The sequence below is a fragment of the Streptomyces sp. NPDC026589 genome (assembly GCF_040638385.1).
In the GTDB taxonomy this organism is placed as follows: domain Bacteria; phylum Actinomycetota; class Actinomycetes; order Streptomycetales; family Streptomycetaceae; genus Streptomyces.
This window is the reverse complement of the sequence record NZ_JBEZYG010000001.1, coordinates 198,240-255,910: the sequence shown is the minus strand read 5'-3', so window position 1 is coordinate 255,910 and position 57,671 is coordinate 198,240. Positions and strand designations below refer to the sequence as shown.

The window sequence follows — 57,671 nt, the reverse complement described above, 5'->3', positions numbered from 1 at the left end:
GCGGAGTCGCCGGGGGTGACCACCTTCAGCGAGGAGGCGGTGCCCGGCAGATGGAGGACGCCGTCCTGCCGCGGCCGGGTGACGGGCCGGGCGAGCCAGAGTGTCTGGCCGGTACGGCGGCGGTGTGCATAGCGGGTGACGATCGGTGCCCAGTCGATGAGGGACCGGCCGTGTCGGCGGATCGCGACGAGCGCACCGGATGCCGCCCACAGCGGGGCCAAGGCGACAGCGCCGAGCAGTCCGGTGGAGATCACTGTCATCAGCAGCAGTGCCAGCGAGCAGGAGACGAGGACGAGTTGAGGCAGAGAGAGGCCGAGGAGGATGCCGCGGCGGGACCGGTGCGGAAACTTCACCGTGATCGGGGCGACGGAGAGATCAGTCAAGGGGCGGGTCCTGGAGGCGCGAGTGGAACCCGGGGGCGGGAGGTGGCAGGCACGTCCCGCCCCCGGGAGTCGGGCAGGGGATCAGAGGCCGGTCGGGGGCGGTGGCGGTGTGGCCGACCCGCTGGACGTGGCGTTCTGTGAGCCGGAGGACGGCGGTGCGCCCTGAGGCGGCGGGGTCGTGCTCGGCGGGGTGGACTGCCATCCATCGCCCTGGCCGGACGCGGCGTTCGCACCGGATCCGCCCGGCCCTTGGCTGCCGCCCACCTGGCCGCTGGTGTCGTCGGACACCCTGGTCGGCGCGGGTTGGACGGCCTTCTCCAGACCGGACTTGACGGCATCGCCACCGGGCGAGACGACCGTTCCGCCGGATTGCGAACCTTCCTTGTCTTCTCCGCCTCCGCCGGTCGGGTTGGAGGCGATGTCGCCGGGGAATCCGCCCCCGCCGCCGGCGTCGGGGCCTTGCGGTGCGGCGCCTGCTCCGGCTGCGGCACCACCGGTTCCGGCGGTGGCCGCCGCCGAGGCGGCCTTGCGGGCGGCCTTCTCGGCGTGTGCCCGCGCGATCTGCGCTCCGGCGCCACCGGCCCGGTGGATGGACTCGCCGTCGGTTCCATCGGCAGCCCAGTGCACGAACTTGAAGACCGCGTACGGGCACAGCAGCACCAGAACCATGATCACGATGCCGGACATGACGTCGGCCAGCGCGGCGATGCCGTCCTTGGCCTCGGTCTTGCCCATGGCAGCGATGCCGAGCACGAAGATCACGGTCATCAGCCACTTGCTGACCACGAGGGTGGCGGTGGCCTCGATCCAGCCCTTGCGCCAGCGCCGGGCGACCTCCCAGCCTCCGCCAGCCGACGCGAACACGGCCAGGGTGACCATGACGAGGATGCCGACCTTGCGGACCATCATCACGCACCAGTAGAGGAAGGCGCCGATGGCGGCGCCGAGTCCGGCGACGACCGGGACGAGCCAGCCCAGGCCGGTCAAGGCTCCGATCTGGTTGACCTTCACGATCCGGCGCACCGCTGACTCGATATTCAGATTCGCGGCCTTGAACAGACCGTCGGATATCGCGTTGACCACTTCCACCGCGACCGTCGTGAACGCGATGGCACAGAAGGCGAACAGGACGCCGCTCATCGTGCCGGTGAACGCTTGTGTCAGGGCCTGCCCGTCACGCCGGATGGCTGCCCGCACCAGCTGCGCGCAGAACGTGGCGACCAGTAGGACCAGGCCCAGCGGCAGCAGCATCTCGTAGTTGTCGACGAACCACGTCGCGTTGAGGTCCACCTTCGTGGTGGTGTCGACTGCCTCGGCGGCCAGGTCGGCCGCTGCGGCGGCGAGTTCGCCAGCGGACTTCGCCATCCAGTCACCGATGGCTTTGCCGGGGTCAGAGGCAAAACTCACCGCGTCGCCGACGGCGCACAGCTTGTCTGCCAGGGGGAAATCACAGAAACCCACGGGGAGTTACTCCTCCATTCTTGTCTCAGTCGCGGGTCACTGCGTGACGCTCGGTGCGAGGGCGGCCAGGGTGCAGTCGTGGCTCGGGCGGCACTGGACGGCGAGGGTCACGGCCCGTTCCTCGGCTCCGCCCCCGCCCTTCTTCCAGGCGATCTGCTGCTTGCCGTTGACGGTGACGACGTAGATGTACGCCTTCGTGATCGCGGACGGGTCGTCGGCCAGAGCCTGCTTGAACGCGGAGGGGTAGTGGCCCTCGGTGACGCTTGCGGTGGCGTGCTGGTCCTGGTCGGCCATGCGCGACCACAGCACCGGATCGGGTACCTGGCCGGAGACTGAGGTCCAGTCGGCGTACATGGTCTCGCCTGTCATCCAGGCACGCATGCCGGCGAGCTGCTGGTCACGACTGGTGTTGCGGGTGTCGTAGGACCACAGCATCTGGGCCGCAGCCTTGGCGTAGGCGACCGGTTCGGAGATCTGCGGAGGCTTGGGCACCGAACCGGATCCGGAGGAAGGCTTCGGAGCAGCCTCGGAGGAGGACGGGCTGCCGGTCGGGGCGGGCGCGGCGGTGTCCGGAGCCCGGTGGCCGTTGCCGCCGCCGGTCATCAGGGCGACAACGCCGGCGATGGCGAGGAGGACAGCGACGGCCGAGGCGACGATCGCGATGCGCTTGCTGGCCGGCCAGCCCGCGCCATACGAGGACGGCGAGAGGGAGGGGAATCGTTTCCGCATCAGTGGACCTGCGACCCCAGGCTGGAGAAGAACGCCACGATGCCGTTCGCGGCACCCAGACCGAGGGCTGCGCCGGCGGCGACGACAGCGCCCTTCTTGCCGTTGGCCTCGGCCTGGTGGCCACCGGTGTGGTGGCCCCAGGCCCATACGCCGAGCGAGACGGCGAGGGCGCCGACGACGGCGATGATGCCGAACATGTTGATCGAGTTGACGACGTTCTTCAGCACGGCGGGGCCGGGCAGCCCGCCGCCCTTGGGTGAGATTCCTGGGTCGTAGGCGAGCTGGATGACGCGGTCTGCGAGGGGGAGGGACATGGGTGTGGCGGGGCTCCTTGCATACGCGGGCCAGGCGAGGGCCGGCGGGAAGGGGGATGCGGAGGGGGAGGTGCGCTCGGGGCGCGGAAGTGGCCGCGGTGGTACGCCCTGGAGCGGTGTCCGGGCGGCGCGGCGTCAGAGGACGCGGCGGGCGGCGAGGATGTCCCAGTCCTTGATCGGGGTGATCCGGACGGGCTTGGTGGTGCGGGGTGCCTCGATGACGAGGCCCTCGCCCATGTACATGCCGACGTGTTCAGGTCGGGCGGCGCTGCCGCGGCTGAAGATCAGGTCACCGGGCTTGAGGTGGGCGGGTGAGACCGCCTTGCCTTCGTTGACCTGTGTGTACGTGGTGCGGGTGAGGGTGACGCCGACCTGCGCGTACGCCTGCTGCATCAGGCTGGAGCAGTCGCAGCGGGCCATGGGGTCAGGGCCGTGCGAGTTCGTGCAGGTCCCGCCCCACTGGTAGAGCGTGCCGAGCTGGTGCATCGCCCACTCGATGGCCTTGCGAGCCTTCGGATCGGCGTCCTTGGGGATCGAGTAACCCTTCGGGACGCTGCCCTCGGGGATGCGGCCGAAGCCGGAACTGTCCTGGCCCGGCGCGCAGCCGGTCGTACCGGTCGACGGCTTCTTGCCCTGGTCCGCGTCCGTGTTGTCCGCGTCATGGCCTCCGCCGGGGAAGGTCTTGGCGATGGCGGTCTGCAGCGCGGTGGCCAGGTTCTCCCACTGCGCGTACGCGTCCGGCAGCCCGGACTTCTGTACGGCTTGGGCGGCCTGGGTGACGCTCATCTGCTGCCAGCCGCTCACCTTGAGCAAGTGCTTGTAGAACTGCTCGGAGGCGAGGACCGGGTCGCGGATTTGCTGGGCGCTGCCCCAGCCCTGGGACGGACGTTGCTGGAACAGGCCGAGGGAGTCGCGGTCGCCGTAGTTCAGGTTGCGCAGCCGGCTCTCCTGCATCGCCGTGGCGAGCGCGATGATCTGGCCCTTCGTGGGGACGTCGAACGAGAGGCCGGCGGCCACGATCGTCTGGGCGTTGGGGACCTGCTCGGCGGGAAGGTCCAGGCCCTCGACGTGGACGTCCTTGCCGGACGCCCCGTCGAGGATTTTGCCGACCTGCTCGGTGACCTTGTCGGTGTCGATGTCGGTCAGGCAGCTGCTGAAGGAGCCGTTGCTCTGCACGGCGTCGGCGGAGGAGGCCAGCATCATGCCGGTGCCGGCGATCAGGATCGGAGAGAGGAAGACGACGCCGATGCCGGCGGCGAGCGCCTTCAATCGGAGCGGATCGCTCGTCGGTCAGCGTTTTCGGGCAGGGGTGGGTAACGAGACGTCATGAGCGTGTCCTTCGGGGTGCGGTGTCCGGCGTGCCGCGTGCGCGAGCGGATCGGAAGGGCGCGGCGGCCGGTGTGGGCGATCGTGGCGGGCCGGTGTGGGCGAGTTGCCGCTCGCTCCATGCGGCCGGGCCGTGAGCTAGGTGTGCCGGGGCAGGGGGTACCTCCGTGAGGTGTGGCGGGGAGTAGCCAGCGGCGGTGTGCGCCGGGCGGTTCAAAAACAGTAGGCGCGGATCGGCGGTTGACCAAAAAATCGGCGTGAGGTATCGGAATCCGGCACCTCAGCGGAGCATTTCTTGGTCGTCGGCGGATTCGCCTCTACAGTTTTTGGACTCCCCCTCTCCTTCCTCGGTCTGTGGCCCTGGGCTTCTGCATGCCCGATTCCAGCCCGCGAGGACTCCTGCGTGAGGCGGTGAGTTCCCTCCGCGTTCCCACACCCGAATAGGGGTTCCTCTTTGCCTTTTTCCCTGCACCAGGGCGACGCCCTCAGCGTTCTCGCCGGCCTCCCGGACGGCTGCGTCGACTCCGTCATCACCGACCCGCCGTACAACTCGGGCGGTAGGACCGCGAAGGAGCGCACCACCCGCTCTGCCAAGCAGAAGTACACGTCCGTGGATTCCAAGAACGACCTTGCCGACTTCACCGGCGAGAACATGGACCAGAGGTCTTACTCGTTCTGGCTGACGCAGATCATGACCGAAGCCCACCGCCTCACGAAGACCGGCGGCACCGCGCTGCTGTTCACCGACTGGCGCCAGCTCCCGACGACAACGGATGCGATCCAGGCTGCCGGATGGCTGTGGCGCGGAGTGTTGGCCTGGCACAAGCCGCAGGCCAGGCCGCAGAAGGGCCGGTTCACTCAGAACTGCGAATTCATCATCTGGGCGTCCAAGGGGCCGATCGACGGCTCCCGGAACCCGGTCTACCTGCCGGGTATGTACTCGGCGTCGCAGCCCTCGGGGTCCAAGCGCCAGCACATCACGCAGAAGCCCCTGTCCGTGATGCGCGAGCTGGTCAAGATCAGCCCCGACGGCGGCACGGTCCTCGACTTCTGCGCCGGTTCCGGCTCCACGGGCGTCGCCGCCCTGCTGGAGGGCCGGGATTTCATCGGAGTGGAGAAGACCGAGCACTACGCGTCGATCGCGGCCGACCGGCTCACCGAAACCATCCGCGAGACCCTCACGCAAGACGACGTGGTTCTCACCGTCTGAGCCGCGACCCCGGGCTTCCGGTCGAGGCGATCTGTGCCCCGAGCGGCATTCCAGCACAGCAGAGCCGGTACCTCGCCGAACGGTCCGCACGTCGCCGCCTTTGTTCTTCTCTCTTTCCGCGTCTCGTAGGAGGCCGAAACTTTTCATGCCCGAATCCACAAAACCCGATGACGAAGGGGAGTTGGAGCCGGTTCGCATTCCGGATCCACAGCTTGAGGGAATCGAAGCGAGCGTCCGACGGCTTATGGAGCAGTCGGCGCAGCAGGCGCAGCAGCTCGACCACCTCGCGTCCACTCCGGAGCCCAGCGGGTCGCCGTTCGCCGCGTTCGGCATGCCGGGGCTCGGCGGGCCGCCTCCCGCCGCCCCGCCCGAGCCCCGCCCGATCCTGGAGCTTGACGGGGAGGAAAGGGAGGACGAACTCGACGCGCTCAGCGACTGGATCGACGACTTTTTCCTCCCCGTCTACGGATCTGAGGTCACCACCGCGGCGCCCTGGTGCCTGCAGTGGCAGGAGCACGACGATGTCGTGGCCTGGCTCCACGCCCTGTGGCTCGCCTACCAGCAGCACAAGGAACCCGACGCCGGGCTCTCCGGACTGTTCGTGTGGCACCGCGACTTCCTCACCCACGCCGTCGGCGGCGATCCGCGCACCGGGCGGCCCGCTCTCGGCCTGCATGACCTCTCCCGACCGTCCCGCACACCGTCTCCTGCCCGGCCCGCCGCCGTCCGTGCGTGCGGAGGCGGCATCCCCGGCGGAAGGCGCCGGGCCGGACGAGCCGGACGAGCCGACGTCGTGAGCGCGGGACAGGTGCAGCCCGCCTTCGGCCTGAGCTTCGACCCCCGAGCCCTGACCGACCTCCTCCAGGCGCCCAGTGACATCCGTGACCTCACCCTCGCCTACCTGCAGGAGGTCGTGAACGCGCAGCGCTTCGGGCTGCGCCTCGACGGTGACCTGGAGGGTTTCCGGAAGCTTTTCGTGGACTCGCGCAAGGACTGGCGCGTCGTCTACGGCGTACGCCCGGCGCCCTCGGAGTCCGCACACCCGAAGGAGATCCACGTCGTCGCGGTCCGGCCGCGTGCGGGCAACGACGTCTACGACGAAGTCGGGCGCCGTCTGGGGATGACCCGCCGGCCGCTGAGCGCCCGCACCCACGCGGCACGCTCCCGCCCCCCGCAGCTGACGACCCGCGGCCCCGCACCCCGGCCCGGTCCGTCGTCCACCGCACTGCCGGGTCTGCCCCGTCCCGCACCCAATCCCGCACACCATCACGCCCGCTGAACGCATGGAGATTCGCCTATGCCCCCTGAACCCACGCCGACACCCGTGCGGCGTGCGGTCTCCCCGCTCGACCATCGCATCGAAGCCGCCACCGGCCATGACATCGACACCCTGTGGGCCTACCGCGACCACGGTGTCCTGGACGAGCCCCACGCCCACCTGGTCGACCGACACCGTGAGCTGGCCAAGGCCCAGACCGGCGTCGTGTTCTACCTCAAGCTCCTCAACCGTCTGTCGAGCGGCGAGTTCGATGTCGATGACGCCCTGTTCACGCGCATCGACCGCACGGTGGACCAGCTAGAGGAGGCCACCGATACCCGCGACGCTGCTTCCCGGACCGTGAGCGCCGCCCTGGAGCCCATCGAGGCCGCCGCAACGGCCTCGATGGGCGGTCCGAGTCCGCTCTCGACGGACGACCAGGCGGCTCTCCTCGCCATCGCTGGCGGCGCCAAGCTCTACGAGCACCTGCTGACTGGCCGGATGTCCGTGACCGCCGCCTCCGGCACACGCATCCCTCACGCCAAGCTGCAGCGGCTGGAGGACGCCGGCCTGGTCGTCCGGGACACCGGTCACCCCGTACATGCCGGACAGCCGGTCGCGCTTACCGACGCCGGACGAACCGCGCTGTTCGCCGCCCGGCAGACCCCCACGACGCAGGCGCCGAAGGTCCCGGCTCGACCCGGCACGTCGCCGTCCACCCCGGCGCAGCGGCGCTGAACTCCACCGAAAGGTTCTTGTTGTCTCCCACCGAACCGGCGCCGGCCCGGAAGTCCATCCCTCAAGTCGACTTCGAGCTGGACGACCTCGACGCCGACGAGGAGAAATACCTCGACTTCTACCGCAAGGTCGGCGTCCACGAGGACATGCTCGTTCCCCTCGCCCAACACCACGACGGTGCGCACAGCTACTACGTCCTGTTCGACCGCACCGCCACCTGGGGGCACCCCGGTATGCCCCAGGTGCTCGCCGTACACCTGCAACGGGACCACGCAAAGCAGACGTTCAGCTTCGAGCAGGCCCCCCTGCCCCTGCCCTCGATGGCCCAGTCCTGGCTCATCCACCGCGGCTGCCCGCACGACGCCATCGGCCTCAACCCCGAGCTGGGCCCACCGCCGGCAGACGAAGCGACTCTGGCGCTGGAGAAGCGCCTCGCGGGCGACGGCGACCACTACGCCATGGGCTACTCCTACACCGAGGATGACCCGGACGACATGGTCACCGTCGTGGCACTGCGCGCCTTGGATGAGCGAGCCCCAGCCCGTTCCGCGTCGTGGTCGAGGAGGTCGACACGGACGCGTGGACGCACACCCTGCGCGAGGGCGGTTTCGACACGAAGGAGGCCGCTCTGCAGTGGTGCTCCGACCGTCTCACCGGCGAGGCCGGCCCTCTCCCGCCGGTCCGCCCGGCAGCCGCAGCCGTCCGTCCGGCCGGCGTGGCTAAGGCCCCTGTTTCACGCCCGCCCGGCCGCTCGCGCTGAGCGCCACGACCGAGGAGAGCGGCGAAACATAGCCGACGATCGCCGGTTAGCCAAACCGGCGTTTCTCCGGACTCTTATACAGCCGCCGCGACAACAACCGTGGCGCGCTTCCACGCAATCCCCATGACCTCACGGAGGTTTCTTCCGCATGCGCTCCACCCGAATAGCCGTATCCGCAGCGATGCTCAGCGCTCTCGCTCTGCCGGTGCTGTCCGCCACCACCGCCAGCGCGGCACCCGCCGCCGTAGCCGCAGCCCCCGCGAGCAGCTGCTCGTCCCTGCCGCCGCTGCCCTACGAGGTGCACACCAAGGCCGTGACCATCCGGTCCAAGGCCAGCTCGAAGTCCACCGCACTCGGCGTGCTCTACAAGAGCCACAAGTTCACCGTCTCCAAGAAGAGCGGCAACTGGCTCTACATCACGGACAAGTCGACCGGCGTCAAGGGCTGGGTCTCCGGTACGTACGTCTACCGCGACGTCCGAATGTGCCTGGACTGACCGGCCTTCAGCCCGCACCCGGAAGCAGCTGAGCCGCCGGGTAGTCCGCCCTTGCACATTCCCCCCGCGCATCGGTCTTTCCAGAACAGGAGCTTTCCTTTGTCCGACGGCATATCCGATGACGCTGAGGATGTCGTGGGCGTGCTCACCGAACGAATCGAAGCGCGCTTCGGCATGGACATGGACCAGTTGAAGGCAGCGGTCGCCGCCGCACCGACCGCCAATCCCGATGCCACCGATGTCGTCAAGTGGCACGGCCTGCTCACTGAGGCCCAGTCGGTGCTCGACCGCGCGGAGGACGACCTCCTCGCCGCGCTGGACACCCAGCCCAGCGAGGTCGACGACCCGACGATGGGCCTCGCCCACCGCGTGAACGCCGCCGTCACCGCCCGCGACGGGCGGGCCCTGGTTGTGCGTTGGCTCCTCGACCCGGACGCTCCGGGGAAGAAAGACCTCGCAGCCGAACGCCTCGCCCGCCTTCGCCCCCGAACCGGCCCGGCCGTGCAGACCAGTGCTCCGCACCGACCCATGGGGGCGCCCACGCCCACGGCGGCGTCGGCGTGGCGGGCGGGAAGGACCGTCCGATGAGCCGGGACAAGGCCAGCACCATGGACGCCGACCTGCAGAAGGTCTTCGGACCGCCGGTCCCCGAGCTGTACGAGGCGGCCACCGGACCCGATGCCCCTCCCGCGCTTACCCGCGCCCTGGAACTGCGCTCCTTCCTCGCGCTCACCGAAGAGCAGGTCGCCCGCGTCCGCGACCGCGTGCACGCGGACATGGATCCGGACCGTCACATGGGCGATCTGTCGGCGGACAAACTCCGCTTCGACGCGCAGTGGCTGGAGGCGGCGCTGGATGCCCGCGACGGCTACCGCGCCGCCCTCGGTGACCTGCTGCGCACCATGCCTGCGCCCAACCAACAGGCCCGGCCCGTCCGCATGACGCAGCTCAGGGCCACCGCAACCCTGCCTCCGTCCGCCGCCCCGGCACCTCAGCGTGCCGGGGCGGCCCGGCCCCGCCGACCCTGAAAGCCCGCGCTTGCCCCACCTCACGTCCACCGAGATAGCCGGACGGATCGAGGACCTGTACGGCGCGCCGCTCGCCGACCTCGAAGCCCACGCCCAGGACCAGCCCCCCGGCATGCTCTCCGCCCTGCTCGGCATACACGACGACCTCGCCCTCGCCGAGCGCAGCATCGAGTTCCACCGAGACCACCTCACCCGGCTCATCCACCCCGAGCGGCAGCTCGGCCGGCATGAGGTCTCCCACCTCCTCGACGGCTCACGCCGGCTCGCCGAAGCAGTCGCCGTGCGCGATGTGCAGGCCAAGTCGGCCGCCGCCGTTCTGCAGAGCCTCGCCCGCGTCCCGGCCCCCACGCCGCCACCGCCGGCTCTCTCGCCGCCGCCACCGGCTCCACGCCTTCCGGCGCAGAGCACGGCGCCCAGCCGCTGACCCGCAGGCGATTTCCCTTACTCACCCTGGAGTTCCTCCCTTGGCCATCACCGCTCTGCCTCCCGACACCGACGCCGACATCGCCCGGGTCGCCGAAGCCCTCGCCATGATCACCCCACGCTGGAACGTGAGGATCATGCTGGCGCTCTCCGGCCCGCCGCTGCGTTACAGCGAGCTGGCGGCCAAGGTGTCCTGGCTGCAGGGAGGCCAGCTCCACCCCAAGCTCAAGTCGCTGTGCGATGCCGGTCTCGTCGAGCGCACCGAACACACCGCTCGGCACGTCACCTACGGCCACACCGAGCGTGGCGCGGCCCTGCTGCCGGTCCTGCCGATGATTGTCACCTGGGCCGAGGAGTACCTGGAGACGGCAGAGCGACCGTTGCCCGCGATCGAGCAGATCGAGGACAGCCTCACGCTGCTCACCCGGCGGCACGCCGCCGCCATCCTGTGGGTGATCAAGTCCCGCGAGGAGGTCAGCGGCAGGGCCCTGGCCCGGATTGTGATGCCCGACAGCGACTGGACCAACGTGTACCCGCCGCTGCGGCAGCTCGTCGCCGACGGCCTGGTCGACACCGAGGGCATGGGCCGGCCCTACCGGCTGTCCGCGGCGGGCGACGGCCTGGGCCCCGTTCTCGGCACCCTGTCCGCGTGGTCCGCCGGACAGCCCCTCAACCAGGCGGCCCACCACCCGGTCTGGGGGCACCGGCAGGCGAAGCCCGCACCGAAGCCGTGGGTCAGCAGCCAGTCCCGGCCAAGCCCCGCAGGGCTCCCGCCAGGCCGAACGGGTGAGCCCGCTCCGGCGTGGCACAACCGCGAGCTCTTTTCCCATGCCACGACCGTCCGCCCGAAGACGGCCATCCCGGCGGGAGGGCCGCGCCGATGACTGCCCTCTTTGCACCTGCCGAGGTACGCAGCGCTGTCGACCTGCTGGCTGCCCGCTCCATGGTCCGTCTGGTCACTGAGATCGACGACAACGGGGCCATCCCGCCGCGACGGCTGGTCAATACCCTCCCCGACCTCTCCTCGCATCAACAGCGCTCCGCCACCGAAGCCGCTCGTGCCCACGGTCTCATCCGGACCGAGCCAGGCACTGGACTGGAACTTACCGAATCCGGAGTGGAGTTGGCCGACCTGTACGACGTGTTGGCTCGTTGGGCCCGACTCCACGCCTACCCGACGCCGGTCTGCGAGTTCAGCAGCCGCATCCGACACGTCCTCGACCTGCTGGCTCCCTCACTCGCGGCCCAGGATGCCGAGGGCCGACCGTGGCCGTCGGCCGCGCTTCTGCCCAGCACTGAGGCTGACCTTGCCCGCCCTCGCGCTCTGCTGATCGAATGGCTGGCCGGTAACCCACAGGTCACCCGGGTCCCTGATCCCGAGCCGGTCGCGTGAGCGCAGCGGCTACACCCCGGCACGCCCGCCACACCGCCGGGCTGATGCGCAGCATCTACCTGCCGCGCACAGCAGACGCGTTGGCGTTCGCGATGTCCACCTACGGCATTCCGCTGCTGGTCCTGGCCACCACGAACTCCGCCGCGCTGACGGGCGTTGCATTCGCCCTGGAGTGGATCCCGCGGCTGGCGGCGTTCGGGTGGGCCGGAGCGCTCGTCGACCGGCGCGGGGCAGCCGTGGTATTCCACCTGGCATCCCTGGGACGCGCGTTGGCACTCGCCGCAGGCGCGGTCCTTCTCCACCTGCACCCGTCCGGCCACTTGGCGAGCGCGACCGTGATGGTGCTCGCGGCGACGACCGGTGTGCTCACCGAGTTCAGTTACATCGCGGCCGAGACCGCGGGAGCCGCTGCCGGCCGGCGGGCGGGACGGCGAGCCCACCGGGTGCAAGCCGTCCTGCTCGGCATCGACCAGACCGCCACGCTCGCCAGCCCGGCCCTCGCCGGATTGCTCCTGCTTGTCGGGCCGCCGCCGATGCTTGCCGTGATCACCGTGCTCTCGCTGCTCGCCGCTCTCCTCGCCCTGCGTACACCCCCCTCTCCCGTCGCCCCGGCCCGCGCGCCGAAGGGGCAGCCGGGTGCCGGCCTCCTCACTGGATGGCGCACGATCCGCTCGCTGCCCGCGCTCGGCTGGCTCGTGACTGGGCTGACCCTGTCCAACCTGGCAACTGGGCTTCTCCAGGCGGCCGGACCGGTGATCGTCGTCAAGCACTTCGGGCAGTCCACCACGGCCGTCGGCCTGGTCTGGTCCGCGGCTGCCGGAGCGACGCTTCTCAGCGTCACGATCTGCCGGTTCGCACTCGACCGCCTGGGACTGTGGTCAGTCGGCGCCGTCTGCGCGGCCCTCGCCTCGCTCGCCTGTCTCGCCGCCGCCCAAGCCCCCGGTTATCTGTCTTACCTGGTCCTGGTCGCGGTCCTCATGGCGGCAGAGGGCGGCATGACGGTGGTCCTGCGTACTTTGCGTTCCCGCCTGATTCCCCCGGAGAAGTTCGGCAGCACCCTGTCGGCGACCATCCTCATCCTCCTGTTGCCCTTCCCTGTCGCCGGCGTTCTCACCGCGCTCACCCCGCCGGACGCGCTGGGCCACGTCATCACCGTCTGCGCCGCCCTGCAGGCCCTCGGCCTCTTCTGCGCCTTCGCGCGGCTGCGCACCGATCCCGCCCTGCGCACCTGACCCTGCCGCATCCCCAGCCTGTGGAGAACCTCATGCCTACCGCCTTCCTCGGATCACACCGCGCGAGCGGTCGCAGCATCACCGAGCAGTTCCACGCCTTCGACGCTAACAACCCGCACGTCTATCGCGCCCTGGAACGCCTGGCCGCCCGCCGCCTGGCCGCCGGCGCCACGCGCGTCAGCTTGAAGGACCTCTTCGAGGACCTGCGCCGTCAGCTTCCGCACGGCGTCGTCGGACTGAACAACAACTACACCGCCCTCTACGCCCGTCGCATGATCGGCGAACACCCCCACTGGGCGGGTGCGTTCGAGCTGCGCCGCCGCCGTGCCGCCTGACCACCCCCTCTTTCCCCTCGTCCTGCCGTCCACCGATACGGAGAACCTCTTCTTGTCCGCTCGTCCCCTCGTACTCGTTGTCTCTCCGGGTGATGAGACCTACCGCGGCTACTGCCTTGAGCAGGTGGCCGCCGCGTACGACGTCGTCCTGCTCACCGGCGCCGAGCCGTCGTGGGAGACACCGTTCATCGTCGACCACGCCGTTGTTGACCTGACCGACCCCACAGCCCTGCTCGCTGGCGGCCGGGCCCTGGCCGATCGCCACGACCTCGCCGGCGTGGTCACCTGGGACGAGTGGAACCTCGTACCCACCGCCCGCCTCGCCCGCGCGCTCGGTCTGTCCTCGAATTCCGTCGAGGTGATGCGGGCATGCCGCAACAAGGCCACCGCGCGAACCCTGTTCGCCCGCCACGGCGTACCGTCGGCTGCCTCGATGAAGGCGCGGACCCTGCTGGAGGCGGGTCTTGCGACGATGACGCTGGGGTTCCCAGCCGTCATCAAGCCCGCCGCCTTCGCAGGCAGCATCGGCGTGATGCGCGTCGACCGCCCAGAAGAACTGCCCGCCGCCTTCGCGTTCGCCTCGGAGGGTGCGAGCCGCAGCCGCGAGGACACCGGCGTCCTGGTTGAGGAGTACCTCGACGGGCCGGAAGTCTCGGTCGAGTGCGTCACCCGCCGCGGCGAGACCACGGCGGTCGCCGTGACCCGCAAGCACCTGGGCCCCGCCCCGTACTTCGACGAGACCGGGCACACCGTCGATGCCGCCGATCCGCTCCTCGCCCAGGTCGCTCCGGCTGCCACTGCCGCAGTCAGGGCCCTGGGGGTCACCGATGGCGTGCAGCACGTCGAGCTGCGCCTCGTTAGCGGGCGACCCCGGTTGATCGAGGTCAACGCCCGGATTGGCGGCGACATGATCGGCCACCTCGTCCGCCTCGCCACCGGCATCGACCTGCCCAAGGCCGCCGCCGACCTCGCCTGCGGCCGGGCACCGGACCTCACCCCGACCCGCAGGGAGGCAGCGGGCATCCGCATGCTCTACCCGGACGCCTCCGGCACCCTCACCCAGCGGCAGATCAACACCCCATTCGCCGCCCACACCCCGTGGCTGCGGCAGGTGCAGTGGATCCGCGAGATCGGCGAAAAGCTCCGTCTGCCGCCCGAGGGCGACCTGTTCACCGCCCGGGCCGGGTTCTACATCGTCACCGGCCGTAGCGCCGCTGAGGTCACCGAGCGCCTCGATACCGCTGCCGACGAGATCACCGTCAGCACGCGGGCGGACCGATGAACTCTCAGCCAGATCCGCACCTCGACCTCGACCTCGACATCGACGGCGACGTCTACGTCTCCCCGCGCCACCTCGCGAGCAGCACCTATACCGGTGATCCCGCCCTCGCCCCGCTGCTCGACCTCGGCTGGGACCTCCAGCACGACGACCTCGGAAATGTCTACGTCAGCGCCCCCGACCGGCGCGTCCGTCTGGGCTACCTGCCCGAAGGCGAGGACGACGGGCTCTGGCGCATCAACGCCTACAAGGACTCGTTCGGCCCGCCGACGTGGGGCGTCTGCTTCAACGACCGCGTCCCCACCGAGTTCGTCCAGGCATTCACGACCGTCCTTGCCACGGCCTACGAGCAGGGGCCGGACGCCTACCTCGCCCGGCCGGACGCCAGAAGCGACGAGCACGAGCCTTTCCGCGCCGTCGTCCCGCTCCTGAAGCAGGGCTGGGAGATCGACCGCCCGCGTTGGGGCGTCTTCGCCGTCCAAGCCCCGGACGGGCTCGCCGGAATGGAGGTCACGACCGGCGACCTCGATCGGGAAGCCGAGCTGACCACGCGGGACGCCCGTTGGCAGCTGTGGGCGGGCAAGTCCATCGACCGGCCCGTCTGGTACGCCACGGCCAGCACCGACACCCCCGTCGCCCTGCTCGCCGCCGTCACCGAGTGCGTCGCCGATCCGTCCCCGCTGCCCCGCTGGCGTGAGGAGACCCTCAGCTACATCGAGGGCATGGCGCAGCTCACCCCCATCCTGCCGCCCGGCCCGCCGGCTCCCACGCCGCTCGACGTGCAGCGGGCTGTCTCATCCCGACGCCCGGCCGCGCTCCCTGCGTCCAGCGTCCCGCGCTGGAGCACCACCAGCCGACCGGCGCTGCCCGGCCCCCGCCGGTAGGACCAGCCCAACCCCGACCGGAGACCCCACTTGTCCCTGCAGGCCGCCGAGTTCTTCGCCGAGCTGTGCCTCCCCTTCCACGACCACACCGTCGTGGGCAACACCTACTTCGCTGTCCCCGTCCCGGGCGCACCGTTGCGGCTGCGGATCGACTTCAGCCGCACCATCCACGCGGACACATACGGCGGGCTGCGAGCGGCGGCCGTCCACCCGGACCGCGGCGAGATCGACGCGGTGGCGCTCAGCTTTCTGGACCACGGAACTTTCCACCGCCGCGACGAAGCCGCCAACACCCGTCCGAACACCAAGCAGTACGGCACGTTCGATACCTACCACCGCCCCGGCCGGCCTCCGTGGGACGGCGCCGTCACGACCGGGCTGCGAGACGCCATCGAGCAGTACAGCGCCGTCTGGTTCCCCGGTGCCTGGACCCCGTCGGCGCCCAGCCGCGCGGCGGGTCGTACCGCGCTCAAGGCGGCTGTCCCGCCGATCACCCGCAACGGCGCCCGCATCCGCTGACTTTCCCTCAATGATCAAGGAGTCCTCTTCCTCGTGCACGCACGTTTCGTCCGATCCGCCGCTGTCGCTGTCGCGGTGACCGGCGCCCTCACCTGGGCGCCGGCCGCGAGTGCCCAGCCCTCCGAACCGACCCCCTCGGCCTCTGCCGCCCCCGCTGAGACACCGGCCCCGGACGCGGGCAGCGTCGAGATCACCACCAAGGACACTGCCGGGGACGCGCTGCCGGGCGCCGCGTTTCTGCTGCTCGACTCCGCCGGTCAGGAAGCCGGACGCGGGAAAAGCGACGCGCAGGGGAAGCTGACCTTCCCCGACCTCACGCCTGGCATCTTTCGGCTCAAGGAGACGGCTTCCGGCAGCCCGCTCCACGAGGTCGTTGCCGACCAGGACGTCATCGTCACCCCAGGCGCCACCACCCGGCTGACGATCACCGACCCCTTCAAGGTGGCCAAGGTTCTCCTGCAGGCCAAAGACGACAAGTCCGGCAAGCTCCTGCCCGGCGAGACCGTGAACATCGGCACTGGCGACTCGACACTGCTCACCCTGACCACGGGAGCCAAGGGCACGGCCTCCGGAGAACTGCCGGTGACGAGCCGGAAGACGCAGTTCTGGGTCAAGGAGATCAAGGCCCCCGCCGGCTACAACCTCTACAAGCCGTCCAAGACGTTCACCGCGGGCCCCGGCGCCCCGGTGACCGTGACCGTCACCAACGCCAAAACCGCGACCATCCCGCCGCCCACGCAGAAGCCGACCGATAGGCCCACCGACAAGCCGAGCGACAAGCCCTCCCCGAGCAAGCCCGGCAAGGACGAGGACGTCTCGGTGCCATCCGCCTCGGGTACCCCGACCGCCGACAAGACCGCGTCGAGCACCGCGGCGCCCGCCCCCGCGGGCTCGCTCGCGCGCACAGGCGCCGACGCCACCCCGTGGCTGATCGGCAGTGCCGGAGTTCTGATCGCTGCTGGCGGAGGCGCCCTCATTGCGGCTCGCCGCCGACGCACGGACAACTCCACCGACGACGGCTCCAGCGAGGGCTGACCTTACTCACGGCATGACGCAGAGCCCCGGGAATCATTCGATTCCGGGGGCTCTGTCGTATATGCGTATCCGATGCGAGCGGAGGCGGTGTGCAATGCGGTCGATTCACCCGCCGCCCAAGCGTGGCCCTTGCGTATCGCCGAACCGTGGAGAGTCGTACGCGCGTTCACCGTCAGGGGTGGACTTGCCGCCTCTTTGGTGTCGGGCAAGACCGAACGCCAGCACGAGCGTGCAGAGGTGCGGCAAGCTGCCGCGGGAAATCAGAGTTCTCGCACCAGAGGAGCCACCCATGGCCGAGTCGATCATCGTCCCCGACCTATGGACCGGGCACTGCCAGTGTGGCGACCACGCGTACGAGGCGTCCGGTAATCCGAACGACCCCCACTTGTGTTCGTGCGAGCACTGCACGCGACTGTCCGGTGCGCCGGCGATGGCGTGGGTCGGATTCCATAGGGACGCTCTGAAGTGGACGGGCCCGGTAGGTGAGCCGACGTACTTCTCCACCTGGCCGACGCTTCATCGAGGGTCCTGCCAGCGCTGCCGCACCCAGCTCACCTCCGTCGCGGACGGCTCGGACATGATCATGGTTGCGATCTTCAGTCTCTCCCGCAGCGCTGAACTGGCCCCGGTCGGACACAGCTACCGCGCGGAGGCGGCACCTTGGATGGCCATTACGCTCGCGCCCGACCCGCAGCGCCGGACATGACGGTCTCCGCTGAGCGCAATGCCCGGACAAGACGCCCACCGGGCGATAAGACTGATCGCATGGCTACAGAACCCCGCCCCTCCATCGTGTCCTCATGCATCGAGCTTCTCGAGCGTCTCGCCCAGTTCAGCGAGAAGGTGACGAGAACGCTGCGCGGGGTGACCAAGACGTACAGGGAAGCCGAAGCAGCACGCGGTCACCTACGCGACGCCCGCAAGTTGGCTACGCAGCTGCGCAGGGCCGTCGTTGCCTTCTTCAGGCCCGTGGGCGGAACTGCCGAAGCCTGCTAGACCACGGGCCGGCCGGGTAATGCTGCGCTGCCAAGCAGTCGCCATCGCCCGAGCCGGCCCCCTACCCGATGGTGTCGAGGACATCCTGGTCGGGGAGCACGTCCACGCTGGTGCGCCACGGCCGGTGCCCATCCACACGGCAGACACCCACAGATGCACCGGCTTGATCACCCACCGCTGGTTCCAACCATGGAACCCGCCGGCGTACCCGTGAGGGTCGCTCAGTCACATCTCCATGGCCTGGCACTCACCCCGGACGCCGCCCGGGCCGGACTAGGTGCGGGCGGGAGGCAGGTCGTAGCGGCTGACGGCCAGGTACGTTTCCGGCGTGGCCGCTTCGAGGAGACCCTCGTCGCCCTCCAGATCGAGCTTCGGCTCCTGGGGACGGCGCAGCAGGTCGCTCCAGTCGCTCGTCGCTCCCCGCTCGTAGGCGTCGCGGAGCAGGGGGCGCAGCAGTGGGCGGGCTTCTTCCTGCTGCTCACGGAAGATCCGTCGCTGGGTGAGCCGTTGCGCTTCCTGGGCTTCGTCGCTGAGCCCGTGGTCGAGGGCCGGCTGATCCTCGGCGCGCAGTCCCGGGGTGCGCTGGGCGATGGCGAGATCTTCTTCATGGAGGCGTGCGCAGGCGGCGAACAGCTTTCTGGACATGCCGAGGTGGACCTCGGTTCCAGGGATGCGGCAGGTGAGGAAGTCGTCGAGTCCCCAGGAGCGGATCTGGGCGCGCAGGGTGTGCGACTCGATGTGGAGCGCCGCTCCGCGGGCGTCCGCCCGCATGGCGAGGGTGAGGTCGTCGTTTTCCAAGGGGGTGGTCAGCCCGGAACGCCGGTGGCGGGAAGCGCGGTCGGCCGGCACCGGCACCGTGCGCAACTGAGAGGCGGGAGCGGAGCGCAGCGCCAGATAGGCGAGCATCTGGGCACGGGCTGCGCCGATGAGCGCGTCGTCGCTGTCCCCGAGGTGGTCTTCGAGGTTGCCGGGGCCGACCGCTGCGTCGTCAGCGCCGGATCCGGCAGGGGGAAGGGGCGGCTCGCCGGGGTGCAGGTCATGGTCGATCGTGAGGAAGAGGTCGTCTCCGGGCCGGACGGACGCCCCGACCAGGACGATGCGGTGCTTGTAGGAGCCGAGAATCCTGCTGCCGGCCTCCAATTGCGCCCACCCTTTGCGGAGCGTGCCGACGCCGACGCTGCCGCCCTTGGCCTCGATCAGCCAGTACATCTCTTCCGCCTCGTGCCGTCCCCACAGGTCGGGCAGCGTCCTCTTCGGGTCCTTGAACGTGCCGCTCAGGGCGGGGATGGGGCCGCCGAGTTCGAGGTGGTGAGTCTGTCCGAGGCCCAACAGGGAGCGGCACGCCCACTCAGTCATCGTCATGCCCAGCCGGTAGGCAGCGGCGTTCTTCGCAGTGCGCTCGGTGCCGTGCTCGTACACCGGGTTCAGGGTCAGGCGCCGGCCCTTTGCGCCCGGTACGGGATGCCGGGGCGTAACGGGGTGGGCACCCAGGTAGGCGTACAGCGGGGAGACCCGGGCGACGAGTTCCCCATGCGCGTACCGGGGCTGGTTCTGCAGATGCGGGGTGACGTCACGGCCGACCTCGGTTGCGGCCTTGATGATCTCCCGCCACGTGGTGGTCGGGGCGTACCAGCCGTCGGCTGCCGGGAACCCGTCCGACGCGCTCCACGCCTCGTGCTTCGCCGTGCGCCACTGCCTCTTGGGCTTGTTCGCAGGTCCGTTACGGAACAGGACCGGTACGTCGAAGCTGTCGGCGTAGGTGAGCGGCGACTCGTCGGCGATGTGCGCGGGGATCATGAGGATCACTCTGGCACGAGCCTGGACCCTCCCGGACGCCGGGCAGCGGGCCGCCGATTTGCTTGACTCCCGTCGGCATCGCGCAGACGCGGCCATGTCCGATGGCGACCGGTGTTGTTGGCTTGCCACCCGCCTCCTCGCGTTGCACTGCTCACGGCCGGTCAGGCCAAAAAGTCGACACCGGGAGCCGGACGGAGGGCGGCCGTACCGCCTGGATCGGTCCGAGAGCGGCTGCTGCAGCGCTAAGGGCTTCGTCATAGGAGCCGGAGCCAAGGACTTCAGCAGAACAGGCAGTACAGTCACCGGGGCGGCGGGCGTGACCGGCGCTGCGATCTCCGGAGCCTCGGACGTGCGCGAAGGCGTCGTCGGGAAAGTCGGCCCGCACGGCATGCCAGACCCCGACGCGTTCGTCGTCGGGCAGCCCGGCCGCTACCGCCGGCCGCATCGGCGGCAGCAGGCGTTCGTGGTCCTGGACCAGGAACACTCGGTCGGTGAAGTCGACGCTGTCCCCCTCGGGGCGCTCCTGCTCCAGCCACGTCCGAGCTTGCTCCCGGGTGCCCGGCCCCCACAGGTAATCCGTCGGGAACCGCGTGGTCTCGTAGCGGGTGTCGAACTCTGCCCAGTGAGCGTCATCCCAGCGACTTCCTGGTACGAAGGGGATGGCCCGCACCACTACGTGCTGGTACTCGTCGTCCTCGTGTTCTTCTACCGGCTCGGGGAAGGTGAGTGCGTCGGCAGGCTCCATCCTCACCCGCCCGGAACCGTTCCAGCTCAGCACAGCGATCTCCCGGTGCAGGGGTGCCGGGTACAGGCGTCCACCGGGAGTGGCCTGCCCCCACAGCTGGTTGATCAGCTCCGCCAGATCCCGCACAGTCCGGGCCGCCTCGACGGGGGTATCTACGTGGTGGCCGGAGGGGTGGGCAACGTAGTTGCGCAGCTTGGCCAGCGCGTCTTCGACTGCGCGGCTGCGCCGCCCGCGGAGCAGCCCCGCCGCACGCGCCCACAGGCGGAGCCCGTACAGCATTCCGTTGAACTCGATGGCGTGGGTGGCGACGACCAGCTTCGCGCGTTGGCCCTTCATCGCGTCTGCGCGTTTCTTGATGTCGTCGTACGACGTGACGATGTGGGAGACGTCCGGGGCCTGAGGGACACGGAAAGTGATGGTGCCGGCGCACCATTCCATGAAGCGGTCGCGCAACGCCTGCTCGTAGATGAGGAGTGCCTGGTCGCCGACCATGGTGTACACGTCGTAGCACAGCACGCCATATGCGAAGACGGTGCGCAGCCGCTCGAAGGATTCTTGTACTGCGGCCCGCCGAGCCCTTGACGGCAGACCATGCCCGGCTGGTCCTCGCGTTCCTGCGCTCCAACGTTGTCGGTTCTCTCGCAGTCGGATCGCTTCAACAACACCTCAGACTGTCCGAGTTGAAGAAGTTGGAGTTGCCGAACGATGACCGGGCGCTGTCTGCGGCGCTGACCGACCTGTCCGTTGCCGAGCAACGCTTGGGAGGGTGGGCGGCAGAGGCCGGAAGGCTGGCAAATTCAGTCTTCGACGACCGGAGCACCGGCTCGGAGGGAGCCAGGCGGCGCATCATCGAAGCAGGCCAGGTAACTCGTCTCCGATCGCTCGCTGCCGCTCAACTGGACGATCCAGGCTTCATCATTCGTACGCGGTACCCCTATCCGATCGCGCTGCGGTGGCGGAACGTCGAGGCGCAGAAAACCGCTGGCGGCCAGGACGACGAGGGGAAGGAGTACTCAGCAGTTCTTGAGGCTGCGGAAACACTGCTTGGATACAGCGCGTTGGCCACTGTCGCCCTCGCGCACGAAGCCGGTATCAGCTTCAAGGCAATGGGGACCCTCAAACGGAAGATCGCGGGCGGCATTGGTGGCCCCGGCTTCGGGGACTGGAAGCGGGTCCTGGAGCAGATCGGGGAAGCAGCGGGCGTGTCCGACCTGCCTCCAGAGCACCCCCTCCACGATCTCGCGGCCCTCCTCGCGGATGACGAGGCTCAGGAGGCGTGCCAGAGTCTGAACATCAAGCGGAACGGCGACGCCCACGGTCGTACACACGTGCCTGCGGTCTCTGCCGCCAAGCTCGACGAGGCCCACAGCAGCCTGCGCCTGCTCATCGACCGAGCGCTCTTCCTCGCTGACCTTCAGTTGCTCGAAGTGACCCAGGTGGTGTGGGACCGCCATGAACAGTCCGACATCGTCACCCTGCGGCGGCTGATGGGAGACCATCCGGTGGTCCCCACTGAGAGAATTAGGTACACCGGACCCGATCGGATCGCGCCCATCCTGTACCTGGCCGATCGCGACCAAGGACTGCACCCGCTAGGACCATTCCTCACGTGCGAGAAGTGCGAGGAATGCGCTGCCCGATCGGTCTTCCACGCCGACAAGGAACAAGGGGCGCTCCTCCAGAAGAGCCTTGACCACGGCCACTCCTACCCGTACAGATCGGACGAAGAAGACCTGCGGGCAGTCGGCCTTCGAAGCGCCGGCCCCTGACTACCTGAGCCACGAAGTGCACCAGGGCCGGGGGTCTGCCCCGCTACCGGACCCGATCGGTCAGCCTGCGCGTGCACGTCCTGGCCGCCGGACGTGCACGAGCGGTCACGGTCGCCTGGCGCAAGGGCTCCAAACCAGCGATGTCCGCTCGCTGCGTGTTCGTGCGTGTCCGCCTCGCCGGCCACCGCCCGAAACCCACCCTGGACGGTGCCGCACTGCGGTGGTTGATCGCTCAATGGCTAGAAGGGGAGAACGAGCCGGTCAAGTACCGGGTTTCCAACCTGCCGACCGACATCCCGGCTCAGGATCTGGTCCGGATCGCGAAGCTACGGTGGCGCATCGAGCACGACTACGAGCTGACGACAACGCTCGGACTTGACCATTTCACCCTCGTGGCGCACCGATGACGCGACGGGGGAACGCCAGCGGTTCTCCTCGGCGATCCTGCCGCCGTGGTGCAGGAAGTCCCCGAAGATCAGCGAGGTCCTGCCATTGCTCTATCTCCACGGCCTGTCGTCGGGCGACTTCGTGCCCGCGCTCGAGCAGTTCCTCGGCTCCGCGGCCGGCCTGTCACCAGCCACCGTGACCCGGCTCACCACCCAGTGGCAGGCCGACCACACCGCGTTCCAGGACCGTGACCTGTCCGCCACGGACTACGTCTACGTGTGGGCCGACGGTGTTCACCTGCGCATCCGCCTGGAGGAGGCGAAAGCCGCGGTCCTGGTGCTGATGGGCGTTCGCGCCGACGGCACGAAGGAACTGATCGCGATGACCGACGGCTACCGCGAATCCTCCGAGGCATGGGCCGGGCTGCTGCGGGACTGCGCCCGCCGGGGCATGCGTGCCCCGGTCCTGGCCGTCGGCGACGGCGCGCTCGGCTTCTGGAACGCCCTGAACGAGGTGTTCCCCGAGACCCGTCATCAAAGGTGCTGGGTGCACAAAACCGCCAACGTGCTCGACGCGCTCCCGAAATCCGCGCAGCCAGCGGCCAAGCGCGCCGTCCAGGAGATCTACAACGCCGAGGACAAGGAGCACGCGGCCAGGGCGGTCCGCGACTTCGAGCGGGCCTACGGCGCAGAATATCCCAAGGTCGTCAAGCGGATCACCGACGACGAGGACGAGCTCCTGGCGTTCTTCGACTTCCCCGCCGAACACTGGATCCACCTGCGGACCACCAACCCGATCGAGTCGACCTTCGCCACCGTGCGACTGCGGACCAAGGTCACCAAGGGCGCCGGCTCCCGGGCTGCTGGCCTGGCCATGGTCTTCAAGTTGATCGAGTCCGCCCAGGCCCGCTGGCGGGCCGTGAACGCTCCCCACCTCGTCGCCCTCGTCCGCGCCGGCCGCTTCGAACGCGGCCACCTCGTTGAACGCTCCGAGCAGGCCGCCGCGTGAACAGCCTCAACGGGGCCTACGATCGTTCCGCCGAGGACGAGCACCAGCGATTCGCCCGCTACCTGCACGAGCTGGCGGTCGCAGGTGACGACGACGAAGCCGATCTGGTGACCAGAGTCTTGCGCGACCCGGACACGACGATGGCGCAGTCGGCCATTGTCCGCCACGTCGACCGTCGCGCGGCGCAGTTGCTGACCGACGATGGGTTCACCGCCTGGTCCCGAGCGATGGCCGAGATCAGCGCGGAGCGGAAGTTCCTCGTCCGCCGTCTGCACGAATGGACTCTGCTGCGGTCAATCACGGCGGGCGAGCCGTGGGGCTCGGAGGAAGTCACCGCCGGATCCGACTGGTTCCAGCGCAAGGTCGTCGAGACCCTGCCCTCACCCGCCGTCCTCAGACTGCTCGCCGAGACCGGAAGAACCCGGCGCGTCCGCGCTGACGCCAGCCGCCGACTGCATCAGCGACACCACCGCGACTGACCTGATCCACAGGTATTGACAATTACTCCGCCCTGCTGCAGCCGCAGCGGCGGTAGATGCGGCCTCGGTCGGCGCTGGTACGCATGGCGATCGCCTCCACGAGGCAGAGAAGGGCCTGACATTCTCAGCGTGCGACCACACGCGACCACCACGACCGCTAGAGAGTCCGTGACCAGCGATTTTCCCTTGTCTGCGCGCCAAGGACGCTGGCTCCGGAGACCTCTAGCAGATTCTTCGTCTGCTCTGGTACAGCAGCCGCATCATGCTTGACCAGCGGACGGTGGTACTGAAGGCTCACACCATAGGCGCCGTCCAGGAACGCTCCGGATCTTCGGCACGACCGATGCACCTGGGCACTGTCCGGCGGATCATGCTTCGGGGTCGAGGGTCTGGAGGTCGTTCCGCGTTCACCGCCGCGTTGAGGACTTCGAGGGCGGTCCGGCTTCTCACGTTTACTATCAGCCCGAGGACGAACCCCTGGTATTGGGCGGCGCGTACTTTGTTGGCGAACTTCCAGAGATGGCCTGGATTTCTTGAACCAGGCTAGAGGTGCCCAGAGCGTTGTAACGTATCGATGAACTACTGTTTTTCTCACCAGGGGCGGACGAGGGTGGCGACGATCGGTCTGGTTGCGGCTATTGAAGAGCTGCGGCAGGAGCTGTACGAGGCGCAGAGGCTCGGCGGCAATCAGCAGTTTGCCTTCGGCGTCGAAGAGGCGCAGCTGGAGCTGCAACTCGAACTGCGCAAGTCGGCCAAGGGTGACGGCAAGCTCTCCTTCGGCGTGGTCAGCGTCGGTGCGGGCGGCGAGCACTCTACCGTGCGCACCCACAAGTTGACGCTGAGGCTGTCGGTCAAGGACCGGGCCCTCGGTGGCGCGAGCCCCGAGATCAGCGATGCGGAAACCGGTTCGTGGGACGAGGGGTGACGTGGATCCGGCCAGACTGGCGCTGATCCGAAGCGGAGACGAACAGCCCCGAGGCGTGGGATCCGGCTATCTGATCGCCCCACGTTTGGTGTTGACCGCCCGCCATGTGCTGGAGGACCGGTCTAACAGAACGCTCTGGCCGACCATCACCGTACGCATCGGCCACCATAGTGGCGGCGAGATGACGCGGGTTCCCGCACAGCTGCTCTGGGCACACTCGGACGGTCTTGATGTCGCCCTGCTGTGCATCGACCAGGAGATCGATGTGCCTGGTTCCGTCCGCTGGGGCCAGCCGACGGGCACGGTGCCGCTGCCGTATGAGGGGCTTGGCTACCCTTGGGCCGCCAAGGGGGAGACTCGGGATCCGGAGCACCTGCGCGGTGAGCTGCCGCCTCTTTCAGGTTCCACGGGCCGGTACGTCCTTGATCAGGGCCCCGCGCCCGTTCCACGGACCGATGGCAAGAATGCCTGGGGCGGCGCCTCGGGGGCCGCGATCTTTTGCGGTGGCCACCTAGTCGGAGTCGTGACCCAGGAAGAGCGCTCCTTCGGAGCCCGTCGTCTGATCGCCCTGCCTGTGCATTCCTTCGCCGAGGATGGCGACTTCGTGTCCCACCTCGTGAGGCACTCCGGTCGGCCTCCTGAGCTGAATACAATCGGCGCGTCCCAACCGGAGGCGGGGTCGATCTCTGAGCACGGACTGAAGAAGCTGCTTGCGCCATTGTTGGTGGATCTGTCCGTCAACACCGGTCGCGCGCGAGGTCTGGAGCGTGACCTCGGCTGCGAGCCCAGCCTTGCCGACCTGGTGGGGGCTCCTCGGTCGGGAGGTGAGCTGGACAAGTTCGGCAACCGGTACGAGGGAGCCTGGACGATCAGGCATGCCCTGTACGTGCTCCTGGGCCAGGGGACATCGCTCACATTGAAGCCTAGTGTCGCGGGCGACGGCTTCCAATTCGTCTACCGCCACGGCGGTGGGATCGAGGTGCACCACGTTCAGCACCAGACCGATAATGCGAACAGCTGGAACGTGGCCTCCCTCCGCGATAAGGGGATCTGGAGGCACCTGCGGGACCACGTTGACGCGGGCCGCGACTTCTGCTTTGTCTCCCCGGTACCGGCCCGTCCGCTTGCGGAGCTCGCTGACCGCGCTCGTCGCGCCAGCGACTTCGCCGGCTTCCAGGCTGAGGGGTTGACGGACGAACTTCACGGTCCCTTCGATGGCCTTGCCGCACCTGATATCTACGGTTCACCCGAGACGACATGGCGCATGCTGAGGGGACTTTGGATTGAGTGGCTGGATGAGCGGGACGTCATCAACATCAATGCAGCCCTGGCTGAGCAGGTCGTTGCCGGGGCGTCAGGTCGATTGACGGCTCTGCGGCTCGGAGACCTCCTGCTCAAGAATTTGGGAACCACCCTTGACGCGCAGGCCCTAGCCGCCCTGCTGGCCGAGTACGGGCTGCGGCGGGTTAGCCGAGTGGACGGGCATGTAGTAACCGACGCGGTGAGCGGGGCGACCAGACGGTGGGCGGCGAGTGTCGAGCGTGACCTGCTTCGGCCTACGATCCCCCGAGAGGAGGTCGAACAGCTTGTAGAACAGGTCACGACAGGCACCAAGCAGCTTACCCTCCTAACGGGCGCCGCCGGCGGCGGAAAGAGCGCTGTGCTGCACCAGGCGTTCATCGCGCTCGAGGAGCGAGACACTCCGGTGCTTGCGTTCCGTCTCGACCGGCTGGAGCCCTTCGCCTCGACCCATGAGATGGGCCAGCGCATCGGCCTGCCGATGTCCCCGGTCAGCGCCCTTGGTGCCGTGGCGGCCGGTCGGCCGTGTGTCCTGATTGTGGACCAGCTCGACGCCGTCAGCCTCGCGTCGGGACGCATCCCGGACACGTTCGAGGCAGTGGCCGACCTCGTGGGCGAGGCGGCGGCCCACCCTGCCATGCGCATCGTCCTGGTGTGCCGGGCGTTCGACGTCCAGGCTGACCCCCGTATCCGGCAACTCACCGAACCGGAGCAGTGCGCACTCGTCAGTGTCGGGCGGCTCTCCGACGCTCAGGTCGACGCGGCAGTCAGTGGCATGGGTCTCAACGTCACTCAAGTGACCGCGTCTCAGAGGGCATTGCTGCGGTCGCCGCTGAGCCTGGTCCTTCTGGCGCATGTTGCAGGCGAGGCCGAGGCTCTCTCCTTCCGTACCACCAGACAGCTCTTCGATGCCTTCTGGGACGCCAAGCGGAGGGACTGCACGCGTCGTCAGCCAGCTATGCGCTTCCATGAAGCAGTTTCTGCTGTCGTGGCGGCCATGAGCACACGCCAGCAGCTCTCTGTGCCGCACAGCGTGCTCGACGCGAACGACCTCGCCGCGAGTGGGGATGTGCTGGTCTCGGAGCACGTCTGTGTGCGAGACGGCCGACAACTGGCCTTTTTTCATGAGAGTTTCTTCGACTATGCTTTCGCGCGCGACTGGCTTCGGCGCGACGAGACTTTGGTTGCCTTCTTGACAGGCGGGAAGCAGGAGCTTTTCCGTCGTGGACAGATTCGGCAGGTCCTCGATCATCTGCGGGATCTGGAGCCGGAGCGGTTTGCCGAGGAGGTCGAGGCGCTGCTGACCAGCCACGAGATCCGCTACCACCTCAAAGACGTGACCCTAGCGCTGCTCCGGGGCCTGGAAGCCCCTACCGTCGCGGAATGGGAGGCCGTAGCACGGGTGCTGGACACCCGTCCTTCCTTCCAGAGCCATCTCGTGAATGCGATCGGCAACGCCGCATGGTTCCGCCGCGCGGACGACGAGGCAGTGATTGAGAACTGGTTGAGTAGCACCGATGCTGATGAACGCGGCTGGGGGCTACGGATGATGGTCGGAGCGGCTCGGACCTTCCCGGACCGGATAGCCCGCCTCCTGCGGCCGTACACCGCGGACCCGCAGTACCGCTCGTGGTTGGGGCGGCTCGTTCTTTTCGCTCGCGTCTCGGAATCCCGACCGCTCTTCGACCTCCTGATCGGGGGCGTACGAGCCGGACTCTTCACCGGCCAGGAACACGGCCTCTGGAGCTCGGTGGGCGACCTCGCTACCGAACAACCCGGTTGGGCCGTCGAATTGCTCGGTGCCCTGCTGACGGATCGCCCCGAAGGGCTCAAGCTCGATGATCAGGGCAGGGTGGCCATCCTGCTCAGCCGGGATCAGACGGCCGTCCACATAGTGGCGGCCTCCGCTGCGGGCGCCCCTGAGGATTTCTGTGCCTGGGCGCTGTCCTTCCTGCTGGAGGTCATGAGCACCACTGCGAATGCGCCACGCGACGGGTGGCCGGTCTTCGACAAGCACTTCGCGTTCCGCTACCCCAATGACAGACCCAGCACTTTGGGGGATGCGCTATTCCAGGGGGCGGAGACAGCGGTGCGGATAGTGGCGAGCCGGGATCACGCTCGCGCGCGGGGGCTCGTGGAAGGGCTTGCGAGCGCGCAGTACGACGCGGCGCAGTGGCTCCTCTACCAAGCGCTGATCGGCGCCGGCCCCGCCCTCGCCCCCTGGTCGGCCGAGATCCTCCTCCAGGGCAGACACCGCCTCCTGTGCAGCTTCGGGGCCAACGTGGTGTGGGGCGCACGCGAGGTTCTCCGAGCGGTAGGCGAAGTCCTGCCCACCGTCACCCTCCGTCGGCTGGAGGAGGCTCTCCTTCACCTGCGACTCCCCCCGAACGAGGAGCTCTCGCCCTGGCACGAGTTCACCTTGCTGTCGGCACTTCCCGAGAAGCGGCTCTCCGAGCGGGCCCTGCGCCGGCTCGGGGAACTCCGCAGACGACACGGCGATATGCGGGAGCCGGACGAGCCGAAGGGCATTACGGGCGGGTTCATCGGACCGCCGATCTCGTCGGAAGCCGCACAGCACATGAGCGATGACCAGTGGTTGCGCGCGATGAAGAGACACAGCCATGACCGCACCGAGTGGAGCACCCTCACGGGCGGCGCCCGCGAGCAGTCCCACGTACTGCAGAGCATGACGGCAGCGGCCCCCGCTCGGTTCGCCCGGCTTGCCCTGCGGATGGATGCCGAGATGCACCCAGCCTACGGAGCATCGCTGCTCCGCGGCCTCGGTGACTCCGAGCCGCAGAGCGACACGGAGACCGTTTTCGCGGCGGTTCGCCATCTTGCGAGCCAGGGCAAACTGGAGCACGACCGCTGGCTGGGGTGGGCGCTGCGGAAGTACCTCAGCTGCGTACCTCTCGACCTGGTGGAGCTGCTCCTGGACCGCGTTCTCGACGCCGACGATGCCGGTCACGTGACCGGCGACGACGAAGGAGATGTGGAGCGCGATCTGCTCAACGCAGGGCTCAACACCATTCGAGGCAGCGCGGCCGAGAGTCTTGGTGACCTGCTCATTCGTGACGCAAACGGGACGCGAGCCGCCTTGGTCGTGCCTCACCTGAGCCGACTGGCGGCCGACTCCTCGCTTTCCGTCCGGGCGTGCGTCGCACATCTTCTGCACGCCGCTACGCGCCACGACCGCCCTGCGGTGGTCGATGCCTTCACAGTGCTCGCGATGGCTCCCGACCAACTTCTTGCTTCACCGCACGTGATACGCCTTGTAGTGGCGTTGTGCCACGGGAACCCGATGGCGGGCAGACCGGTCATGGAGCGGATGCTGCACTCCTCAGTGGCAGCGGTTGGCCGGGTAGGTGGACAGGTCGCGGCGCTGGCAGCGATGGAGTGGGAGATGCCGGATCTGCTGGGGGAGGTTCTCGCGGGGGACGACGGAGAGCAGAGGCAAGGAGCCGCAGATGTATGTGCTCAGAGGCTGGTGAATGCCGGTGACGCGCCGCTGGCTCACCACGCGCTGGTCCGGTTCTTCCACGACCCGCGGGAGAACGTGCGCGAAGCCGCAGCTACTGTCGCGGTCGCGCTCAGGGGCCAACGATTGGGGCCCTTCCGTCCGACCCTGACCGGACTGATTGACTCCCCTGCTTTCCAGCCGGCCCTGGCCCAATTGCTGATCACACTCGAGCACGCTCCGGACCGGGTTGACGACCTGGTATTGGCGTGTGTGAGGCGATTTATCGAGGTGTTCGGTCCTGCCTCCGCCGACTTGTCGACGCATGCGGCGGCAGACGCTCACCAGATCGGTGAGTTGCTGGTCCGCGCCCATGTCCAGGCCGGTGCGGCTGCGCGCCGGTCCGAGATTCTCGACCTGCTGGACCAGCTGCTGTTGTTGGGGTCCTACGGCGTGGCCGAGGCGATCGGGCATGCCGACCGAGGCTAGACGGAGCCGGTTCGCGTGTCGGTGTACCTGCAACTGGTCAGTGCTAGTCCCGGCTCATCGCCTCGTGATGGCTCGGCAGAGCGACGACCTACTCTTGGATGCCGTCGCGTAGGCAACTTGATCCATCTGTCGCCCGGAGGTTGGCCTGCGAACTGGGCTTTTCAGTAACAGGCTTGGCAGTGGCAGGGATGATGTGTAGATGAGCCATGATGACAGGGTCCGAAAGCTTGGTACGAAGTTCGAGAAGGCGCGATACCCGACGTTCGGCCCGATGCTGTTGGGGATGCGAGTCCAGGGCTTTCGCGGAGTGGCGGACCTGAATCTGGAGTTCAAGTCACCCGTCACGGCCATCTCGGGTCTGAACGGCACCGGGAAGAGTACGGTAGTGCAGCTCGCGGCAGCTGCATTCCGCCAGCCGACTGACCACCCCTGGAACCGATACTATGTGGCCTACTTTTTCCCGGTATCTGTCGCCGATCCCAAACCCTTCACCACCGGCGCCCAGGTGCAGTATCTCTATGCCGCGGACAGCGAATTGGGTTTTCAACAGGTCACGGTGACGCGGGCCGTGAAAGAGTGGTCCGGCTACAAGCGGCAGCCTGAGCGAGCCACCTATTACCGCGGCTTCACGCAGTTCATCCCGAAGGTTGAGAAGCGAGATCTGTCCATCTACGGTGGGTCCAGTCTGGAGCTGGGAGAGGCGAATCCGCTCGACGCGACGGCTGCCAAACACGTCGGGCGGATCTTGGCGGTCCCCTACGAGCACCTGAGTTTCACCGAAGTGCTGACCACGCAGAAGACGGCGACGCTCGCGATGGCGGGTCGCGGGGGCCGACGCTACTCCGAGAACCACATGGGTACCGGGGAGGGGCGAGTGCTCTACATGGTGCACGCCATGGAGACAGCGCCGCCCAAGAGCCTCATCATCCTGGAAGAGCCCGAGACCTCCTTGCACGGCGACGCTCAGGTCCGCCTCGCCAAGTACTTCATCGAGGTGGCCCTGCGACGTGGGCACCAGATCATTATCACCACGCACAGCTCTGCGATCCTCGGACAGCTAGGCCGCGATTCGGTCGTCTATCTTCGACGCACGCCCACGGGAGACGTGACGGCCACGCACGGACTCAGTACCTATCAGATCGACTCGCACCTCCAGAGGGAAGGTCGTATCCCGGGAGGTATCACCGTTTGCGTAGAGGATGAGTTCGCGCGCCATCTCGCCATTGAGATCTTCCGCACCGTCGACCCCGACCTTCTCACCGGCTGCTCGTTCCTCACCATCGGAGGCGGTCAGGAGATCCCAAAGGCGGTGAAGCTGCTGCGTGAAGCGCAGGTGCGCGCCGTTGGGCTCAGCGACGGAGACATGCCGCACGACGGGACCGGCGGCGTCCGGACGCTGCCTGGTACCGAGCCGCCGGAGAAAGAGGTCTTCGCGCACGCCGCAGTCAAGAGCCACTTCGCCGATGTGCCGTACTCGATCGACCTCGACGAGGTGCTTGCCGGCGTAGCCGATCACCACGACTACGCCCAGACAGTTGCGGCGCGTCTCATGCTGGACGAGGTCGCAGTAATCAGCGTTGCGTGCCGGACATACGCGGCTGCTCACCAGGCGGGTGACTTCGACGTAGTCGTCGACTTCGTCCGCAAGGAGGTGGGTGACAGACGGTAGCTTGCGCCGCTCTTTCTGCGCAGTTGGTCCTGGACGAAGCGGCGCAGCCGTCCCTCGCGCAGCAGCTTGCGCTTCTTGGGCCGGGGCCTGCGCGCGGCGGCGGCGCGGTGGGCGGCGCAGGGCTGGTAGCCCTCGCGGACCGCGTTCGCGTCGGTCTCCCGCTTGACCGTGCTCGCCGACCGTCCCAGGGCCCGTCCGATCGCCCTCAGCGACTGACCCGCCGCGCGGAGGTCGCGGATCTTCTCGCGCTCGGCGAGCGTCAGGAACCGCGGGTGAAGCTGCTTCTCCAGGGCCGTCAGGCCCACCGGTGCCGTGGTCACGCCGCCCATCGTGACGGTCCCGGTGGTGTAGTCGACACGGCGCCCGTCGGCATAGGTGCGCGTGGTGCGGCTCTTCTTGACGCCCCAATCCCAGTCCTTGGCCGTGCGCTCGTTCACGCCGACCTGCCGGGCCGCTGCCCGGCGGGCGACACCGGCGGCCCGAAGCCGCTCGTACTCGTCCCGCCCGGGATGCCGGCGCGGCAGACGCACCGAACTCCGCCCGGACTTCCGGGCCCAGCCGAAGGCGGTGTTCCGGTTCACCCCCAGCTCCCGGGCCACCACGGTCACGTTCCCAGAAACATCCAGCCAGACAAGGAAACGCACCCTCAGCCTCGCAACATCATCGCGTCCAACGACCACGGTCCTCGCAACTCCCACAGATTGCGGGTGTTGCGAGGACCGTTAGAGCCCAAGACCTCCGGGGGCCTCTCGCGTGCCTGCCGGGTCTGGGAGGCCGGGGCAGAGTCTCGTGCGCTCGTAGTACTGCCGGAGCCCGGGACGACCTATGCGGCGGGCTGGGACTGCGATCCCTGCCGCTCTGCTGCTTCCCGCCGGGCCGCTCTGCGGCGAGCCGCTTCCCGCTGGGCCGCTTCCCGCTCGCGCGCTTCCCGCCGGGCTCGCTTGAGGTCCTGCCACGCCTCCCAGGCGCGCCGGAGCGACGCGAAGAATTCGGGCAGCTGATCGAGGAAGCCCTTGAGGGCGTACAGCATGATCGACAACACGCCGAAGACGGCGAGGATGGCGAGAATCATGGCCCCGTCCAACGTCTCGGTACCTTTCGGTTCGGTGACCGAGGCAGGGCTCATGCTCAGGGCATTCGTCAGCTCGGCCACAGTGAAGTGGCTGAACTGAGAAGCCCTGCTTCCGACGCATCGCCGGGTATCTCAGGTGGTCGAAGCTCTTGTTCGACCGAAAATAAGACACGCTTAGAACATCAATAAGACGTAGACAAATCCGCGCAGCCATGCCGACCTGGCGTCGGATGGCTGGAGTTCGCGCGTTAGAAAACCCACACCAACAGGCAGCCCGACAGGTCGCCGTCCCCTGGAACTCCCCGCATATCCGATGCGGATCACAGAGGTGGCAAGCGTGAACATTGCCAAGCACCTGACAGGAAGTCGCAGCTCCCACCGCAGGCGCAAGTACTTTGAGAAGCATAGCGCATGAGCCCGAAATGCCGCCCGATAACGGTTACTTAGTCTCTGGCCTGCTGAAACGCCGCAGCCCCACACCTAATGGAGCAGGTGCGGGGCGAAGACGATCGGGTGTCCTACGTCGCGACGGGCGGCTCCTCGTCGTCCGCCGGAGGCGGCGCATCGGGCTTCTTGAAGCGCTGCCATGAGTCGCGAGCGCGTCCGGCCGAGTCGATGACGTCGGGGAGCTGGTCCAAGAGCGCCTTGATCGCGATGAGGAACACTGAGGCCACGCCAGCGACGGCGAGAATGGTGATGATGGCGGTGTCGTCCACCGATCCTGACCTTCCCTGTCATGGGTCGGATCGGGTGCGCAGGCAGCCTCGGTCCGAACCCTTCGGTTCAAACCGAGACACCTGCGTTGACACACGAACGCGCAAATGTTCTCGGGCAGACTGAACAGGTCAGTCTGTTGGGGCGAGTGAAGCAGCGCGCCGTCTTCTCGATGCGACTTGGCGTGTGCCGGACCGAGAAGGGTCCCGCAAGCCTACGAGTGCGGCACGTCTGAAGTCAGCATCCCGCTGACCCTCTCCACGTCCAGAAGGCATCCCGGCCTCTCGATGTTCTCATTTTAGCGCAGGACCACAGGGCTGGCATAGAAGCAACTGTTCTCCTAGACCGTGGGGTTGGGCTGGCGCTCATCTGCTTCATCGTCTGTTCGGGACAGCATTTGGTCATTCAGGTTGATGTTGTGCAGAACCGCGCACTCCACACTTGTGATTTTGCTATGACTACACAGAACCCCAACGCTGCTTGTGTGTAAGGTAGTTACTCGTTCGAGGTCCCGGTGCGCGAGGAGGTCAACGGCCAACGGCGACAAGGTGTGGCAACTCAAGGCCACCGGGTGCGCCGCGACGACCCAGAGCAAGTTCGCTCCAGGGCATGACGCCAAGCTCAAGCCGTTGATCATTCAGGCCGGGGTCGGCGGCCACCCTGTGCGCCGCATCGTCCGCGACACAGCGGTGGCGAAGGATGCGGTGCGGGTGGCCGCCGACCTGGGGTGGGGAGACCTCGTCCGGGACGCCATCGCCCGGGGGAGTGCCTAAGCCTTGTCCGCCTCGGTCACAGGCTTGATGCGCTCCAAGGGCACACCCCACTCCAGCCCCCCCCGGCCACGGGGCGCATGAACGCGTGGCGGCTGACCACCCGGCCGCTGTCTTTGGTGCGCTCCTCGATCACGCCGACCAGGTGGCCCGTGCGCTCCGAGATCGTGTCTTCAACCAGAGTGCCGGCCGGATACGGCAATGTTCCGTGGCTCAACATCGTCTGTGGCTTTTCGTGCATGGCTTCCCGTCCCTTCGTCGTCCTGACCAGCGGGTATCGCGATGTCGCGCTATCGCTTGTTACTGCGGAAGCGCGGCTAACGGCGTGCTCTTACGGTCAGAGGGTGACTGAGGATCTTGATCGAAGCCGTCCGATCTGGCGGCAGGTGGCCGCGATCATCGAGGTGCGCGTGGCCGACGGTACCTATCCGCCGGGCAGCCGCGTGCCGGGCATCGTCGAGCTGAGCGCCGAGTTCAACATCGCCGCGTCGACCGCGCAGAAGGCGTTGTCACATTTGCGCACGACCGGCGTCGTCCGCACCGGGCTGGGCATGGGCACCCTCGTCGCCGACAAGTAGAAGACCCTCCTGCACGGTTCCGCTTTCGTCTGAAGTGGTCGGCTCCTGGCGCTAACCTGAAGTGCGTTGACGCAGTGTCACGCGACGCGAACGGGGCACGAGCAATGGCAGGGAAGGTGAGTGGGGGGAGCTTCCTTAACCCCCTGAACGGCGGGATCGCCGCCGAGATCGCGGTCATCATCGGCGAGCAGGTAGTTCGCGAGGTGGGCAAGGTCGTAGCTGCGAACCTGTGGCGAGTCGTAAGTCAGCCCCGGGGTGAGCAGAGGGTCGAACGGGTCGACTATGTCCACGCTGTCTGCATCGACCAAAGTCATGGCGTTGAGATCGGAGAGGCGACTACTCAGCCCAAAGGTCTCGCCGAAAAGCGGCAGGACTTTCACTTCGAATTTTTGAACCACACGCTTAAGCAGTCCGAGTGGACCTTCCGCCTGAGCGTGGGGTTTATGTCGGGCGGCGCGTTAATTATTCTGACAGCGGCAGCTATGGCGCTGGTGTACGCCGGAAAACCTGATCGCACTTACGTACCACTCGTGACGGGCTTGACGGGAGCGTTGCTGACGGGCGGTGGCGGCAAGCTGGCGCTCCACTCGAAGCGCACCATGGTCAACCTGGCCAAGGCGGCTGAGAGTAATGCGAACAAGATCGACTTCGATCGCAATAACGTAGTGGCGATGACCTTCATCGACCGTGTGGGAGACCCGGAAGCAAGGGATCACCTCAACGCAGCTGCTGCCATGAAGGCGCTGGGCATGGAGGTGAACCCTGAGCCGGTGGTTGACCGTCCACTCCAGGGCGATCAGCCCAAGGAGATCGGGCTGGACGGTTCGTCCGGCTAGCCTTCTCGGACAGCACCCCGGCGTTTTAGAGCACCTTGAGGGCCGTGAGCACGGCCAGGCACAGGAGCAGGCAGCCAGGGAACAGGGGGCGGGCGTTCGCGCGGGCTCGGCGGCGTCCGCGCGAGCGGCGGTGGCCCTGACCACTGCCCGGGGGCCAGCCTCCGTGCCTCACGGGGCCTTGCCTCGTGCCTCACGGCCCCTCTTTTCTGTGGCTCAGAGCATGCGCCAGCTTGTCCTGGCGCGGGGCGCCCACAACCTGCGCAACATGGATGCCGAGCGGCCTGCCGGTGGCGGTATAGCACGGCCTGCTTACAAGAGACCGCATCCGCCTCGCGCCTTTCCGGTAGCCCGGCAGCGATCGGTGGCGAAGCGACAGCGGCCTCCCCTGGGTCCCTTGGCCGCGGTCCAGCTCTACACCTCGGCGCGATGCCGGGCACCCACGAACGCGCAGTTGTGGCCGGCGGTGACCTCCTCACCGTCACCGACCTCATGGCTCACACCGACTTCGACTGGTGCAGCAAGTGTGGTGGCTGCGCCATACGCAGACTCACCGAATTTCAGCTGTCCTAATACCGGGCGGCTCGCCGATTGCACGACATTGAACGGCGACTCGCGGCAAGAGCGCAGCGCCTGACAGCGACACCTCCACGGTGATCACTCACTTGGGTGAACTGGCGGCCTGGCAGCTGGTCTCTGAGGAGCAGTGGTGCAGCAGTGATTCCTGGCAATGCTGGGACACCATCTGCGAGCTCAGCGCAAGGCTGCCAGGTGTCATGCCGTGACAGGCCCAGGCGAGCCAGCCTCTTGACCCGGCGGTGACCCTTGGACGTGCGTGTCACGGACACGCCCCATGGGGACCAGTTGGGGACCAGACGGTGTCCGCGCACCTGAACGGCACGCACGTCACCACACGCTGTGCCCCCTGATTTCTGGACGTATGTTCAGACAAAAGGGATGAACCCTACTCCTGGGGGTCAAGGGGTCGCAGGTTCAAATCCTGTCGTCCCGACTGGAGACAGTCGTAGATCAGGGTCGGTTTCGGAGCAATCCGAAACCGACCCTTGATCATTTTTGGGGGCCAGCTGGAGGTCCGGCGTCCTTGACCGGGGCAGCGGGTCAGCGGGGCAGCGGGTCATGACGATCGGGCTCGGCAGTGAGCGTGGTGCGCGCAGCACGTTGAAGTGGGCAGGGAGCGCCGTCCCGGCGGCCATGATCTTGTGGACGTCCGGGTGAAGGTAGCGCTGGGCGGTGGTCAGTGAACCGTGGCCGGCGATCCTGCGGAGGACATGGACGTGGACCCCGGCGTGGGCGAACCAGGTCAGTGCGGTGTGCCGGAGGTCATGGCGGCGCAGATGTTCGTAGCCGAGCTTGGTGACCACCTCGTCCCCGTGTGTGGCGTCGCGCAGGACGGCGGTGGAGATGCGTCCGCCTCGCGGTCCCGTGAACAGGCGGGCGTCCGGGTTGGGGCCGGTGGACAGGATGCGCTGGGCGACGAGGGGGCGGATCTCCTCGACGATGGGCACCTTGCGGGCCCGCTTGCCCTTGGTGCCCTTGTCGGTCAGCCCGCCGGGCGCGGGTGTGGTCTGACGCCGCACGGTCCAGATCCACTGGGTGGTGTCGATGCCTCCGACGCGGTAGATGGACCGATGGTCGTCGACAGCCGCCGAGACCCCTATGGGCTGCGCCACTCAGTCGAACGTGCGTACGCGCTCAAGTTCGCCCGGGTGCGGCGACGGCACCGGGCCGCTGGGGTCCGGTGCCGTCGCCGGGGTTTCAGCCGGCGGCCGGGAGCGTCGGCAGGTAGCGGGGCGCCTGGCGGCCGTCCAGGCGGTGCTCAACGGCCGCGCCCAGGGTCAGCAGGTCTGCGTCCTGGCCATTGCCCGCCATGAGGAGCAGGCCCACCGGCAGTTCGCCCACGAAGCCGGCGGGCACCGACAGTGAGGGGTAGCCGGCCACGGCGGCGGGCGTGGACGACGGGATCACGTCGTTGTCGCCGCGCGCGCAGTCCGTCGTCCACGCGGGCGGGTTCGCCGGGGAGGCGATCGCGTCCAGGCCGTGCTCGGCCATGACCTCGTCGATGGAGCGGCGGGACAGGTCCGCCAGCTCCGCGCGCATCGCCCGGTACCCCGGGTCCGTGGTGGCCGGCGCGACAAGGGCCTGTTCGAACAGCTCCTGGCCGGCGAAGCAGGCCTGCTCCTGCGGGTGCGTCCGGTTGAACTCGATCAGTTCGGCGAGGTCGCGCGGGCCCTTCCGGGTGGCGAGGTAGGCGTCGATGTCCCGGTGGAACTCGCTGAGCAGGGCCGGGAATTCGAGTTCGGTCAGCCGGTCCTGGTATGGGAGGTCCACTTCGACGACCTCGGCGCCCGCGCCCCGCAGTCGCTCGGCGGTGCGCGTCATGAGGGCGTCCACCTCGGTGCCGAGCACCGGCAGCCGCCACAGGCCGATCCGCTTGCCGCGCAGTGAGCCGGGGCGGGCCGCCGCCTCCGCGAGGTCCGGGGTCGTGGCGGCGCCGCCGATGACCGACAGGGTGAGCGCGGTGTCGATGACGTTACGGGCCATGGGGCCGGCGGTGTCCTGTTCGGCCGAGATCGGCACGACGCCCGCCTGGCTGACCATGCCGAGGCTCGGCTTGAGGCCGACGACGGCGTTCATCCCGGCGGGGCAGACGATGGAGCCGTCCGTCTCGGTGCCGATTGCCACCTGCGCCAGCGAGGCGGCGAGGGCGGCGGCCGAGCCGGCGGACGAGCCGCACGGGTTGCGGTCCAGGACGTACGGGTTGTGCGTCTGGCCGCCCACCGCCGACCAGCCGGAAGTTGGCCTCGCGGCACGGAAGTTGGCCCACTCGGAGAGGTTGGCCTTGCCGAGTATCACCGCGCCGCCCGCCCGCAACTTCGCCACGAGTTCGGCGTCGGACCGCGGCGGCTTCCCCGCCAGGGCCAGGGAGCCGGCGGTCGTCGGCATGTCTCGGGTGTCCACATTGTCCTTGAGCAGGACGGGGATGCCGTCCAGTGGACTGCGCGTCCGGCCGAGACGGTGCCTGATGTCGCTGGCCGCCGCCTGCCCCAGGGCCGTCGGGCTGGTTTGCAGGACGGCGTTGATCTTGGGGTCGACGGCCTTGATCCGCTGCAGATAGGCGGAGGTCAGCCGGACCGAGGACAGCGACCCGCGGGCCATACGGGCCTGCAGTTCGGGGATGGTGACGGTGTCGAGGTCGATGCCGCCGACCATCGTCGATTCGGCGGATCGCGCCGAGCCGCCGGGGCTGTTCTGGGCGACTGCCTGAGGACCGGGCGCCATCGCTGCGAACGGGGCCACGACCAGGATCGCGGTCAGGGCCGCCATGCTTCTCATCTTCATGCGGACACCCCACTACACGGGGCTCGTGCGGCACAAGCATGCCTCGCCGCCAGCCCCGACGCATCCGGCCGTATGTCCCAAGGCCCCGTGCGTGGAACGGAGTTCGCAGTCCGGGCGGGCGGCGCTCCCTCTTGACGGGTTCCACTCCTTCGCTAAGGCCCAGACCTACAGGCGTCGGTCTGGACCTTCGCATGTGGGGTTGCCCCATCGGTAACGTCGTACGTTCACCTGGGTGGACCCGGCGCGCACGAAGGGAACGAAACAAATGTCATGCGCGTGGCAAGGTCGATCCCGGTGGGCCGGGGCTGTACATCCCGCGCTCCTGGACACGCGGACCCGGGCCGCTGCAGGGCAGTGGGGCTCGGCGGGGACACGCCTTCCTCGCGGTCGCCCGCGCGAACGAAACACGCCTACCGTCCTGCGTTCCGCTTCGTCACCTGTAGGCCGTTATTGGCGCGCCTTGGCGGAGCCGTCGGCGGACGACGCGCAGGCCTGCGCCGCGGTCGGGGCTCGGGGCGGCCGGGCAGCAGCGGAGAGGCGGCCAGAATCACCAGGGTGACGGCGAAAACGAACCAGTATGCGCCCTGGAAACCACCGATTGCGGCGGCGTCGCCGGCCGCAGCGCCCTTTCCGGCGGCAGCCAGGATCAGGGCGACACACGCGACCCCGAGCGCGCCGCCCAACTGGTTGAGGTTGTAGACGACGGAACTGCCCTGTGGCACCTTCTCCGGCGGTAGCGTCCGGTACAGCGAACCCATGGTCGGCGCGCCGACGCCGCCCAGGCCCAGGCCGACGGCGAACGCGGCCAGCACGGACCACACCTCACCGCTGTCAGCGCCGATACGGGTGAGGCCGACCGAGGAGAGCGCCGCCACGACCGCTCCGCCGCGTACGAGATCGCGCGCTCCCAGCCGGTCGCTGAGGCGTCCGGCGAGAGGCATCGCGAGCGCCGATCCCAGGCCCAGCGGCGCCACCAGCAGTCCGGCCGCGCGAGCGCCGTGTCCGTGCAGCACCTGGTAGTAGAGCGGCAGGGCGAACAGGACGGCGAACGTGGCCAGTCCGACGAGCCCCTGTACGGTCACGCTCGCGGCGAAGCTGCGGCTGCTGAACAGCCGGATGTCGATCATCGGTTCGGTCCGGCGGGCACGCAGCGCGTGGATCACGTACCCGACGAGCAGCGCGCCGCCCAGGACCAGTGGGATGAACACGGAGGGCGCGGCGAACCGGGCGCGCTCGCCCGCCTCCGTGAGGGCGAGCAGGATCGCCGCGAGGCCGGGAGCTATCAGCAGGGCGCCGACGATGTCGAGACGAGGCCCGGATCCACGCGTGACGGGCGGGCCGGCCGGAATCACCCGCAGTGCGAGCAGGACCGCGACGATCCCGATGGGCAGGTTGATGTAGAACATCCAGCGCCAGCCCATGGATTCGAGCACAACCCCGCCCAGCACGGGCCCGAGGACCGGCCCGAGCGACAGGACCACACCCATCATGCCCATCACGCGCCCCGCCCGGCTGGGGCCCGCCGCACGGGCCAGGATCACCAGGACCAGCGGGTCGACGACGCCGGCGCCCACACCCTGGACGACCCGGAAGGCGACCAGGCTCTCCACGTTCCAGGCGAGCGCCGAGGCGAGCGAGCCGACCAGGAACAGCACCAGTCCGAACAGCCAGAGCTTCCTGACGCCGAACCGGCCGACCGCCCAGCTCGTGATGGGGATGGTGACCGTGAGCGCCAGCAGGTATCCGGTTGTCGCCCAACTGATGGAACTCAGCGAGGCGTTGAACTCCTCGGCGAAGGTATCGGCCGCAACGGTGACCATCGTGCTGTCGAGGATCCCCATGATCCCGCCCAGCAGGGTTACCCCGATGAGCCGTAACAGCCCGGGATCCAGTCGGTCATCTCTGACTTGAGACATCACTTTCCAACTCCGTTGAGAGCGACACAAGAACACTTGTTGAACCAGGCGGTTCAACATAACGACCCGTCAAAGCCAAGCGCAACCATCCGGCCCAGAACATTGAACCAACGGGTTCATATATGGGGTTGACGCGGTACGATGGTGGCGTGAACGGAGCCAGGACCTCAAACGCGAGCAGACGCGAGGCGCCGCGCGGGCGCATCGACAAGCGGCAGGCGATCCTCGAAGCCGCGTTCAGGACGTTCGCCCGTGAGGGGTACGGACAATCCTGCGTACGGGAGATCGCAGCCGAGGCGGGCGTGGCCAAGCCCACCATCTACAACCACCTCGGGGACAAGGAGATGCTGTTCCGCGAGGCGATGCTGGCCGCAGTCGGCCGTACGAGTGGCGCGGGGCTGGCGGCGCTCGAACAGCTCCGGGAGCGTGGCGGTGATGTGCGCCCCATGCTGGAGGAAGCCGGCCACCGCATTCTGAAGAACCACTGCGGCCCGGAGTCGCAGGCGCTGCGCCGGCTCCTCAACGCTGAAGCGGTCAGGTTTCCCGACCTGTTGGAGACCATCCAGGGCGAGGGGGCGCAGCGCCTCCACGACTCGCTCGCCGACCGCCTGGCACGCTTCGCGCTCTCCGGGCGCCTGCACACCAGCGACCCCGACCTGGCCGCCGAGCAGTTCCTCGCGCTGCTCACGGGCCCGATGGCGCTGCGCACCCGACTGGGCACGCGCAAGGTGTCCGACGCCGAGCTGCGCACCGTGGGGCGGGCCGCGGTTGACACGTTCCTGCGCGCCTACGCTCCCCGGGCGGTGGAGTCTCCGTAGGAGCTCAGGACAACCGGGGCAGGGGTGCCCGGAGGAGCGGCTCGGAGAAGGGCACGAGAGGCGGGGCCACGACCACGACACTGGTCACCGGCGCCGACAAGGGCCTCGGATACGAGACCGCCCGACGCCTGACCGAGGCGGGCCACACCGTCCTCGCCGAGGCGCGCGAGCCGCGGCCCGGGCGAGCGGCGGCTGAGCGGATCGGCGCGGCGCCCGTTCCCTCCTGCTCGATGTGACCGGCGAGGCGTCCGTAGATCAGGGCCGGTTTCGGAGCAATCCGAAACCGGCCCTGATCATTTTCGAAGACCAGTGGGGGACCAGCTGGAGGTCCGGCGTCCTTGACCAGGTCAGCGGGTCAGCGGGTCAGCGGGTCATGACGATGGGGCTCGGTGGTGAGCGCGGTGCGCGCACCACGTTGACGTGGGCAGAGAGCGCTGCCCGCCAACCGTGATCTTGTGGACGTCCGGGGGCGGGTAGCGCTGCGTGGTGGTGGTCGGTGAACCGTGGCCCACGGGCGCGCTGGTAGTTCGGGATGGCGGAGGAGCCACCGAACATCGGCTTGCGGGGTGGCCAGGCCGCTGTCGGGCCGCCTGACTGCTGGTCACGCGGACGCCGCGTGATGCTCCCCCTTGCCGCTGCCGAGCCCCGGCGCACCCCGTCTCTCCCTCGCCAGGCAGGTGGTGGGCGTCGCGTTGAGGCGTCGGGCGGAGTCGGCGAGCCCCGGTGAACACCCGGTGAGAACTCACTGCACACGTTGATGTTTGGTGAAGAACGAAAAGATGCGCAGGGCCGTCCCACCGTTTCCGGGACTTACGCGGGATAGGTGTGCAGGCCACGAGATTCCTGGCGCCCCCTTTACTGCCGCTATACCTTCACCGGGCGGCGAACTGTCTAGTATTCAACTTCCGCGAGGCCGCTCGTTCATGGGCGGTGCGGAGGCGGAGATGGCGCATGACCGGTGTCCGAAAAATGATGTGCCGACTTTCCGCCATTCAGGACGGCGAACAGCTCATTTTCGCCGCCCGGAACAGTCCGTATCGACCGATCGTCCCTTGCTCCGCCGGCCGCACTCAGCGCCCCACCTGCACCGAAACCCTTCGGCCCGACGTTTCACACAACCCGAACGCGAGCCACGTGACAGGTGTATATCAGTCCTTCGCAGAGACGCTGTTGAACACGTAAACGCCACCGGTCACACTGAGGACCAGAAGCCGCCGTGGGCACGGGCAGTGCCTGATTCGTCGGCTCCAGGGTCTACTGCACGCCGATATCCGTCGTTCCCTCTACGCCCATGCGGGGTATTACACGTGTGCCCTCTTCCTGGAAAGCGATGACGTGACCCGAAAGCCATGGTCGGCCCCTGCCGGGAACCGGCCCTGGGGATATCTCCCCGACCCGTAAGGGGAATGGGCCCGCCTACGGGGCCGGCCCGTGGAGCGGGTGGCACGGCACCGGTGCTGCGACGGAGTGAGGGCGACATGTCCGGGACGGCCTCGTGGAGTGGGGTACGGAGCCGGTCGCGTCCGGGCCGGCGATGACACGGGCGCCGCGGGCGGACCTGCGGCCGACGGGCGCCGATGGGCGCTTCTCCCGATGTCCGGGAACCCTCGCGCGCTCCTGACCGGGTGAGCCTCCGGGCCGTGTCGCGCCCTTCGGTCCCCGGGCCGGGCGGCCTCTCCGCCATGGCCTACCGGCGCCCTCTTCGCGGCGCGCCCCCCGTTCTCGTCGAACGTGCGCCGATGCGGTCTCCGTGCACTCCCCGTATTTCTCTGCGAAAGGAAAGCAGCGTCATGGCTGTGGGAATCCATCACTTGAGGACGTTCCTCACGGCGGTCGACGAAGGCAGCATCTCGAAGGCCGCGACCCGTCTGTACGAGGCCCAGTCCGCGGTGTCGCGCAGACTCGCGGAGTTGGAGCGCCACGTGAAACAGACCCTGTTGGAACGCTCCGCGGAGGGGGTGCAGCCCACCGTGGCGGGAAAGATGTTCTGCGCAAAGGCGGATGCCGCCGTCACCGCCTTCGACGACGCCATGCACTTGGACCTGCACCGGGTGCGTGCCCTGAGAGTGGGGCATGCCTGGTCGGCGATCGGCGTGTACACCAGCGAGATACTGCGCCAGTGGAAGGAGGCGAACCCGGAGGTCCTGGTACGCCTGAAGCGGGTCGACGACCCTGCCGGCGGGCTCACCACCGGCCAGTCGGACGTGGCGATCATGCGCACGCACACCGGGCGGCGCAGTCTGCACGAGGAGTTGCTCGTCATGGAGCCCCGGGTCGTCGCGGTGCCCTCGCGCTGCCCGCTGATCGATCTGGACGAGGTGTTGCTGCGGGACCTGGCCGACTACCCGCTGGTGATCAACTCCTTCTCCGGAACCACCAACCTCGACCTGTGGGAGGAGGGCGGGCAACCCGTGGTGGCGGTGGAGGTGGACACGATCGACGACTGGCAGAGCTACATCGCCGCCGGCGTCGGGATCGGGGTGACCCCGGCCTCCACCGCCTGGATGCACCCGCATGCCGAGATCAGTTACCTCCCCCTGCGGGACGCGCCCGCGGTGCCGGTGTACCTGGTCTGGGCTTCCAACAATCGACATCCGGCGCTGAGCTCCTTCATCCAGTTGGCGCGGGACGTGGTCGCGGAGGGAACCGAGTAGGCCCGTACGCGTGCCGCCCCGCCGTCCCCGCGAGCGGGGGCGACGGGTGCGGGCCGCGTACGGTCAGACCCGCGACTTCGCGGGCTCCGCCTCCGGCTCCTCCTCCGACGCGGCCTCCGGTTCGTCGCTGATGGCTCCGACGTGCCGCAGCACGACGGCGGACAGCACCGACAGGACCACCGTGCACGCCGCGGCCACGATCATTGCCGTGTTCATGCCGGAGGTGGCGGCCTCCTTGGCGAGGTCGAGCCAGCCGGCGGGCATCTGCTGGGCCGAGGAGACGGCGCCGGCGAGGCTGTCGCCCGCGGCGTCTGCCACGTCCGTCGGCGTGCCGGCGGGGATCTCGTCGTCGATCTGGCCGCGGTAGATCGCGGTCGCCAGGCTGCCCAGGATCGCCACGCCCAGCGCGAGGCCCAGTTCCTGCACGGTCTCCGACATCGCCGAGGCCGAGCCCGCCTTCTCCGGCGGCGCCGCCCCGACCACCAGGTCCGTACCCAGGGCCGCGATCGCCCCGAGCCCGAGGTAGACGAGGCCGAATCCGACGACCATCAGGGCGATGCCGCCCGAGGAACCCACCAGGGCGAGCAGGACGTATCCGACCGTGGACAGCATCAGGGTGGCCGCCACCACGAGGCCCGGCGGCACCCGCCGCGCGACCAGGGGCGAGCCGATCGCGGCCAGGAACATCAGCAAGGCGGGCGGGCCCATCCACAGCCCCGCCTCGACCGGCGGCAGCCCCTCCACGAACTGGAGCTGCTGGGTGATCAGCAGCATCGAGCCGCCGACGCCGACGAGACCGATGAGCAGCACGCTCAGCGCGGAGCTGAAGGTCCGGTTGGCGAAGAGGCGCACATCCAGCAGCGGGCTCTCCAACTTGCCCTGCCTGCGGACGAACAGCACCGCGAAGACCACTCCGATCACCGTGGCGGCGATCATCGGCAGATCGAAGCCGTCCTTGGCGACGCGCTTCACCGCGTAGACCACCGGCAGGATCGCCAGCAGCGACAGCGCCACGCTGATCAGGTCGAACCTGCCGCTCTGCGGCGCCGAGTACTCGGGGATCAGGAGCGGCGCGGCCACCAGCAGCACGATCGCGACGGGCACCGCCAGGAGGAACACCGAACCCCACCAGAAGTGGTTCAGCATCACTCCGCCGACCACCGGGCCGAGCGCCATGCCGAGCGCGAAGCTCGTGGCCCAGACACCGATCGCCAGGGAGCGCTGCCGCTGGTTGGCGAACATGTTGCTGATCAGCGCCAGTGTGGACGGCATCAGCGTGGCACCGGCGACCCCGAGGGCCGCTCGCGCGGCGATGAGCATGTCGGCGCTGGTGGCGTAGGCCGCCAGCACCGAGACGATCCCGAAGGCCGCCGCCCCGATCATCAGCAGCCGACGGCGGCCGATCCGGTCACCCAGCGTACCCATGGTGAGCAGGAAACCGGCGATCAGGAACCCGTAGGCGTCCATGATCCACAGCTCTTGGGTACCGGACGGGCGCAGATCCTCGGCCAGTGAGGGAAGGGTCAGGTACAGCACGGTGACGTCGAGGCCCAGCAGCACGGTGGGCAACGAAAGGACGGCCAGCCCTCCCCACTCCCGGGCTCCCGCTCTGCCTGTGGTCGTTGTGCTCATGGCACTCCCTGCCTTTTTCTCGGATCGTCGACATGCGATCGCCACTGTGCCGCCCACCACGCACGGTTTCCTGAGGGTCGTTCGGCGATAGACTGCGGCCATGCGTTACGGGGTGCTCGGTCCGCTGGCCGTCTGGGACGCCGAGGGGCGGCTGATCAGGGTCCCCGAAGCGAAGGTGCGCGCCCTGCTGGCGAACCTGCTCGTCCACAATGGCGGGCCGGTGCCGGCGGACCGCCTCATCGAGGACCTGTGGGCGAGCAACCCGCCGGGCGGGTCCGCCAACACCCTGCAGACCAAGGTCTCCCAGCTGCGGCGGGTGCTGGGCCGGGAGCAGGTGGTCCGTGAGCCCGCCGGCTACCGGCTGCTGCTCGCGGACGCCGTGGTCGACGCACTGAGGTTCCAGGAGCTCGCCGACCGCGCCCGCGCCCACCGGGAGCCGGCGGTGAAGGCGGACCTGTTCGCGGACGCGCTCGCCCTGTGGCGGGGCCCGGCCTACGCGGACGTGGCCGAGTCCCTGTTCGCCCGCAGTGAGATCGCACGCTTGGAGGAGCTGCGCCTGGCCGTCGTCGAGGACCACGCCGAGGTCCGGCTGACCCTGGGCGAGCACACGGCGCTCGCGGCGGAACTGGGGGCAGTGGTGGCCCGGTACCCGCTGCGCGAGCGGCTGCGCATGGCCCACATGCGCGCCCTGTACCGCTCCGGGCGGCAGGGCGACGCGCTGCAGAGCTTCCAGGAGCTGCGCCGGGAGCTGGCCGAGGAGCTGGGCGCCTCGCCCGGTCCGGATGCCGCCGCGCTGCACGAGGCGATCCTGCGCCAGGAGCCGGAGCTGGCCACACCGGCGATCGGGTCGCGGTCGTGCCGGACGAACCTGCCCGCTCCGCTGACCCCGCTGATCGGCCGGCGCGAGGCGGCCGCACAGGTGCTGTCCCGGCTGGACCCCGGCGCGAGCACCCGTCTCGTCACCCTCACCGGCCTCGGCGGGGTGGGCAAGACGCGGCTGGCGATCGCCGCGGCGGGTGACGCGGCCGGGCGGTACGCCGACGGGGTGTGGCTGGTAGAGCTGGCCGGCCTGGGCGCCGCGTCCGACCCGGACGACATCGCCGAACGCGTCATCACGACGCTGGGCCTGTGCGACACGGCTGCGACCGAACCGGACCTGGACGACCTGGTGGGCTGGCTGTGCCAGGCGGTGGCCGACAAGCGGCTGCTGATCCTGCTGGACAACTGCGAGCACCTCGTCGAGCCGGTGGCCGTGCTCGCCAAGTCCCTGCTGTCGGCCGTGCCGGCGGCCCATCTCCTGCTCACCAGCCAGGAAGCCCTGGACATCCCCGGGGAGGTGGTGCACCCGGTGCCGCCGCTGGCGCTGCCGGCGCACACCGATCCGCGAGCGGTCGCCCGGTCCAGCGCCGTCGAGCTGTTCGTGCAGCGAGCCGCCGCGGCGGCGCCCGGCTTCGTCCTGGATGCGGACAACGCGGAGGCCGTCGCCACCATCTGCCGCCGCCTCGACGGGATTCCGCTCGCCCTCGAACTCGTCGCGTCCCGGCTGCGGACGCTGAGCCCGCAGGAGCTCGCCGCCCGGCTGGACGACCGGTTCGCCCGGCCCGACGTACGGGTGCGCGGGCTCCCGAGCCGCCAGCAGACGCTGCGGGGCATGCTCGACTGGAGCTGGCAGCTGCTGCCGCCGGACGAGCGCACCGTGCTGCGCCGCCTGGTCGTGCACGCCGACGGCTGCGTCATGCCCTCCGCCCAGGCGGTCTGCGCCGACGGGGAGCTGCCCGCCGAGCGGATCCCCGACCTGCTCTCCCGGCTGGTGGACCGCTCGCTGGTGGTCCGTGAGGGCGACCGGTTCCGGCTGCTCGAATCGGTGGCCGCCTACTGCGCCGAGCGGCTGGCGGAGGCGGAGGAGGAGAGCGCCGTACGCGCGCGCTTCGTGCGGTACTGCACCGAGTCGGCCGAGCGGGAGAGCGAGCGGCTGCGCGGCCCGGACCAGCGGTGCTCCCTGGAACGCCTCAACGCGGAGACCGTCAATCTGCGCCGCGCACTGGACCTCGCGGTCGCCCAGGACCCCGCCGGGTACGCGGTGCGGCTGGTGAACGCGCTTGCCTGGTACTGGTTCCTGCGCGGACGGTTCCCCGAGGCCCGCAGGTCGCTGCGGACGGCGCTGACGGCCGACGTCGGCGCCGAGCCGGCCGAGCGCCTGACGGCACGGGTCTGGCTGGCCGGTGTCGAGCTGCGCACCTCGCAGGCCGACGCCGTGCCCGGCCCGGCGGGCGAGGACCCCACCGCCGGGGTCGAGGACCCGGTGCTGAAGGCCCGGCTCCAGTGGTTCGTCGGCACCGGGCTGACCGGCCGCGGCCACCCCCGCGAGGGGCGGCGGCTGGTGGAGGCCAGCCTGGCCGGCGCCCGCGCCGCCCGGGACCGCTGGGGCCAGGCCGCGGCGCTGGTGGAGCTGGCGAGCCACGCCCCGGACCGGGACGGGTCGGCGGAGCTGGGCGCCGCGCTGTTCCGCGAGGTCGACGACCGCTGGGGTCAGCTCCGGGCCACCCGGTCCCTGGCGCTCGCGGCCGAACGCGAGGGCGACCGCGTACGGACCGAACGGCTGCACCGCGAGGGGCTCCTGATGGCCGAGGAGCTCGGCCTGTGGACCGAGGTCGTCGAGACGCTGACCTTCCTCGGCCGGGCCGCACTGACGAGCGGACTCACCGAGCGGGCGACGGAGCTGTACGAGCGCGCGCTGTCCGTTTCGGCCGAACGCGCCTACCACCGGGGCGAGATCCGTGCCGAGATCGGCCTCGGGCACGCCGCACGGCTCCGCGGCGACCGGGACGCCGCCACGTCCCATCTGAACCGCGCCCTGGCCAAGAGCCAGTCCTCGGAACACGCCACGCACGCCGCGGCCGCGCTGGCGGAACTGGACCTCGTCGCCCGGGCGTGACCGAATCCGCCGGGGCGTGGCCGACGCGTCTTCCGGGTGGGAGGGCCCCGCGCTCCGGTGGTCCGGCCCGCTCCGGCGGCGTGCGCCGGAGCGCGGGCGTATTCGTTCATGCTCCCTACTCGAATACGCCCTACTCGAATACGCCCTACTCGATTACGCAGTAGCCGCACCAACCCCTTCACCCTAGCCTGATCCGAGCCGTTATTTATTCGCGTACGAATGGCAGGCGAAGGAGTGGCTTTCCGTGGGGATAGCAGCTGAATTAGGGGCCCTCGGATTAACCGGCTACCAGCGCGACATCTGGGCGGCCGAAGCAAGGACACCGGGGAACTGCCAATTCAACGTACTGGTCCACGAGCGGCTGGCGGGGGCCGTGGACCGGGAGCTGCTCGGTGCCTGCCTGGCCCGTGCGGTGCGGGAGCACGACGCCTTCCGGCTGCGGTTCGGCGAGGACGACGAAGGGGTCCCCCGGGTCCGGCGGATCACGGAGGAGCCGGACGCCGGGGCGCCGCCCTTCGAGCACATCGACCTCTCCGGCGGGCCGGACCCCGCCGGGGCCGTGCGGATCTGGTACGAGCAGGAGCTGGGCCGGCCGCTGGACCTTGGGGGCGGCCCGCTGTTCCGGGCCGCCGTGGTCACCGAGGGGCCGGAGGCCGTCCACCTGGTGCTGACCTCGCACCACATCGTGACCGACGCCTGGGCCCTGAACGCGCTGACCTTGCGGATTCTCTCCGACTACCGATCGAACCTGTCCGGAAAAAACGTTCCGGCCGCCGGTGAAAAAGCAGCCGATTCGGCAGGGCGGACCGAATCCGCCTCATACTGGGATTCCATCCAGAAAAGCGACTCCGCCTTCGGCGATACGGACCGCGAGAATGACCGCGCGTTCTACCGAGAATATCTGACGGGCGTGGAGCCCGCTCTCTTCACACGTTCCGGCGCCGCCCGGCCCGGCCGCGGCCGGCACTCCTTCCCGGTCGGCGAGGAGCTGGTGCGGCGCATCCTCGACGCGGGCGCGTCCCCCTTCCCCTACCTGCTCTCGGCGTTCGCGGTGTGCCTCGGGCGCATGCACCAGGCCGACGAGGTCGTGTTCGGGGTGCCCTTCCTCAACCGCCGGACCGAAGGCGAACGCTCGATCGTGGGCCAGTTCGCCAACAATCTGCCGGTACGCATCCCGGTGGCGGAGGATCTGCCGCTGGTCGAACTCGCCGAGCGGGTCCGCCGACAGATCGACCGGCTCAGACAGCACGAACGGCTGCCGTACGGCGACATCCTCCGCGAGGCCCCCGTACAGGGCGCCGACGGCCGCCGACTCTTCGACGTCACCGCTTCCTACCTGCGCTTCCCCCGGCCGCAGGCGATCCCGGGAGTGGAGCGGACCACCACGATCATGGCCCCGGTCCACGCCGCCGACGCGCTCTCCGTCATGGTGCAGGCGTTCGACGACGAGCCGGGCCTGCGCGTCGACCTGGACTACGCCGACGACGTGTTCGACGGGCACCTCACGGCCGCGGCCCTCGCCGGGCACGTCGGGGAACTCCTCCGCCGCGGACTGGACTCCCGGGAGCTGCCGCTCGCGGAGCTGCCCATGATGACCGATGACGAGTACGAGGACGTCGTCCGCCGCCGCCAAGGCGCTCTCGCCCCCTACCCGCGCGGGAAGACGCTCCACCAGCTGTTCGCCGAACAGGCGGCGCGCACCCCAGATCTGACGGCCGTGATTGACGGCGCCTCCGGCGCCACGCTGACCTTCGCCGAGCTGGACCGGCGGTCCAACCAGGTGGCGCGGGTGCTGCGCGAGCGGGGCGCCGGCCCCGGCGACCGGGTGGCGATCCTCGCGGAGCGCGGCCCGGAGCTGCTGCCCGGTCTGCTCGGCATCCTCAAGGCGGGCGCCGCCTACGTACCCGTCGATCCCGGCTACCCGCCCTCCCGCGTCCGGCTGCTCCTGGAGGACTGCGGGGCGAAGCTGGTCCTGCGCGGTGCGCACGCGGCCGAGGACCTGCCCACCGGCGCCCCGGTGCTCCGGATCTCCGAGCTGTACCGGGGCTCCAGCCGGCCCCTCGGGCGCACCGCGGGCCCGCAGGACGTCGCGTACACCATCTACACCTCCGGCTCCACCGGGCGTCCCAAGGGCGTGCTGGTCGAGCACCACGCGGTGGGGAACAGGCTGACGTGGATGCAGCGCCGCTACCCCATCGGTCCGGGCGACACGCTCCTGCAGAAGACGCCCATCTCGTTCGACGTCTCGGTGTGGGAGCTGCTGTGGTGGGCCGTCCAGGGCGCTCGGGTGGTGCTGCTGCCGCCGGGAGCGGAGAAGGACCCGGAGCGGATCGCGCGCACGATACGCGACCACCGGGTGAGCGTGATCCACTTCGTGCCCTCGATGCTCGGCCCGTTCCTGGACCTGCTGGAGGACCACCCGGGGCCGGCCGCCGGGGTCGGCTCACTGCGCTCCGTCTTCTGCAGCGGGGAGGCCCTGCCCCCCGAGCGGGTCACCCAGTTCAACCGGATCTTCGACGGCGGTGACCGGCCCCGCCTGGTCAACCTCTACGGCCCCACCGAGGCCGCGGTCGACGTGACCTACTTCGACTGCCCGCCCGCGTCCGAGGGCCCCGTCACGCGGGTGCCCATCGGACGTCCCGTGGAGAACACCACGCTCTACGTGCTCGACCGGCACGGCCGCCCGCAGCCGGTCGGCGTCCCCGGCGAGCTGCACATCGGCGGCGTCCAGGTCGCCCGCGGCTACCTCGGCCGGCCCGAACTCACCGCCGAGCGCTTCGTCGAGGACCCCTTCGTCCCCGGCGGCCGCCTCTACCGGACCGGGGATCTGGCCCGGCTGCTGAACGACGGCAACCTGGAGTACCTCGGCCGGAACGACGACCAGGTGAAGATCCGCGGCAACCGGGTCGAGCTGGGCGAGGTGCAGAACGCGCTGGTCGCGCTGGACGCGATCCGCGACGCCGTGGTCGTCGACCACCGGCCCGGCGGCGGCCGGGGGCCGGTCCTCGTCGCCTACTGCACGGCCGACCGGGACCTCGATCCGGGCCGCCTGAGGGCGGCGCTCGGGAACGTGCTGCCCGCCTACATGATCCCGTCGTCCTTCGAGCGCCTCGACAGCCTCCCGCTCACGCCCAACGGCAAGGTGGACCGCAGGGCCCTGCCCGCCCCGTCCAGCGACGCGGCCGAGGCCACGGACAGCGCGCCGAGCACCCCCCGTGAGTCGGTGCTCGCCGGCATCTGGGCCCGGGTGCTCGGCGTCGACCGGGTCGGCGTCCACACGGACTACTTCGTGATCGGCGGCGACTCGATCAGCATGCTCCGGGTGCGGGCGCTCGCCGAGAAGGCGGGCATCCGGTTCACCACCGACGACTTCGTGCGCAACCCCACCGTGGCGGGGCTGGCCGCGTGCGCCGAGGACGCCGGTTCCGCCGTCCCGGCCGGCTCCGCGGCCCCGGCCCCCTTCGCCCTGGTCTCCCCGGTGGACCGGGCCCGTCTGGAGACGTACGAGGACGCCTACCCGATCACCCGCCTCCAGCTCGGCCTGCTGTTCCACAGCCGGGAGAAGGAGGACTCCGCGACGTACAAGGACGTCTTCCGCTACAGCCTGGCCATGCCGTGGCGGGAGCGGGAGTTCCGGACGGCCTTCGACCGACTCGTCGCACGCCATCCGGTGCTGCGGTCGTCGTTCGCCCTGGCCGGTCACGCCGAGCCGCTCCAGATCGTCCGCGCCTCCGCCGAGGGCGGGCTGAGCGTCCGCGATCTGAGGGAGGCTCCGGCCGCGGAGGCCGAGGCGGCCATCGACGAGCACATCGCCGCCCGGCGCCGGTACGACTACCGGTTCGACCACGCGCCGCTGTACCACTTCCGGGCGTTCGCCCTGCCCGACACGGTGGAGCTGGTCCTCAGCTTCCACCACGCCATCCTCGACGGCGGCAGCGTCGCCAACCTCGTCTCCGAACTCCTCCAGGACTACGGCCACCTGCTGGGCCTGGACCTGGAACCGGTGCCGGACACCGCGCCGCCCTCGGCCGCGCTGCATGTCGCCCAGGAGCGCGCGGCCATCGACACCAAGGCGGGCCGCGCCTACTGGCGGAACCTGCTGACCGACGCGACGCAGCCCCATCTGGAGAGCTTCCGTCCGCACGAGGCGCCGGGGACGGACGAGCGGGTGGAGTGCGACCTGCGGCTGCCCGCCGATCTCGTCGACACCCTGCGCGCCACCGCCGGTGACCGGCGGGTCCCGGTCAAGTCGGTCCTGTTCGCCGCGCACGTCCTGATGCTGCGGGCCTTCTCCGGCGAACGCGACGTCCTGACCGGTCTGGTGACCCACAGCCGGCCGGACGTCGAGGGCGCGGAGCGCACCTGCGGCCTCTTCCTCAACACCCTGCCCGTGCGGGTGGACACGGAGCGGGCCACCTGGTTCGACGTCGTGGGACGCGCCCTGGACCGGGAGCGGGAGAGCTATCCCCACCGGCGGGTGCCGCTGGCGGTCATCCAGGAGGACCTCGGCCGGACGTCGCTGGTCGACACCCTGTTCAACTTCATCCACTTCCGCCAGCTCGGGGAGGTCTTCCGGACCCCCGGGATCGCCAGCCGAGGCTTCGCGGTCCGGGAGGAGACGAACTTCTCCCTGGTCGTCAACGCCATGGTCGACCCGGTGGACGAGGGCATCCGGCTCCGTCTCGACTTCTCGGGGCAGTCGTTCACCCCCGCGCAGGCGCGGCTGTACACCGACACGTACGTGCGCATCCTGCGCAGGGTCGCCGAGGAGCCGGACGGCGCCGTGGAGTTCGGCTTCCTCGCTCCGGCGCCGGAGCCGCCGCGGACCGGGCGGCCGCCGGTCAACGTGGTCCGCGCCTTCGAGGAACGGGCACGCCGTGCCCCCGGGGCGCAGGCCGTGGTCTCCGAGGACCGGACGTGGACGTACGAGGAGCTGGACGGGGTCGCCACCCGGTTCGCCACGGGTCTGCTGGAGTCGGGAGTGCGCCCGGGCGACCGCGTCGGGCTCGCCATGGGCCGGGCGGCCGGGACCGTCGCCGCGTTCCTGGGCACCGCGAAGGCGGGGTGCTCGGCGATGCCGCTGGACACCGCCTATCCGGTGGACCGGCTGCGCGCCATGATCGAGCAGGGCCGCCCTGCCCGCGTGGTCGTGGACGCGGAGCACCGGGGCCTCGTGGAGGCCCTGGAGACCTCCGTACCCGTCCTCCCGTACGAGGCGCTGGCCGCCACCGGGCACACCGTCGAGCTGCCGGAGATCTCCGAGGACGACGAGGTGTACCTGCTGTTCACCTCGGGCTCGACGGGCCGTCCGAAGGGGGTGTCGGCGCCTCACCGGTCCCTGTCCAACCTGGTGGCCTGGCAGAACGGGATCGCCAGCACCGCCGAGGCCGCCCGCACGGTGCAGTACGCGCCGCTCAGCTTCGACGTCTCCTTCCAGGAGCTGTACGCCACGCTGGCCGGCGGCGGGACCCTGGTCGTCGTCACGGAGGCGCTGCGGCGTGACATGCCCGGTCTGCTGCGGCTGCTCGACCGGGAGCGCGTCGAACGCATGCACCTGCCGTACGTGGCCCTCCAGCAGTTGGCGGAGGCGTCGGTGACGCTCGGCCTGGTGCCCCGGAGCCTGCGGGTGCTGTGCTCGTCGGGCGAGCAGTTCCGCACGACGGACGAGATCCGCCGGTTCTGCGCCTCGCTCGGCGACGTGGTGCTCGACAACCACTACGGTCCCACCGAGACCCACGCCGCCGCCTTCCACGGGATGACCGGCGATCCCGCCGCGTTCCCCGCGCTGCCCCCGGTGGGACAGCCCATCCACGGGGCCAGGGTGCTGGTCCTGGACGAGGGGATGCGCCGGGTGCCGGTCGGCAGCCGGGGCGAGATCTACATCGGCGGCGCCGGCCTGGCCGACGGGTACGCGGGCCGGCCGGATCTGACCGAGGAGCGGTTCCTGCCCGCCCCGGACGGCGACGGGCTGGTCTACCGCACCGGGGACATCGGCATGGTCCTGCCAGGCGGGGACGTGGTCTGCCTGGGCCGCGCCGACCGGCAGGTCAAGATCCGGGGCTACCGGGTCGAGCCCGGGGAGATCGAACTGGTCGCCGCCGGGGCGGCGGGTGGTCCCGACGCGATCACCGACGTCGCCGTGATCGCCCGGCGCGACGAGGCGGGCGACACCTCCCTGGTCGCCTTCCTGGTCGGCGACGCCGAGCGTGCGGACCTGGACGAGCTGCGGCGCCGGCTGCGCGCGAAGCTGCCGGACTACATGGTGCCCGCGCACTTCGTCTGGCTGCCCGCCATCCCGCTCACCCCGAACGGCAAGCGGGACGATGCCGCACTCCAGCAGGTGCGGCCGGCCCGCACCGGGCCGGCCGGCCAGGTCGCCCCCCGGGACGACCACGAGCGGGTGCTGGCCGGGATGCTGGCCGACCTGCTGCACCTGCCGGACGTGGGGGTGCATGACAACCTGTTCGATCTCGGCGCCACGTCGATCACGGCGATGCGTCTGGTCGTCCTCATGGAGGAGCGGTTCGGCACCGCGATCCCCCTGTCGGACTTCATCGTGGCGCCGACCGTGGCCGAACTGGCCGGACGGCTCCGCTCGGCGGGCAGCACGACCGCCGGCTTCGACCCGCTGGTGGCGATCCGGCCGGAGGGCACCCGACCGCCGCTGTTCTTCGCGCACCCCATGGGCGGCAACGTGCTCTGCTACGTACCGTTCGCCAAGCAACTCCCGCCGGACCAGCCCTTCTACGCCTTCCAGGCCGCCGGGGCGGATGTCGGCACGGAGCCGGTGCGCGGGCTGGACCAGCTCGCGTCCGACTACATCGCGGCGATGCGCCGGGTCCAGCCGTCCGGCCCCTACCACCTCGGCGGCTGGTCCTTCGGCGGGTTCGTCGCCTTCGAGATGGCCCGCCAGCTGCACGCCGCGGGTGAGAGCGTCGCCTCCCTGGTCCTCCTGGACACGACGGCGCTCAACCCGGGGCGGCGGCCCTGGACCGACGACGAGGCCCTGCTCGGCTGGTTCTTCTGGGAACTGCTCTGGCTCCAGCACGGCAGCGCCACCGCCGGTGACCTCCTGCCGCCCGGGCTGGCCACGCTGGACGAGAAGTTCGCGTTCATGACCCGGCTGGCCATCGACGAGGGCGTTCTGCCCGCGGGCAGCGGCGACGCCGTGGTGCGGAGGCTGTTCAAGGTGTACGAGGCGAACTGGCGCTCCGCCTTCGACTACCGGCCCGGGGTCGTGGACTACGACGTGGTCCTCCTCCGGGCCCGCGATCCGCTGCCGGGCGTGCTGCTGGAGATGCACACCGCCATCGACAGCATGCACGCGGACGAGACCAACGGGTGGCGGGAGCGCACCTCCGGCCGCCTCACGGTGATCGACACCGAGGGCGACCACCTCACGATCATGGAAGAACCACGCGTGGCCGACGTCGTCGGCCCGGTACTCAGGGCCATGGGACTCCTCACGGGCGAAAGCGGGCAGCACTGACATGAGCAGCACACGAACAGCCATCGTCGTCGGCGCCGGGATCGGCGGACTGACCACGGCCATCGCGCTGCGGCGCGTCGGCTTCGACGTGGAAGTGTTCGAGCGGGCGCCGGAGATACGGGCGGCCGGCTTCGGACTCTCCGTGATGAGCAACGCCACGGCCGCGCTCGCCACCCTGGACATCGACCTCGGCCTGGAGAAGCGCGGCCGGGTCATGGAGACGTACCACGTCAAGGACTGGAAGGGCAGGCTGATACGGGAGTTCCCGTTCCCCGAGATCACCCGGCGCATCGGCGTCCCGTGCGTCTGCATCAGCCGCTCCGACCTGCTCGCCGCGCTCCTCGACCAGACGGCGGACATCCCGATCCGGATGAACGCCGCCGCCGACCGGTTCGAGGTGGAGGGCGACCGGGCGCGGGTGCACTTCACCGACGGCCGGGAGGCGGAGGCCGACCTCCTGGTGGGCGCCGACGGGTTCAACTCGGCCGTGCGGCGCCAGCTGACCGGACCGGACGAGCCCGTGCACGACAGCGGGTACATCGCGTGGCTCGGTATCACCGAGTACAGCCACCCCCGGTTCGCCCCCGGCTCCGTGGTCCACCTGTGGGGCGACGGGATGCGGTTCGGCCTGGTCGACATCGGCCGGGGCCGGCTCTACTGGTGGGGCACGAAGAACATGCCGTTCGAGGAGTCCAGCACCTGGGACGGCGGCAAGGCGGGGGTCCTCGACGCCTACTCCGGCTGGCCGGACGAGGTCCGGGAGGCGATCCGGGTGACCCCGGCGGAGGACCTGCTGACGCTGAACACCCGGGACCGGGCGTTCCTCCAGCCCTGGGGCACGGGGCCGGTGACCCTGCTGGGGGACGCCGCCCACCCCATGCTCACCAGCCTCGGCCAGGGCTCCGCCATGGCGATGGAGGACGCCGCGGTCCTGGCCCAGCACCTGCGGCACGCCCCTGACGTGCCCCGGGGGCTGCGCGGCTACGAGTCGGCGCGGTACGAACGCACCCGGACGATGGTGGAGGCCACCCGCGCCATCAGCGAGTTCGAGCAGTCGCAGGGCCCGGTACGCCGCCG

General features: G+C 69.4%; 44 protein-coding genes, 1 tRNA gene and 5 pseudogenes (2 of these 50 cut by a window edge). 35 read left to right on the top strand and 15 right to left on the bottom strand.

Features of this window, described 5'->3' with window-relative positions; genetic code table 11:
* The 5 genes from AB0F29_RS01135 to AB0F29_RS01115 form a co-directional block, all read right to left on the bottom strand.
* Nucleotides 1-383: the 5' end (the start) of an SCO6880 family protein gene (locus AB0F29_RS01135; protein WP_361866508.1), read on the bottom strand. 1,090 nt of this gene lie to the left of the window's left edge; the window shows 383 of its 1,473 coding nt (coding positions 1-383); its start codon is at nt 381-383; its stop codon lies off the left edge, out of view.
* Nucleotides 384-464: 81 nt separating this feature from the next.
* Nucleotides 465-1,844 carry an ATP-binding protein gene (locus AB0F29_RS01130; RefSeq protein WP_361866506.1) on the bottom strand — a complete coding sequence of 460 codons (1,380 nt, stop codon included), beginning with the start codon at nt 1,842-1,844 and terminating at the stop codon, nt 465-467.
* A gap of 36 nt (nt 1,845-1,880) precedes the next feature.
* Nucleotides 1,881-2,573 carry a hypothetical protein gene (locus tag AB0F29_RS01125; protein WP_361866505.1) on the bottom strand — a complete coding sequence of 231 codons (693 nt, stop codon included), beginning with the start codon at nt 2,571-2,573 and terminating at the stop codon, nt 1,881-1,883.
* Nucleotides 2,573-2,887, bottom strand: a complete 315-nt coding sequence (locus tag AB0F29_RS01120; RefSeq protein WP_361866503.1) for a DUF6112 family protein — start codon at nt 2,885-2,887, stop codon at nt 2,573-2,575. Before AB0F29_RS01120 ends, AB0F29_RS01125 begins: the two co-directional genes overlap by 1 nt.
* A gap of 135 nt (nt 2,888-3,022) precedes the next feature.
* Entirely contained in the window at nt 3,023-4,156 is a 1,134-nt protein-coding gene (locus AB0F29_RS01115; RefSeq protein WP_361866501.1) for an NlpC/P60 family protein, read from the bottom strand.
* A gap of 511 nt (nt 4,157-4,667) precedes the next feature.
* On the opposite strand from AB0F29_RS01115, the gene AB0F29_RS01110 reads away from it, so the two are divergent.
* The 18 genes and pseudogenes from AB0F29_RS01110 (at nt 4,668) to AB0F29_RS01025 (ending at nt 17,509) form a co-directional block, all read left to right on the top strand.
* On the top strand, nt 4,668-5,423 hold the full coding sequence (locus tag AB0F29_RS01110) for a site-specific DNA-methyltransferase (RefSeq protein WP_361866500.1): 756 nt from the start codon (nt 4,668-4,670) through the stop codon (nt 5,421-5,423).
* A gap of 244 nt (nt 5,424-5,667) precedes the next feature.
* A pseudogene (locus AB0F29_RS01105) lies at nt 5,668-6,220 on the top strand (DUF4913 domain-containing protein).
* A complete protein-coding gene (locus AB0F29_RS01100) occupies nt 6,217-6,702 on the top strand; it encodes a hypothetical protein (RefSeq protein WP_361866498.1) in 486 nt (161 codons plus the stop codon). The pseudogene AB0F29_RS01105 and the gene AB0F29_RS01100 overlap by 4 nt, the downstream one beginning before the upstream one ends.
* Nucleotides 6,703-6,720: 18 nt before the next feature.
* Nucleotides 6,721-7,419: a hypothetical protein gene (locus AB0F29_RS01095; protein WP_361866496.1), complete on the top strand. Its 699-nt coding sequence runs from the start codon at nt 6,721-6,723 to the stop codon at nt 7,417-7,419.
* 17 nt (nt 7,420-7,436) lie between these two features.
* Nucleotides 7,437-8,179: pseudogene (locus AB0F29_RS01090) on the top strand (hypothetical protein).
* A gap of 181 nt (nt 8,180-8,360) precedes the next feature.
* The gene (locus tag AB0F29_RS01085) at nt 8,361-8,675 is read left to right on the top strand and encodes an SH3 domain-containing protein (protein ID WP_361867011.1); all 315 of its coding nucleotides are present in this window, start codon (nt 8,361-8,363) and stop codon (nt 8,673-8,675) included.
* A 99-nt stretch (nt 8,676-8,774) separates the two neighbouring features.
* Nucleotides 8,775-9,263 (top strand): hypothetical protein, encoded by a 489-nt coding sequence (locus AB0F29_RS01080; RefSeq protein ID WP_361866495.1) that lies wholly within the window; start codon nt 8,775-8,777, stop codon nt 9,261-9,263.
* Nucleotides 9,260-9,703 carry a hypothetical protein gene (locus AB0F29_RS01075; RefSeq protein ID WP_361866494.1) on the top strand — a complete coding sequence of 148 codons (444 nt, stop codon included), beginning with the start codon at nt 9,260-9,262 and terminating at the stop codon, nt 9,701-9,703. The genes AB0F29_RS01080 and AB0F29_RS01075 overlap by 4 nt, the downstream gene beginning before the upstream one ends.
* A gap of 10 nt (nt 9,704-9,713) precedes the next feature.
* Entirely contained in the window at nt 9,714-10,127 is a 414-nt protein-coding gene (locus AB0F29_RS01070) for a hypothetical protein (protein WP_361866493.1), read from the top strand.
* A 40-nt stretch (nt 10,128-10,167) separates the two neighbouring features.
* A complete protein-coding gene (locus AB0F29_RS01065) occupies nt 10,168-11,010 on the top strand; it encodes a helix-turn-helix domain-containing protein (RefSeq protein WP_361866491.1) in 843 nt (280 codons plus the stop codon).
* Nucleotides 11,007-11,519, top strand: a complete 513-nt coding sequence (locus AB0F29_RS01060) for a regulator (RefSeq protein ID WP_361866490.1) — start codon at nt 11,007-11,009, stop codon at nt 11,517-11,519. The genes AB0F29_RS01065 and AB0F29_RS01060 overlap by 4 nt, the downstream gene beginning before the upstream one ends.
* Nucleotides 11,516-12,751 carry an MFS transporter gene (locus AB0F29_RS01055; protein ID WP_361866489.1) on the top strand — a complete coding sequence of 412 codons (1,236 nt, stop codon included), beginning with the start codon at nt 11,516-11,518 and terminating at the stop codon, nt 12,749-12,751. The genes AB0F29_RS01060 and AB0F29_RS01055 overlap by 4 nt, the downstream gene beginning before the upstream one ends.
* 32 nt (nt 12,752-12,783) lie before the next feature.
* Nucleotides 12,784-13,086, top strand: a complete 303-nt coding sequence (locus AB0F29_RS01050) for a hypothetical protein (protein ID WP_361866487.1) — start codon at nt 12,784-12,786, stop codon at nt 13,084-13,086.
* 52 nt (nt 13,087-13,138) lie between these two features.
* The gene (locus tag AB0F29_RS01045) at nt 13,139-14,368 is read left to right on the top strand and encodes an ATP-grasp domain-containing protein (protein ID WP_361866486.1); all 1,230 of its coding nucleotides are present in this window, start codon (nt 13,139-13,141) and stop codon (nt 14,366-14,368) included.
* On the top strand, nt 14,365-15,249 hold the full coding sequence (locus AB0F29_RS01040; protein WP_361866485.1) for a DUF317 domain-containing protein: 885 nt from the start codon (nt 14,365-14,367) through the stop codon (nt 15,247-15,249). The genes AB0F29_RS01045 and AB0F29_RS01040 overlap by 4 nt, the downstream gene beginning before the upstream one ends.
* Nucleotides 15,250-15,279: 30 nt before the next feature.
* A complete protein-coding gene (locus AB0F29_RS01035; protein ID WP_361866484.1) occupies nt 15,280-15,768 on the top strand; it encodes a hypothetical protein in 489 nt (162 codons plus the stop codon).
* A gap of 33 nt (nt 15,769-15,801) precedes the next feature.
* Nucleotides 15,802-16,803 carry a SpaA isopeptide-forming pilin-related protein gene (locus AB0F29_RS01030; RefSeq protein WP_361866482.1) on the top strand — a complete coding sequence of 334 codons (1,002 nt, stop codon included), beginning with the start codon at nt 15,802-15,804 and terminating at the stop codon, nt 16,801-16,803.
* Between the two features lie 289 nt (nt 16,804-17,092).
* Nucleotides 17,093-17,509 (top strand): GFA family protein, encoded by a 417-nt coding sequence (locus tag AB0F29_RS01025; RefSeq protein ID WP_361866481.1) that lies wholly within the window; start codon nt 17,093-17,095, stop codon nt 17,507-17,509.
* Between the two features lie 563 nt (nt 17,510-18,072).
* On the opposite strand, the gene AB0F29_RS01020 is transcribed toward AB0F29_RS01025, so the two are convergent.
* Together AB0F29_RS01020 and AB0F29_RS01015 are read right to left on the bottom strand one after the other, a co-directional pair.
* Nucleotides 18,073-19,596, bottom strand: coding sequence for a gamma-glutamyltransferase (locus AB0F29_RS01020; RefSeq protein WP_361866479.1), 1,524 nt, complete (start codon nt 19,594-19,596; stop codon nt 18,073-18,075).
* Nucleotides 19,597-19,747: 151 nt separating this feature from the next.
* Nucleotides 19,748-20,857, bottom strand: coding sequence for a hypothetical protein (locus AB0F29_RS01015; RefSeq protein WP_361866478.1), 1,110 nt, complete (start codon nt 20,855-20,857; stop codon nt 19,748-19,750).
* 164 nt (nt 20,858-21,021) lie between these two features.
* Here AB0F29_RS01015 and AB0F29_RS01010 point away from each other — a divergent pair, with 164 nt between their 5' ends.
* The 7 genes and pseudogenes from AB0F29_RS01010 to AB0F29_RS00980 all read left to right on the top strand — a co-directional run bounded on the left by AB0F29_RS01010 (nt 21,022) and on the right by AB0F29_RS00980 (nt 31,823).
* Nucleotides 21,022-22,110, top strand: coding sequence for a restriction endonuclease (locus AB0F29_RS01010; RefSeq protein WP_361866477.1), 1,089 nt, complete (start codon nt 21,022-21,024; stop codon nt 22,108-22,110).
* Nucleotides 22,111-22,181: 71 nt separating this feature from the next.
* Nucleotides 22,182-22,517 (top strand): hypothetical protein, encoded by a 336-nt coding sequence (locus AB0F29_RS01005; RefSeq protein ID WP_361866475.1) that lies wholly within the window; start codon nt 22,182-22,184, stop codon nt 22,515-22,517.
* 4 nt (nt 22,518-22,521) lie between these two features.
* Nucleotides 22,522-23,505: pseudogene (locus AB0F29_RS01000) on the top strand (IS256 family transposase); the annotation flags it as partial.
* Nucleotides 23,502-23,984: a hypothetical protein gene (locus tag AB0F29_RS00995; RefSeq protein ID WP_361866474.1), complete on the top strand. Its 483-nt coding sequence runs from the start codon at nt 23,502-23,504 to the stop codon at nt 23,982-23,984. The pseudogene AB0F29_RS01000 and the gene AB0F29_RS00995, both read left to right, overlap by 4 nt.
* A 610-nt stretch (nt 23,985-24,594) precedes the next feature.
* On the top strand, nt 24,595-24,909 hold the full coding sequence (locus AB0F29_RS00990; RefSeq protein WP_361866473.1) for a trypco2 family protein: 315 nt from the start codon (nt 24,595-24,597) through the stop codon (nt 24,907-24,909).
* Between the two features lies 1 nt (nt 24,910).
* Nucleotides 24,911-30,154, top strand: a complete 5,244-nt coding sequence (locus AB0F29_RS00985; RefSeq protein ID WP_361866472.1) for a serine protease — start codon at nt 24,911-24,913, stop codon at nt 30,152-30,154.
* A gap of 199 nt (nt 30,155-30,353) precedes the next feature.
* Nucleotides 30,354-31,823 carry an AAA family ATPase gene (locus AB0F29_RS00980; RefSeq protein WP_361866471.1) on the top strand — a complete coding sequence of 490 codons (1,470 nt, stop codon included), beginning with the start codon at nt 30,354-30,356 and terminating at the stop codon, nt 31,821-31,823.
* On the opposite strand, the gene AB0F29_RS00975 is transcribed toward AB0F29_RS00980, so the two are convergent.
* From AB0F29_RS00975 to AB0F29_RS00965, 3 genes are all read right to left on the bottom strand, one after another.
* The gene (locus AB0F29_RS00975; RefSeq protein ID WP_361866470.1) at nt 31,757-32,404 is read right to left on the bottom strand and encodes a helix-turn-helix domain-containing protein; all 648 of its coding nucleotides are present in this window, start codon (nt 32,402-32,404) and stop codon (nt 31,757-31,759) included. The two genes, AB0F29_RS00980 and AB0F29_RS00975, sit on opposite strands and share 67 nt — an antisense overlap.
* Nucleotides 32,405-32,646: 242 nt before the next feature.
* Nucleotides 32,647-32,949, bottom strand: a complete 303-nt coding sequence (locus tag AB0F29_RS00970) for a hypothetical protein (RefSeq protein WP_361866468.1) — start codon at nt 32,947-32,949, stop codon at nt 32,647-32,649.
* A 464-nt stretch (nt 32,950-33,413) separates the two neighbouring features.
* The gene (locus tag AB0F29_RS00965; RefSeq protein WP_361866466.1) at nt 33,414-33,611 is read right to left on the bottom strand and encodes a hypothetical protein; all 198 of its coding nucleotides are present in this window, start codon (nt 33,609-33,611) and stop codon (nt 33,414-33,416) included.
* Between the two features lie 546 nt (nt 33,612-34,157).
* Between AB0F29_RS00965 and AB0F29_RS00960 the strand changes: the two genes are divergently transcribed.
* Entirely contained in the window at nt 34,158-34,382 is a 225-nt protein-coding gene (locus AB0F29_RS00960) for a hypothetical protein (RefSeq protein WP_361866464.1), read from the top strand.
* A 16-nt stretch (nt 34,383-34,398) separates the two neighbouring features.
* Here the strand turns inward: AB0F29_RS00960 and AB0F29_RS00955 are convergent, their stop codons facing one another.
* On the bottom strand, nt 34,399-34,620 hold the full coding sequence (locus tag AB0F29_RS00955; protein WP_361866462.1) for a hypothetical protein: 222 nt from the start codon (nt 34,618-34,620) through the stop codon (nt 34,399-34,401).
* A 103-nt stretch (nt 34,621-34,723) separates the two neighbouring features.
* Here AB0F29_RS00955 and AB0F29_RS00950 point away from each other — a divergent pair, with 103 nt between their 5' ends.
* The 3 genes from AB0F29_RS00950 (at nt 34,724) to AB0F29_RS00940 (ending at nt 36,802) form a co-directional block, all read left to right on the top strand.
* Entirely contained in the window at nt 34,724-34,957 is a 234-nt protein-coding gene (locus AB0F29_RS00950; RefSeq protein ID WP_361866460.1) for a GntR family transcriptional regulator, read from the top strand.
* A 104-nt stretch (nt 34,958-35,061) separates the two neighbouring features.
* Nucleotides 35,062-35,793 (top strand): hypothetical protein, encoded by a 732-nt coding sequence (locus AB0F29_RS00945; RefSeq protein WP_361866458.1) that lies wholly within the window; start codon nt 35,062-35,064, stop codon nt 35,791-35,793.
* A 929-nt stretch (nt 35,794-36,722) separates the two neighbouring features.
* A tRNA-OTHER gene (locus AB0F29_RS00940) sits at nt 36,723-36,802 on the top strand.
* Nucleotides 36,803-36,920: 118 nt separating this feature from the next.
* Here AB0F29_RS00940 and AB0F29_RS00935 read toward each other — a convergent pair.
* The 3 genes and pseudogenes from AB0F29_RS00935 to AB0F29_RS00925 form a co-directional block, all read right to left on the bottom strand.
* Nucleotides 36,921-37,427: pseudogene (locus AB0F29_RS00935) on the bottom strand (tyrosine-type recombinase/integrase); the annotation flags it as partial.
* A gap of 139 nt (nt 37,428-37,566) precedes the next feature.
* On the bottom strand, nt 37,567-39,150 hold the full coding sequence (locus AB0F29_RS00930; protein WP_361866456.1) for an amidase family protein: 1,584 nt from the start codon (nt 39,148-39,150) through the stop codon (nt 37,567-37,569).
* 410 nt (nt 39,151-39,560) lie between these two features.
* Nucleotides 39,561-41,066: a DHA2 family efflux MFS transporter permease subunit gene (locus AB0F29_RS00925; protein WP_361866455.1), complete on the bottom strand. Its 1,506-nt coding sequence runs from the start codon at nt 41,064-41,066 to the stop codon at nt 39,561-39,563.
* Between the two features lie 149 nt (nt 41,067-41,215).
* On the opposite strand from AB0F29_RS00925, the gene AB0F29_RS00920 reads away from it, so the two are divergent.
* The 3 genes and pseudogenes from AB0F29_RS00920 (at nt 41,216) to AB0F29_RS00910 (ending at nt 44,538) form a co-directional block, all read left to right on the top strand.
* The gene (locus AB0F29_RS00920; RefSeq protein ID WP_361866453.1) at nt 41,216-41,884 is read left to right on the top strand and encodes a TetR/AcrR family transcriptional regulator; all 669 of its coding nucleotides are present in this window, start codon (nt 41,216-41,218) and stop codon (nt 41,882-41,884) included.
* 80 nt (nt 41,885-41,964) lie between these two features.
* A pseudogene (locus AB0F29_RS00915) lies at nt 41,965-42,137 on the top strand (SDR family NAD(P)-dependent oxidoreductase); the annotation flags it as partial.
* A 1,537-nt stretch (nt 42,138-43,674) separates the two neighbouring features.
* The gene (locus tag AB0F29_RS00910) at nt 43,675-44,538 is read left to right on the top strand and encodes a LysR family transcriptional regulator (protein WP_361866451.1); all 864 of its coding nucleotides are present in this window, start codon (nt 43,675-43,677) and stop codon (nt 44,536-44,538) included.
* A 63-nt stretch (nt 44,539-44,601) separates the two neighbouring features.
* Here the strand turns inward: AB0F29_RS00910 and AB0F29_RS00905 are convergent, their stop codons facing one another.
* A complete protein-coding gene (locus AB0F29_RS00905) occupies nt 44,602-46,170 on the bottom strand; it encodes an MFS transporter (RefSeq protein ID WP_361866450.1) in 1,569 nt (522 codons plus the stop codon).
* Between the two features lie 100 nt (nt 46,171-46,270).
* On the opposite strand from AB0F29_RS00905, the gene AB0F29_RS00900 reads away from it, so the two are divergent.
* The 3 genes from AB0F29_RS00900 to AB0F29_RS00890 all read left to right on the top strand — a co-directional run.
* Complete coding sequence (locus AB0F29_RS00900; protein ID WP_361866448.1) at nt 46,271-49,105, top strand: BTAD domain-containing putative transcriptional regulator; 2,835 nt, start codon at nt 46,271-46,273, stop codon at nt 49,103-49,105.
* A gap of 244 nt (nt 49,106-49,349) precedes the next feature.
* Entirely contained in the window at nt 49,350-56,594 is a 7,245-nt protein-coding gene (locus AB0F29_RS00895) for an amino acid adenylation domain-containing protein (protein WP_361866447.1), read from the top strand.
* Nucleotide 56,595: 1 nt separating this feature from the next.
* Nucleotides 56,596-57,671, top strand: partial view of an FAD-dependent monooxygenase gene (locus AB0F29_RS00890; protein ID WP_361866446.1) — the 5' portion only. It continues 121 nt past the right edge of the window; only the first 1,076 of its 1,197 coding nucleotides appear in the window; the start codon lies at nt 56,596-56,598; its stop codon lies beyond the right edge, outside the window.

Coding starts and splice junctions, on each gene's coding strand:
- AB0F29_RS01120 (WP_361866503.1), bottom strand. CDS start 2,887: ATGTCCCTCCCCCTCGCAGACCGCGTCATCCAGCTCGCCTACGACCCA.
- AB0F29_RS01020 (WP_361866479.1), bottom strand. CDS start 19,596: ATGATCCCCGCGCACATCGCCGACGAGTCGCCGCTCACCTACGCCGAC.
- AB0F29_RS01075 (WP_361866494.1), top strand. CDS start 9,260: ATGAGCCGGGACAAGGCCAGCACCATGGACGCCGACCTGCAGAAGGTC.
- AB0F29_RS00955 (WP_361866462.1), bottom strand. CDS start 34,620: ATGCACGAAAAGCCACAGACGATGTTGAGCCACGGAACATTGCCGTAT.
- AB0F29_RS01025 (WP_361866481.1), top strand. CDS start 17,093: ATGGCCGAGTCGATCATCGTCCCCGACCTATGGACCGGGCACTGCCAG.
- AB0F29_RS00980 (WP_361866471.1), top strand. CDS start 30,354: ATGAGCCATGATGACAGGGTCCGAAAGCTTGGTACGAAGTTCGAGAAG.
- AB0F29_RS01040 (WP_361866485.1), top strand. CDS start 14,365: ATGAACTCTCAGCCAGATCCGCACCTCGACCTCGACCTCGACATCGAC.
- AB0F29_RS01050 (WP_361866487.1), top strand. CDS start 12,784: ATGCCTACCGCCTTCCTCGGATCACACCGCGCGAGCGGTCGCAGCATC.
- AB0F29_RS01095 (WP_361866496.1), top strand. CDS start 6,721: ATGCCCCCTGAACCCACGCCGACACCCGTGCGGCGTGCGGTCTCCCCG.
- AB0F29_RS00970 (WP_361866468.1), bottom strand. CDS start 32,949: ATGAGCCCTGCCTCGGTCACCGAACCGAAAGGTACCGAGACGTTGGAC.
- AB0F29_RS01125 (WP_361866505.1), bottom strand. CDS start 2,573: ATGCGGAAACGATTCCCCTCCCTCTCGCCGTCCTCGTATGGCGCGGGC.
- AB0F29_RS01060 (WP_361866490.1), top strand. CDS start 11,007: ATGACTGCCCTCTTTGCACCTGCCGAGGTACGCAGCGCTGTCGACCTG.
- AB0F29_RS00930 (WP_361866456.1), bottom strand. CDS start 39,150: ATGAAGATGAGAAGCATGGCGGCCCTGACCGCGATCCTGGTCGTGGCC.
- AB0F29_RS01085 (WP_361867011.1), top strand. CDS start 8,361: ATGCTCAGCGCTCTCGCTCTGCCGGTGCTGTCCGCCACCACCGCCAGC.
- AB0F29_RS00925 (WP_361866455.1), bottom strand. CDS start 41,066: ATGTCTCAAGTCAGAGATGACCGACTGGATCCCGGGCTGTTACGGCTC.
- AB0F29_RS00900 (WP_361866448.1), top strand. CDS start 46,271: ATGCGTTACGGGGTGCTCGGTCCGCTGGCCGTCTGGGACGCCGAGGGG.
- AB0F29_RS00945 (WP_361866458.1), top strand. CDS start 35,062: ATGGCAGGGAAGGTGAGTGGGGGGAGCTTCCTTAACCCCCTGAACGGC.
- AB0F29_RS00910 (WP_361866451.1), top strand. CDS start 43,675: ATGGCTGTGGGAATCCATCACTTGAGGACGTTCCTCACGGCGGTCGAC.
- AB0F29_RS00905 (WP_361866450.1), bottom strand. CDS start 46,170: ATGAGCACAACGACCACAGGCAGAGCGGGAGCCCGGGAGTGGGGAGGG.